This is a genomic window from Thermococcus sp. (assembly GCF_027012695.1).
Taxonomy (GTDB): Archaea; Methanobacteriota_B; Thermococci; order Thermococcales; family Thermococcaceae; genus Thermococcus.
This window is the reverse complement of record NZ_JALUYR010000017.1, coordinates 1-42,068: the sequence shown is the minus strand read 5'-3', so window position 1 is coordinate 42,068 and position 42,068 is coordinate 1. Positions and strand designations below refer to the sequence as shown.

Below are 42,068 nucleotides of genomic sequence, written 5' to 3'. Positions count from 1 at the left end.
TCCCGATGAAAAAGCCCCTGCCCCTCTCGTCGGAGGTTTCACCCGCTATGAAAGCACCGCTCTTATCGGGCAGAATCGAGTAAAGGGCCTCGTTGCCGAGGATTTTTAGCTTTCTCTCCCATAGGACTTTGAGGTTCGCGTCAAGCCTCGCTACGTAGCCCTTCCATCCCTCGCCCCCGTCCGGTGTTGCCCTTCCTTCAGCGGCACCACCGATGAGGTAGCCGTCCTCGAGCTTTGCCACGCTGTGGCCTTCCCAGTCGTTTTTGCCCGAGAGGAACTTCAGCCCTTTTATCTCTTCACCGTCAATCCTCGCGAGCATGATTTTGTAGGCCTTCCCGTCGTGGACGCTCCCGACGAGCAGGTCGCCGGCGAGTGCAACCGGAACCGTCTCAACGCCGAAGGAGTGGGTTCTCATTCGAAGTCCCCCGTGACACTCTCATGGTTATTTTGAGGAATCGCGGAAAAGGTTTTAAGATTTTTGCGGGTAGTGGTAAACGGGTGATACGAACGAGAAGAAAAAGCCACGTTGTGGTCTTGGTGGTTACGTTCATCGTTCTGCTCTTCTCTTCATACGCCCTGTGGAGCTGCCGAAAAGGTGAGGAGAGCCTGCTAACGTCTGTTTACCTCTATGGCTTGAAGGACGCCAGAGGACTCTCCGACGTCGGCGGAACCTTTGAGTACCTCCTTCGCGAGAACGCTTCTGATGACCTCGTGGTTTTCTATGCCCGTGCATACTCCATCAGGGCCGAGCACCTTGAAGACACTTTCGGCCTCCTCCAGGCGTACAAGAATGACGAGAGATTTCAGCTAATGTTCTCGGCTATGTCTAACTGCCATTTGTTTTTTCAAGCAGTCAGCTTCAGCAACTCCACGAGGAGGAAAGTTCTCATCGAGAAGAACCTTGAAACGCTCAAGGAGCTCGACAATCTTATAGGAGAGGTAACAAAATATCAGAATCCGGACGATCTACCTCCGAAACTTGTCGAGAAGATTTTCCAGACCTCTGAGAAGCTGGAGGTGCAGTAATGAGGGTCGCGTTAATTCCGATGGGGGTTAAGACTGGAGACTTCAGCGCCAACTGGGCCGAGTTCGAGAGGCGCTTCAGCGGGGCTCTGACGTATAATCCCGACTTCGTAGTGTTTCCCGAATACTGCCTCACCGGTTTCGAGGAGAGGGACTTTTCTGGAGCGGGGCTTTACGATGAGATAGTCGAACGGGTGAGCAGACTCGCTAAGGAAAACGGTGTTTACGTCGTCTTTGGCCTCCTTGAGCCGTACAAAAACTGCGTTTACAACTCCGCGCTTTTAATCGGCAGAAACAGAGAGGTTCTCCTAAAGCACCGCAAGTTTCAGGAACCTTACGAGTTCTGCACGGGCAACACAGTCAGGACGGCGAAAACGGAGTTCGGGAAGGTCGCGGTAATCATCTGCGGCGACCTCTACAACAAGCGCATCCTCAAGTGGGTGAGGCGGAAAAGGCCAGCTTATCTCTTCGTGCCGATGGAGTACTCGCCGGACTACGGCCAGCCAAACGAGGAGGACGTTGGGGCGATGGCGGAGAGGGTTAAGCTCCTCGGAGTAAGGGCCTTCATCGTGAACAGCTATCCGCCGGGCGGAGCCTGGGTTTTCGACGAAAACGGAACCCTTCTTGCCTCAACAGATGGTGAGAAAACCCTGGTCTGGGAGCAACCTTAAATTACCCGCGCATCAAGGATTCAGGGGATAAGAATGTGGCCCTCGGCAAGGTTCGTAGATGAGAACGTTGCCTTCTCAAGGATGCCGACGGAAGGAGAGCTTGATGCGGTGGCCAGGGAGTTTAAAGCCGTCGTTGTTCTCGTCGAGGATTACGAGCTTCCCTACCCCCTCGAAGAGTGGGAGGAGAGGGGAGTTGAGGCCCTCCACAGCCCAATACCCGATTTTGGGGCACCCTCTTTTTCTCAGCTCCTCGGAATCCTCCGCTGGATTGAAAAACGGGTCTGGGACGGGAAAAAGGTCCTGATCCACTGCTTTGGGGGCCTTGGCAGGAGCGGGACGGTGGCAGTTGCCTGGCTCATGTACTCGAAGGGGATTCCGCTCAGGGAAGCTCTGAGAAGGGTCCGCTCTGTAAGGCCCGGGGCGGTGGAGAGCGATGAGCAGATAGCTGTTCTGAAGGTTCTCGAGGAATTCCTTGGAATTGGATAAACGACGAAATGCGAACCTATTACTTGTCTCTTTTTGCCGGATAGTCGGGATACTTTGGGACAGGTTTATTTAGGAGAACTCCAACTTGGGCCGGCGATGGCAATGGTCGGAACTACAGCTTCATCCGGATTGGAAGCCCTTGAGATCCTAAATCCCAACTGGGTGAGCCACTGCCATCATCACCTCTTCTAAGCAGGATGTCCATTCCGTCATAATCCAGCAGGGGGTGTTCTCTTGAGACGTTCCATAGAGGACTATCTCAGGTTAGCGGAGATTGGGAACCGTCTGAGGGGTGTTTTCGAACTCTGGGGCTACCGCGAGGTGACTTTTCCGGCAATAGAGGAGTACTCGCCGGAAATAAGGAAGGGAACCAAGCTGGCCTACGACAACAGATTCCACCTCATAAACCCCGATCCGACGTCGAGGATAATGAGGGCCTTCTCCGACGAGTCCATAAGGCTGTTCTACATAACAGAGGTTCTGAACGGCTCAACGAGGGGGGAATGGCAGGCCGGGATCGAGATGATAGGATTTCCGGAAGGAAGTCTCGTGGAACCGATAGTTGTGGCGATAACGGCGCTGGAGGCCCTCGGTGTTGATGAGTTCTACATAGACATCGGCAGCCTCGAGGTGTGGAGGAGAGCCACAGAGGAAATTAAGGAATTCAGGGACGTTGTTTTCAGTGCACTCATTAAGAGGAACTTTGAGCCGATAGACCGGCTTCCCATCCCTGAAGAGAAGAAGGAGGAACTCTGGCGCCTCTTTAACTTCCGAGGAAGGAAGAGCGGTTTTGAGAAACTCGACCTGCTTTTGGAGATAGTGGACGATGAAAGGGTCTTCATAGACCTCGGAACGGTCAGGCCGCTGCCCTACTACACGGACATCATCTTCGAAATATACTCCCCTAAGGTTGGAAAGCCGATAGGCGGCGGTGGGGAATACTCGGTCGGTGAAAAACCTGCTGCCGGTTTCTATCTTGATATGGTGGCCCTTTCAAGGCTCTACACTGGAAAGACGAGGGGGAGAACAAGGCTTTCTTCGAAGGATCCGGTGAGTGCATACAGGGAAGCTAAGAGGCTCGTAAAACTCGGAATCCCCGTGGAGGTGGAAAGATGAGGTTCGTTCTTCCAAAGGGGCGTCTCCTCAAAGGTTCCCTTGAAGTCCTTAGAAAAGCCGGTTACGATGTCCAAAAGCCCGGCAAGAGACGGCTCATTGAGAGGTTCAACGGCAATGAAGTTTTAGTCGCGAGGGCTTTCGATGTCCCTGTTTACGTTGAACACGGGGTTGACCTCGGTATTTCGGGAAGCGACGTTGTTGAAGAACGGAAAAGCGACGTTTTCGTCCCGCTGGAGCTTCCATTCGGAAAGTGCCGTCTCAGTCTCGCAATGCCCCGGGAAAGGGTGGTCTCACCGGAAGAGATGGACGGCTATAGGGTTGCCACCAAATACGAGAGAATAACGAGGGAGTACTTCTCAAGGCTGGGAGTTGATGTGGAAATCCTGAAGCTCAGCGGGAGCGTGGAGCTGGCTCCGAAGGTCGGCATAGCCGATGCAATCGTTGATATAGTGGAAACCGGGGAAACACTGAGGGCGAACGGCCTCGTTGAAGTTGAGAAGGTCATGGACGTTTCGGCCCAGCTCCTCGTCAACAGAATTTCTCAGAAAACCAAGTTTGAGGAGATAAACGAGCTCGTTTTTTCGATAAAGGAGGTGATTAAAGATGGATTTTGAGCTTGAAAGTTACGTCGCCGAGATACTTAGGGACATACGCGAAAGGGGAATCGAAGCCGTTAGGGAGTACTCCAGAAGGTTTGACGGTTTTGACGGCCCCTTCAGGGTCAGCGAGGAGGAGTTCCAAGAGGCGGAGGAAGTTATCCCTGAGAAGGACAGGGAAATTATCGAGAGGACAATCAAAAGGCTCTGGGACTATCACGAAAGGCAAAAACCAAAGGACGAGCTTTTCATTAAAAACGGCTCGCTTTACGGCCTCATATACCGGCCGATAAGGAGGATAGGTATCTACGTCCCCGGGGGAAAACCGCTACCTTCAACCCTCATGATGGTCGCAGTTCCAGCGAGAATAGCAGGGGTCAAGGAGATTGCCGTTACAATCCCGCCGAAGGACGGGAAGGTGAACCCCTACGTCCTCTACGTTGCCAAAAAGCTCGGCATAAGCGAGGTCTACAAGCTCGGCGGTGTTCAAGCGATAGGGGCTATGGCCTACGGCATCGGCATGGAAAAGGTGGACAAGATATTCGGGCCCGGAAACAGGTTCGTGAACGAGGCCAAGAGGCAGGTCTTCGGAGTTGTTGGGATAGACAGCCTCGCGGGACCCTCGGAAATAGCGGTGATAGCGGATGAAAGCGCGGATAAGGAATACGTTTTGGCGGATTTACTCAGCCAGCTTGAGCACGGAAAGGACAGCAGGGCGTGGCTTCTAACGACCTCCAGAGAACTCGCCGAATACTGCTCCCGCGAGGGGGTAGAGGTAATCACCTGCGAGACCCTTGAGGAGTGCGCCAGAAAGGTCAACGAGATAGCGCCGGAACACCTTGAGATAATAACCGAAAACCCGATGGGAATAGTTGACCTCATTGAAAACGCCGGTGCGATTTACCTCGGCCCATATACGCCCGTCCCCTCCGCCGACTACTTCCTCGGGGTTAACCACGTCCTTCCAACGGGAGGAACGGCCCGGTTCAGCGGTGTTCTGACAGTTAGGGACTTCGTGAAACCGATAACCCTCGCAATGGTGGGAAGGGAAGAGTTCTTAGCGGAGAGGGAGCTGGGTCTACGCCTGGCCGAGATAGAGGGCATGGAACTCCACAGGAGGAGCATGGAGGTGAGGAGATGAAGAGGGAAACGAGGGAAACGAGCGTGGAGGTTCAGCTTGGAGTGGAAGGAAACATTGAGACGAACGATAGAGTGCTCGACCACCTATTGGTTACGCTCTTCCACTACATGGGGAAAAAAGCGAGCGTCAGGGCTACCTACGACCTAAGGCACCACCTCTGGGAGGACGTCGGCATAACCCTCGGGGAGGAGCTCCGCTCCAAACTGCCGGAAAAGTTTGTGCGCTTCGGGAGCGCGATAATGCCTATGGATGAGGCCCTCGTTATTGTCGCCGTGGACATCTCGGGAAGGCCATACGTGAGCGTTGAGCTCTCCTACGAGGAGGGGGAAACGGGCTTCGAGAAGGCCCTCGTGAGGGAGTTCCTCTGGGGGCTGGCGCGCTCCCTCAGGGCTACAATCCACGTGAAGACCCTGAGCGGGATTAACGGGCACCACGTAATCGAGGCGACCTTCAAGGGACTCGGCAAAGCTCTTGGAGAGGCCATTGGAGAAAGCGAGAAGCTGGAGAGCACAAAAGGCCTGCTGGAGGTGTGAGGGTGATAGCGATAGTGGATTTGGGTATAGGTAACCTCGCCAACGTCAGAAAGGCCCTTGGGGGGGTTATCACAGACGACCCCTACGAGATAGAGAGGGCAGAAAAGCTCGTCCTTCCCGGCGTGGGCAACTTTGGTGCGGTGGTTGAGAAGCTCGAACCCCTTAGGGGTGTTATAATAGATGCGATAAACGAGGGGAAGCCATTCCTCGGGATATGCCTCGGCCTCCAGCTACTCTTCCGGGAAAGTGAGGAAAGTCCGGGAAAACCGGGCCTTGGGGTCTTCGAGGGAAGAGTGCTCAGGTTTCAGGGGGTTAGAACGCCACACATAGGATGGAACCAGCTGTGGAAAAGGAAGGAATGCCCCCTCTTTGAGGGAATAAAGGACGGTGCTTACTTCTACTTCGTTCACTCCTACTACGCGGTGCCTGAAGAGGACGTAATTGCCGGAGTTACGGACTACGAATCCAAGGGGAAGAAGGTAGTCTTCACTTCCGCCGTCTGCAGGGAGAACGTTTACGCGGTGCAGTTTCACCCGGAAAAAAGCGGGAGGAACGGCTTAATCCTGATGAGAAACTTCAGGAGGCTTTGAAATGGAGGTATATCCAGCAATAGACCTCATGGACGGAAAGGCCGTGAGGCTCTACAAGGGCAGAAAAGACAGGGTCAGGGTCTACGGCGACCCCTTGAGGATAGCCCAGCGTTTTGCCGAGTTCGTTGATAAGATTCACGTCGTTGACCTCGATGGGGCCTTCGAAGGCTTCCCGAAGAACCTCGACGTAGTCGAGAGAATAATCCAAGAAACCGGCCTGAGGATTCAGCTGGGCGGGGGTTTGAGGAGCTACGAGGCAATCGCTAAAGCCTACGAAATCGGCGTTGAGAATGCCATAATAGGCACGAAGGCCTTCGATATAGGCTTTCTGGAGCGAATCACTCAGGACTTCGAGGGGATAACTGTAAGCCTCGACTCCAGGGGAGGAAGAATAGCCGTAAAGGGCTGGGTTGAAAGCGGTCTGGAGGTCAAAGAGGCCTACGGGATTCTGAAGAAATACGTGGACAGGTTCATCTACACCTCCGTTGAGCGGGACGGAACGCTCACCGGGATAGAGGAAATCGAGCGCTTCTGGGAAAACGAGGAGTTCATCTACGCGGGAGGAGTTTCAAGTGCCGATGACCTGAGAAAGCTCCAGGAAATCGGGTTCTCCGGCGTTATTGTTGGGAAGGCCCTTTACGAGGGTTTGGTGTCTCTTGAGGAGCTTCTGGAGGTGGCAAGATGCTTGCGAAGAGGATAATCGCGGCACTCGACATAAAGGAAGGACGGGTCGTGAAGGGAATCAAGTTCAGGAACATACGAGACGCCGGCGACCCAGTTGAGCTCGCCAAGCGTTACGAGAGGGAGGGCATAGACGAGATAGTTTTTCTTGACATTACGGCCTCTTACGAGAAGAGGGGAATACTCCTCAACCTCGTTGAGAGAATTGCGGAGGAAATATACGTCCCCTTCACCGTCGGGGGAGGCATAAAAACCCTCGAAGAGGCCAGGGAGATAATCAAACGCGGGGCCGATAAGGTGTTCATAAACACTTCCGCAGTCGAGAGGCCGGAACTCGTTAGGGAGATAGCGAGCGTCGTTGGAACCGCGAACCTCGTGGTGGCGATAGACGCGAAGTGGAACGGCTCCTTCTGGGAGGTCTACACCCACGGGGGAAGGAAAGCGAGAGGGATTGACGCTGTAGAATGGGCAAAAACCGTTGAACAACTTGGGGCAGGTGAGATACTCCTGACGAGCATGGACACCGACGGAACCAAGGAGGGCTTCGACATACCGCTGACGAAAGCCGTCGCAAGTGCCGTTGATATTCCGGTAATAGCCTCTGGAGGAGCCGGGAAACCGGAGCACTTCTACGAGGCCTTCAAAGCAGGAGCCGAGGCTGGTTTAGCCGCGTCAATATTCCACTACAACGAATACACCGTCGGCGAGCTGAAGAAGTTTCTGGCTGAGAGGGGAATTCCCGTAAGGCTGGATTACTGAGGTGGTAGAATGGGCCTTGAGGAGCTAATAGAAAAAGTTGACTGGGAGAAGAACGGTGGAATCGTTCCCGTTGTTGTCCAGGACACCAAGGGAGAAGTCCTCACGCTGGCTTACATGGACAGGGAGGCCCTGAGGAGAACCCTTGAAACAGGTTACGCCCACTACTACTCCCGCTCTCAAAAGAGGGTTAGAATGAAGGGGGAAGTAAGCGGAAACACCCAGAGGGTGAAGGAGATTAGAATAGACTGCGACAACGACGCTCTACTCCTGATAGTGGAGCAAAAAGGAGTCGCCTGCCACACCGGGAACTACTCATGCTTCTACAGAAAGCTCGGCGAACCGGAGAGGGTTTTGCCGATGGACTACTCCCTGACAATCCTCAGGGAACTTGAAGAGCTGATAATGAAGAGAAAGGAAAATCCCGTTGAGGGTTCCTACACATCGAGGCTCTTCAAAGAGGGCAGGGAGAGGATTTACAAAAAGTTTGGCGAAGAGGCGGTAGAAGTCCTCGTGGCGGAAACCAGGGAGGGGTTAATCTACGAGACAGCGGATATGCTCTACCACCTGCTCGTTCTCCTCGCTTACAACGAAGTTTCCCTCGGTGAAGTTATGGCCGAATTGAGGAGGCGGAGGAAATGATTCGCGAGCTCGTCAAGTCCTTCCAGCCCTACAGAGTAGTGGAGGGAAACTACAGGGTCTGGCTGGACAAGAACGAAAGTCCCTACGACCTGCCCGACTGGGTCAAGGAGGAGATTTTTGATGAACTCCGGGAGATGAGCTTCAACAGGTATCCCCACATCACGTCAATGCCGGCAAGAGAGGCTATAGCCGATTTCTATGGAGTCTCACCCAAAAACGTTGCCGTTGGTAACGGAAGCGACGAGCTTATCAGCTACCTCGTTAGGCTCTTTGATGGAAACTACATCGTAACGACTCCTCCAACCTTCGGAATGTACGGCTTCTACGCCAAGCTTAACGAAATTCCCCTCGTTGAGGTCCCCCTGCGGGAGGACTTCACGATTGACGGGAGGGCCATAGCGGAGAAGTCCAAAAACGCAAGGGCGGTTTTTATAGCTTCCCCCAACAACCCCACGGGAAATTTACAGCCGGAAGAGGAGATAGTTGAAGTCCTTGAAACCGGAAAGCCCGTTGTTCTCGACGAGGCCTACGCGGAGTTTTCAGGAAGAAGCCTCTGGAAGCTGATTGACGAATACGAAAACCTCATAATCCTCAGGACGTTCTCAAAGGCCTTTGGACTGGCCGGGGTTAGGGCCGGCTACATGCTCGCAGGTGAGGAGATAGTGGATGCCCTCTACCGGATAAAGTCGCCCTTCAGCGTCGGAATCATGACGATGACATCTATGGTCGTCATGCTGAGGCACACCGACCTGGTTGAGAAGAGGGTTAGGAAAATCATCGAGGAGCGCGAGAGGGTCAGGAAGAAGCTCGGTGACTTGGCATACCCAAGCGACGCGAACTTTTTACTGGTCAAACTGAACGCCTACGAGGAACTTCTAAGGCGGGGAATCGTCGTCAGAAAGCTCTCGGGCAGGCTGGAGGGACACATAAGGGTAACCATAGGAAGGAGATGGGAGAACGAGGCCTTCTTAAGGGCCGTCGGGGAGATAACGGGTGGTTGAGTTGTGGGTCGTTTTTGACATAGACGGCACGCTCATAGACGTTAGCGAGAGCTACGACATGGCCGTAAAGCTCACAGTGGAGTACTTCCTCCGAATGTTCGGCGTCGAGAGAAAGATAGACCTTGAACTGATAAGAAAGCTCCGCTCAAAGGGGTCGTTCGGTGATGACTTCAAGGTGAGCGAGGCGCTAATCCTCTTTTCCCTCTCCGGCGACTTGGAGAACCTTGTCAACGAGTTTCCACCGGGGGAGGGCATCAACTGGGTGCGGGAAAGGTTCGGCTTCGAGATACACCGGGGGAGCATAGAGAGGGTCTTCAACACATTTTACCTCGGAAATGCCTATCCCGGCAGGCTCTTTGATTTTCCCGGCCTCTGGAAACGGGAAAAACCCCTGATAAGTTCTGAACTCCTTGAGGAACTCGGGAAAATCACCAAAATCGGCGTTGTAACCGGAAGGAACGAGCTTGAGCTTAGGCTCGCGGAGAAAATCCTCGGCTTCCGCTTTGAGAAAGCCGTAACGAGGGAACTCGGCCTGAAACCTAACCCTGACCTTCTGTGGAGGCTTGTTAGGGGCGAGAGAGGGGTTTACATTGGGGATACCCTAAACGACGAGCTCTTCATCGAGAACTACCGGAGAAAATACGGGGATTTTGACTTCGTTATGGTCGGAAGGGACGTCGAGAACGTTTCGGTTTTTGTTGAGAACCTGCTGGAGAGGGCTAAAAGCCGTTGAAGCTCACCACCTCCTCCAGCTCCCTCCTTTCGTATTTCGGCTTTGGGTCGGCAGGATAACCGACCGGAAGAATCGTCTGGAGCTTGTACTCTGAGGGAACCTTCAGGAGTTCCTCAACCGGCTTCGGGTTCGGCGGCGTGTAGGTTACCGTGCCGAGGCCGAGTTCTTCAAGCGCCAAGAGCAGGTAGCCAACGGCTATCCACGTCGACTGGAGCCAGTACGGTACCTTCGTGTGTCCGAAGACGAGGATGAGGTAGGGCGCCTCGCTAAGGAAGGGCTTCTCCGGCCTGAACCCCTTGGCGTTCAGCCAGGCCATCAGGTCGCCCTTCGTCCTTGAGTAGAACTTCTCCTCCTCGGCCTCGCAGGCCTCCCTTATTCTACCCTTCAGCCAATCGTCGTCGATTACCACGAACCGCCAGGGCTGGGCGTTCATTCCGCTCGGGGCCTCCTTCGCGGCCTTTATCGCCTTCAGGATGTCTTCCTTCGGCGGCCTGTCGGGAAGAAACTGCCTCACGGTCTTCCTCCTCTTCGCCAGCTCGAGAACGCGCATGTCACCACCGTAGAATGTTGAGCCTTTCCCAAAAGGCTTTTACGGTTTCGGTTAACTCACTTCGATGAGGAGGTATTTACAGGCATCCGTGCTCATCGTCCTGCTCACGGTGGGGCTTTTGGCGTGGCATGGGAAGAGCACTTCAAAGACCTCGTTGGAGTATCCATTAAATTCCTCAAAGCTCCGTTCCTTCCTCGAATCCCAGTACGTTCCGGAGGCAAACCTTCTCAGGGCGGCCGTTAAAGCCTACCCTGACAACGAGACGATTTACATAGCGAACGACAACCTCTTGGCTTCGCGTGCCCTCGTTTCCCTCGGTTCTCCGCTTGGGAGGCGCATCCTTGAGAACCTTGACGAGAACTACTCCGGGGGCTGGAACGGAAAGGTTGATCCTCTTCTCGGAAGGCCCATCGACGGGTTCTACTGCATGGAGATGGAGAATCTGGGGAAGGTTTATTCCCGGAAGTTCAACGCGACCTTCGAGGTAAAATACGAGGTTGTTAACACCTCGTGCATAATGACCGACTGGGAGTCCTACGCTGATTTGGCAGTTTACGGGGCTTTAAACGATCTCATAGAGGGGAACGAAAAGGGTGCCCTTGAGCTCTATTCCAGGCTTCTCTCGATGTGGGACGGAAACGGTTTCAGGGACAGGGCATTTGATGGGACGTATCAGACCTACAAGTGTGCCCTTTTCATATACCTCCATCGTGCACTGGAAATGCCCGCGGAAGGCAGAAATGCTTACTCACGCTGTCTCAAAAGGATCTCCTCCCTCCAAGCAGGAAACGGTGGAATAATAACCGGCTACCGTGTTGAGAATGGGAGGATCATACCAGCCGGCGATACCAACACGGAAACAGCCGCGGTGGTAGTCCTCGCCGTGTATTCTGAGTATCCCAGAGAGATTACTGGAATCCCTCAGACGTAGAATACCATCCCGTCATAGGCAACCAGAACTCCGTTTCCCCACCTCTTCCTCACGTAGTCCGTCAGTTCCAGGAACGGCAGGTTCTTGTGGGAGATGTGGCTTAGAACCGTCCTCTCTGCAAGGGAACGGCCCATCTCAGCGGCTTCATCAACGTTGTTGTGGTAGGGGTCGTCGGTTCCGGGGGGATAGGTGGCGTCAACTATCGCGAGTCTTAGCGGGGCTTTCCTTTCCAAAAACTCCGCTGTCTCCTCAGGAAGCCCCTTCGTGTCGTAGAGGATTGCAACGCTCCTTCCATCCTCCTCCACGAGGTAGCCGAGGGTTTCGACACTGTGGTTAAGTTCCAGTGAGGTGATTCTGAGGGAGCCAAGCTCAACCGTCTCAAAGGGCCTGAGGATTTCTGGTTTCAGGTTCTTGGGATCCTTCAGGATTAGCGCGTCAGCCTCTCCCTCAGGTGCGTACAGAACCGTTTTTCTCGCCATCCAGCGGAGCTTGTAAAGGCCATAGATGTGGTCGTGGTGCCAGTGGGTCAGGAAAACGGCCTCCAGCGGGACGTTGAGGAGGTCCCTTATGTCCGTCCCGACATCGAAGAGAACGGCCTTTTTGTCTTCGGTGATTATTGCTAGAGTTGAGGGCCTCCTCTGCGCGAAACTAAAATTCCTAGCCTCGTTGCAGGTCGAGCAGGTGCAGAGATGGGCCGGAATTCCCTCGCTGCCCCCGGTGCCGATGAAGTAGACGAGCATCTCAACCACCCGTTTTATGACCATAAAAGAGTTTCCCTTAAAATCCTTCCTCATCCGACCTTAACGGGTTTCACCCTGAGAAGCTCCATGTATCGCCTGAATCCTCTCTCATCAACTACGTGGAACTCGAAGAGATGATAGTGGAGAAGGTCGCGAGTTCCTCGATTTTAGCCTCAAGCTCCGCCTTTCGCGGGGGCTTTTAGGGGCATTTCTCACCTTTATGGGCAGGTCAGCGTCACTTCCGGCCGTGAACTTTCAGATCAGAACTCGTTGAAGCGCCTCAGCAGGGTATCGCAGCCGTGGTGCATTTCACCACCGGAAACACTTTAACCCAGGTTGGATTAATACCCTCGATGCTCATGCGCTTTATAGCGGACATGATGCTCGGCCGGCTCGCTAGGTGGCTCCGCCTTTACGGCCATGATACCCTTTACGGCATAGAGGATGACGATGAGATAGTCCGCGTTGCCCTATCCGAGGGGAGGATAATCCTGACGCGCGATTCAGGCCTCGCTGAGAGGGCCAAAAAGCTCGGCGCTGAAGCTTTCCTCCTCGGGTCCAACTCCCTTGAGGGCCAGGTGAGGGAGCTCATGCGCTTTGGGATTGAGTTCAAAGAGCTGTTCCCAAAAAACGCCCGCTGTCCGAAGTGCAATGGCCCGATAAGACCCGTCTCGAAGGGAGAGGTAAGGGGCAGGGTCTCCCCAACGGTTTATGAGAAGTACGACGAGTTCTACGTCTGTCAAAACTGCGGTCAAATATACTGGCCCGGAAGACAGTGGAGGAAGATGGTGGAGGTTGACAGGAGACTGAGGGGAGAGAAATGAGGTGGGAGGACTGGAAGCCGTTCTACGAGCGAATCGTTGGGGAGATGGGGTACTCGGTAGAGAAAGATAGAAAGGCGGCGGAGCTTTTGAGGGCACTTCTTCTGGAAGGAGACGACTACATCCTGAAGGAGGAGCTCGCCGCGATCATCGGGAGGAGGGTTTACGTCTTCGGCGCAGGCCCGAGCCTCGATAGGGCATTGAAGGAATTCGAGTTCTCCGATGGGACGTTGATAGCGGCGGATGGAGCGACTTCAGCGCTGCTTGACGCTGGTATTTTACCCGACGTAATCGTCACCGACCTCGATGGCAGGATTCCGGATCTCAAGATAGCGAACGACAGAGGCTCTTTCATGGTCGTCCACGCCCACGGGGACAACATCGAGAAGATGGCGATTTACGTGCCCCTCTTCTCCAGAATCCTCGGCACCTGTCAGACCGAGCCGCTCGACATAGTTTACAACTTCGGCGGCTTCACAGACGGCGACAGGGCGGTCTTCCTTGCGGAGGAACTGGGAGCGAGGGAGATAACGCTGGTGGGCTTCGACTTCGGAGAAACCGTCGGAAAATGGAGCAAGCCCTCTCTGAGGGATCACTCCCCGGTGTGGGAGACAAAGCGGAAGAAGTTCGCCTTCGCGAGGGAGCTCCTGGAATGGCTTGAAAAGAATGGAAGGGCAAGGATAAGGTACCTCAGACCAGGTCCCTGAGCTTCTTGACCTTTCCAGCCTTGATCTCAACGTAGCCGAGCCTCTTGAGGAGGCGCAGCACTTCCTCTATCGCCCGGGGAGAGTAGTTGATGACGAGGGTTCCCTTCGGAGTTGGAATCGCTATCGGCGCCGCCCTGGCGAAGGCCCTGACGAGTTCGTTCATTTCCACTTTCTCACTGCCAAGACTCTTGAGGATCTCGCTCGCGAGAATTGCCCTTCCGACGAGGGCGAAGTAAACCCTGAGCAGGTAGTCCTCCGGAAAATACCTGCTCGCGATCTTACCAAGGGTGTTTATCCTGTCCATCTCGAGCTCGAGTATCTCGAACTCGTACTCCATCGTCAGATCGGTGAGTGCAAACTGCTTGGCTATCTTCTCGGCGCTTTCAGGGGTGTGAACGAGGTTGAAGGGGAACTTGAACTCAAAGCGGAGCTTGGTGACGTCAACTCCATCCTTGAGCTTTATGATGCCCTCCTGATAATCTATCGCACCGTTCCTCGTCAGCTGGTCGAGAATCTCGGCGACCCAGGGCCCCTCGTTCAGGAGAACGTCGAACCTCTCCCCAACCTTTATGTGCTCGAGTATGTGGTTGAGGCTCTCTTTGAAGGAGGTGAACCCCTCCATGAGGGCCTCTTTGTCTGCCCCTTCCATGGCGTCTATCTGTGCCCTTATCTCCTCCAGGGTTCCCTCGAGCATGTACCCGACGAAGGTCTCGTAGGAGAGCCTCTCGCCAAGTTCAAACCTTATCCCTTCCCCCTTCAAATCCTCAAGAAAAGACCTCTTGACGGCTTCATTCTTCGTGACGAACCTCATTCTATCACCGAACCGGAAACCGTTAAAAGCCTTATAGGTTTTTGGTCTCTGGGGGTGAGGGGATGAGCGAGAAGCAGTACCTCCTCGACAAGACCCTCGAGAGCTGGAAGGGGGAGCGCGTCGCCCTCTCGGTTAGCAACGAGCACTCGTTCACAGGAATCCTCGAGGACTTCGATGAGGAAGTCATACTCCTGAGAGATGTAGTGGACATAGCCGGGAACAGGGCCAGGGGTTTGATCATCAAGATCGAGGATATGAACTGGATAATGCTTCTTTGAGGTGGGATCATGAGGGCGGTGGCCTTTGTAGGCTTTAAAAAGAGCGGTAAGACAACAACGGTCGAAGCCGTCGCAAGGGTTCTCAAGGAGCGCGGCTATCGCGTGGCGATAGCCAAGAGCATGCATGCAAGCTTTGACAGGGAGGGAACTGATACCTGGCGTTTCTCCCGGGTGGCGGATTCTGTTGTAGTGAGGGCGAACGATACTGATGCGCTCCTCTTCAGGGCGAAGGACATCAACGCCCTCTTCTCGATGGTCAACGCTGACTTCCTCCTCCTGGAGGGTTTCAAAAGCGTCCAGCACGTGCCCAAGGTGATATGCGCGAGGAACGAGGAAGATGTAAGGGAGCTCAACGACGGCCTTGCCATAGCGGTGAGCGGTGTTATCGCCGGAAGGGGAATGGAAGAGATATACGGTCTCCCGGTTATAGACGCGACTAAAGAGCCCGAGAAGCTCGCCGACCTCGTGGAGAAGCGCGCCTTCATGCTGCCCAACATAGACTGCGGCATGTGCGGCTTCAAGTGCTCTGAAATGGCGAGGATGATAGTTGCCGGTGAAAAAACGCTGAAAGACTGTGTAATCCTGAGTTCAAAGCCGAAGGTAACCGTTAAGATTGACGGCCAGGTTCTCCCGATGAAGGACTGGGTACAGGAACTCGTGGAGAAGACGATAAAAGGCATGCTCTCGTCCATGAAGGGCTACCGCGAGGGGAGAAAGATCGAGATCGTGATAAGGGACGACTAAACAATTTTCACATCTACTTTCTCCACCCTTCCGTTCCTGAGGACGTACGCCCCGTAGTTTCTTTCTCTGTCCACTATCAGCCAGACAACCGGCCAGAGTTCCATCCCCCTCAAGTCCCTCCCGCTCGGCCTCGGCGGACACCTGGTGTGTGAGTGGAAGATGCCCACGACTTCGATCCCTCTCTTTTCCGCCCCGTCTATGGCCCTGACCATCTCCAGGGGATCCATCTCAAAACCCGCGGGGGAGTTCAGTCTATTGGTGATGAAGTGAACTTCCTCGACCCTGAATGTATCTTCCCCTCGCCTCCCGAGGAGAAGACCACAGATCTCGATGGGGCTCTTTTTCGCCTTTTTGATAACTGAGCTTAAATACTCCTGTCGAATTATCAGGTACATACCAAAAACTCCCCCGGTAGGTTTATAAAAGTTGAACGGATGACAAACAATCCGGTGATACCATGAGATGGGCCCTCACGCTCCACGGGGGGGACCACCACGGGAAGACGGTAGTATTCGAGGCCGAAACGGCCGACGAGGCCCGACGCATAGCCGTGCGGGAACTCAGGCGCAGTGATGCGATGGTATACGAACTTGAAAAGCTCGACTGATTCCTTCTCTTTTCCTCCATCGAACCGCGGAAGGGTGAAATCGGAGAGAAAAATACCTGACTAGCTCCTCCCCTCGATCTCGATTATCCTGACGTTTATCGGAAGTTCTCTGAGCTCGCTGGCGACCCTCTCCGCGGCCCTGTTCGAGCGGGCGAGCATGACGAAGGCAACGTCGCCCTTGTATCTTGCCTCAGTAAAGCTTATTATGTCGCCCCTTGCTATGCCGTAGCCGATGGCCTTTCTGACCTCGTCCTCATACTTCTTCACGAACTTCTCAGGTATGCTTAGGAGAACCCCGTAGATCATGCTCTCACCCCTAAAAGCTATGAAAAGAGAGGGGCATCAGCCCCTCGCCTGCTTGAGCTTCTCCTGGATCTTCAGGTAGTACTCCATCGTCTCCTTGCTGACGCTCGGGCCGATCTTCTTGAGGGCCTCCTCGAAGTCCTTCATCGTTACCTTGACCCTCTCCCTGATCTCGTCGGGCTTCATGCCAGGCCTTATGATGCCCTCCTGGAGGGCCCTCCTGAGGGCGATCATAGCGGCCTCCCTTACGACGGCCGCTATGTCCGCACCGGTGTATCCCTCGGTCCTCCTGGCGAGCTCCTCGAGATCCACGTCCTCGGCGAGGGGAACGCGCCTCGTGTGAACCCTGAATATCTCCAGTCTGGCCTTCTCGTCCGGAGCAGGAACCAGTATCAGCCTGTCAAACCTTCCCGGCCTCAGCAGAGCCGGATCAATGATATCCGGCCTGTTGGTTGCTCCAATGACGACCACACCGCTGTTCTCCTGGATTCCATCCATCTCCGTCAGGAGCTGGTTGATGAGCCTGTCGGTAACGCGGTTGACGTCGGTTCCCCTGCGAGGAGCGATGGCGTCAATTTCGTCGATGAAGATTATCGTCGGAGCCGCCTGTCTGGCCTTCCTGAAGATCTCGCGGATGTTCTTCTCGGTTTCACCGACCCACTTGCTCAGCACTTCCGGACCCTTAATGGCTATGAAGTTAGCCTGACTCTCGTTCGCTACCGCTTTAGCCAGCAGAGTCTTACCCGTTCCCGGCGGACCATAGAGGAGTATGCCCTTCGGCGGCGTTATGCCGAGTCCCTGGAACGCCTCGGGGTACTTGAGTGGCCATTCGACGGCTTCTCGGAGTTCCTGCTTCACATCCTCAAGTCCGCCTATGTCCTCCCAGCGGACGTTCGGGATCTCGATGAGTACTTCCCTGAGGGCCGAGGGTTCGACCATCTTCAGCGCCTCGTAGAAGTCCTTCTTGGTGACCCTGAGCTCCTCCAGGACTTCTCTCGGTATGTGCTCGGCCTCGAAGTCAATCTTGCCCTCCTTGATGAGCCTCCTCAGTGCCGCCATCGCGGCCTCTCTCGCGAGCGCGGCCAGATCGGCACCGACGAAGCCGTGGGTGACCTCCGCCAGCTCATCGAGGAGAGCGTCAATGAGCTTGGCCTTGACCTCTTCGTAGAGCCTCTCGTCGATCTCCTTGAGGATTCTCTTTATTTCCTCCTCGCTTTCCGCCTTCTTGATTTTCATTATGGCCTTCTCCGCGGCATCGCGGTAGTTCTCGTTCCTCTCGAGCTCCTCGAGTATCTCGATGACCTTGTTCTTGCTGAACTCGGGCTCGATGGGCATTCCCCTGGTGTGGATCTGGAGTATCTCCTTCCTGCCCTGCTTGTCCGGAACGCCAACCTCGAGCTCGCGGTCGAACCTTCCGGGTCTCCTCAGTGCCGGGTCGATTGCATCGGGCCTGTTGGTAGCTCCTATGACGATGACCTTTCCGCGGCCCTTGAGGCCGTCCATGAGAGTGAGCAGCTGGCTCACAACGCGCTTCTCGACCTCGCCGTGGGTCTCTTCCCTCTTCGGAGCTATCGCATCAATCTCGTCGATGAAGATTATCGCCGGGGCGTTCTCTTCGGCCTCCTTGAAGACCTCCCTCAGCCTCTCCTCGCTCTCACCGTAGTACTTGCTCATTATCTCCGGTCCGTTTATCGCTATGAAGTGCGCATTCGCCTCGTTGGCAACGGCCTTGGCAAGGAGCGTCTTACCCGTTCCCGGCGGACCATAGAGGAGCACACCCTTCGGCGGCTCGATGCCGAGCTTCTCGAATATCTCCGGGTGCTTGAGCGGGAGCTCGATCATCTCCCTGACCTTCTGGATGACGTCCTTGAGACCGCCTATGTCCTCGTAGGTAACGCCAAGAGCCGCGGTCTTGCTGACCTCTTTAACCGGCTTGTCGCTGACCTGGAAGTCGGTGAACTCGGTTATCTGGACTATTCCGGCGGGAGTCGTTGCGGTAACGACGAAAGTCAGCTCCTGACCGAGGATTCCAACCTTAATGTAGTCGCCCCTGACGACGGGCCTTCCGATGAGCCTGCTGTGGAACCACTCGACGAAGTCGTGGCCAAAGCGTATCGGCTCGGTGGGGGCAACTATTACCTTCTTGGCCTCCTTAACGTCCGCCTTTCTGACGGTGACCTCGTCGCCGAGGCTAACGCCGGCGTTCTTCCTTATGGTTCCGTCCATGCGGATTATACCGAGTCCCTCGTCCTCCGGGTAAGCGGGCCAGACTATGGCAGCGGTGTTCTTGGTTCCGATTATCTCGACTATGTCACCGCTCTGAACATCAATTTCACGCATGGCCTTCCTGTCTATTCTTACGATCCCCCTACCAACGTCGCGCTGGTAAGCGGAAGCAACCTTAAGCTTGACTTCCTTCCTCTCGGCCATCAATACCACCTCCGTTTTTCAAGACGGGCCGATGATTGTAATGGGTGAGTTTACCCAGAAAGGGAAACAACGAAAGGATCACTCGATCTTAACCTGGAAGCCCTCCTCACTTTCCTTCCTGGGGGACTTCTTGGGCAGCTCGATCTCGAGGACACCGTTCTTGTACCTGGCCTTGGCCTTCTCGGGAATGACCTCCTCGGGAAGCCTGATGACCCTTCTGTAACCGCTGTAGTACCGCTCGATCCTTATTGCACCCTCCTCCTCGAGCTCCTTCTCGCGCTTGATCTGGGCCTCAATGTAAACTGTATCCTCGGTAACGCGGAGCTTGATGTCCTCCTTCCGGACTCCCGGAAGTTCGACCGTTATGACGAACTTATCACCGCGGTCGAAGATGTCAACGAAGGGCTCCCGCCAGGTCTCGCTGACGGCTACGCCTTCGCCTGCCTTCTCGCGGAGGCTCCAGAGCCTCGGTCCGCGCATGACGTCCCTGAATATGGCGTCGATCTCCTCCTGTATCTCCCTCATCAGGTCGAAGGGGTCCCAGTAGCGGTCCTTCCTCCAGGCCATCGGCACCACCTCCCGGTGCCCTTTTTGTTTACCATCGGTTACTAAAAGCAAAGAGTTTAAAAAGTTTTCGCGTCCACAAACTTGCCTCCGAGGACACCCCTGTTCATCAGAGCCAAAAACTTTGGGGAGGGGGTTGGGGCACCACCTCCACACCTTTCTGGGGGCGGGTTACTTCCGCGTCATTCCCCGAGGGGAATGTCCTACGAAGGTTCAACGGCGGCGTGATATATTAGCTTTTCGGGAGCACCTGATCCCTCCCGATGGGACGGGCCTCGTACCCCAGCCCCCCCAGGATTTTCGCGAACTCATCCGCGAAGCCGTAGACAGTAAAGATTTTCTCGGGCTTAACCTTCTCGACTATCTTCATCAGCTCCCAGAAGTCAGCGTGGTTGCTCAGCTTAAGCCCGCCAAAGCCCGAAACCATCAGTTCCCAGGGTGAAAGCGAGTTCTCAACCCTTGGCGAGCGATAGGAGCGCAGCACAACGTCGCCATCTTTATCAACGTTCCCGAACCGTATCCCGAACTTGGTGTAAACCCTCGCGACCTTGAGCATTGTCCTGCTCGGCCTAACCGTGTAGCCATGGACCTCGAGTATCTTCATTACCTCCTGAGCTTTCCCCGTCTGATTGACGTAAAGGGTTGGTCTCCTTCCCCGATCCAGGGCCTCCTCAACGAAGGCAACCAGCTTCTTTTCCGCTTCCCTCGGCGAGGGGAAGGTGAAGACCGGAACGCCGAAGGTGGCCTCGATTACTAAAAAGTCGGCCCTTGGAAAACGGCTTTTCTCGGCGGTCCTCAGCTTGTACCACTTGGTGTCGCCGGTGTAGAAGAGCGTCCCGTTCTCGAGCCAGATCTTTATCCCAGCCGAGCCGAGCATGTGACCAGCTGGATAGAGCTTGGCTTTATAATCGCCGAGATAGAATGTCTTTCCGAACTCCGTCTCCCTGTAAAAGCCCCCCTTCCTGAGGTGACTGAGGTGCTTGGTTGCCCTGGTTGAGAAGATGACCTCTCCGCTTACGAAGTGGTCACTGTGTGCATGACTCTGGAAGGCTATCCTTGAGGAGCTGTCGAGGCCGACTCTTCCGATTATCATCGTACCCCTATACTCTCCGACCAATATAACCTTCCCGCCCGAAACCCCTGATTATACCATTTGGAGGGTATCCCTTGTGTCAAGATCGAGACGAGGGACCTGACGAAGTTCTTTGGCAGGAGGAACGTCATCTACCACCCGAATCCCAGGTCCCGAAGGGTGCTTTCTACGGCTTCCTCGGGCCCAACGGAGCCGGAAAGACAACAACCATAAAGATGTTAACCGGTGCTCTAAAACCCACCTACGGTGGGATAAGGACTCTCGGTCAGGAGAGGCCCCGCGAGAGGGTCGAGATAATGCGAAAGGTCGGCTACATGCCCGAGGCACCGCTGGCCTACGCTGACATGGCCATCTTCGAGTTTCTGGTCTATATGAGCCGTTTAAAGGGCCTTTCGCGAGGTGAGGCCGTAAAGGAGTGCGGGATCCGATAAACGTCGAGGACACCGACTACGACATCGTCGTTTCTGACAACGTCAGGCTGCTGAATTTCATGAAGGACAGGATCCACGTCAGGGGAGCCTGGGAGGAGGAAGGAGCGGGGAGGGTGACGCTCGACGGGAGGTTCATGGGAGACCTCTTCCAGGAGGTTCAGGTCTTTCTGGCGCAGGAGGGACTTGCCCATCGGCTCTTCAAATCCCACACGAGTCCCCTCGAGAGAATCCTCATGGAGCGCTTCAACGCGGGGTGGGGAGAATGAGGAGCTCGCTTCCCGGGGCTTTTCCCCAATCCCGGGGCGTGAGTTCAGGCGCCTGATCCCTTCGAGGAGGATGAAAATTCTCTTCTTAGTAACGTTCTTCCCGGCCCTGGTATACCTCATAAGCCCGAACGCCGCGGGCAGGGGCGTTGAGGCCACGCTGGAGTCATTCGAGACCCCCATGGTGGATCTGCTCTCCAGCTACTGACTCGGCATAATCGGTGGCTCGATAATCCTGGTGCTCCCTCTCTCAGGGTACTGGTGATGCTGACCCCGGTAATCGTCACGTGCCCGCTCTACCCATCCCTCTCCACCTTCGGGATGATCTTCCTGGTCCAGTTCCTGCTGCCCCAGGTACCCTACATCGAAAACCCCGAGCGCTACATTCTAGGCTATCGGACGGTTGTTCTCCTGAAGTCCGGATTTAAGCGGGTTGACCTGAGCGCCTTTGCCGGCGATCCCCTGGGCACTGCAACCGGCCTCATCGTTGTGGCGCTTGTTCTCCTCCTGCTCACGTGGTGGGCACTTCTCGGCAGGAACTTCCGGTGATGGACAATTTATCCAACATCAAGATCGGCCTTTCGCTATGTAAAAGCTTTTTATAGGCCGGCGCTCAATTTGGAGCAGGTGGTAGGCATGACCTTCGATAAGGAGAAGCTGAAGAAGATCCGCGAGGAGGAGAAGCGCTGGGAGGAAACAACGGTTAAGAAGTTTATCGAGAAGAGGCCCGAGAGAAAGGAGAAGTTCATGACGGACGACGGTTTCGAGATCAAGAGGCTCTACACTCCCGCCGACCTCGGTGAGGACTGGGACTACCTGGAAAAGCTCGGCTTTCCCGGGGAGTATCCCTTCACGAGGGGCGTTTACGCGACCATGTACCGCGGAAGGTTTTGGACAATGAGGCAGTACGCCGGTTTCGGAACCGCCGAGGAAAGCAACAGGCGCTACAAGTACCTCCTCAGCCAGGGGCAGACGGGTCTGAGCGTTGCCTTCGACCTGCCAACACAGCTTGGCTACGACAGTGACCACCCGATGGCGGAGGGTGAAGTCGGTAAGGTTGGAGTTGCAATCGATTCACTCCGGGACATGGAGATACTCTTCGACGGGATCCCTCTCGACAAGGTTTCAACTTCGATGACCATCAACTCCACCGCTGCAAACCTCCTCGCCATGTACATCCTCGTTGCCGAAAAGCAGGGCGTTGCCCAGAACCAGCTCCGTGGTACCGTCCAGAACGACATCCTGAAGGAGTACATAGCACGTGGAACTTACATCTTCCCCCCCCAGCCAAGCATGCGCCTCACTACAGACATCATCATGTACTGCGCTGAGAACGTTCCCAAGTGGAACCCGATAAGCATAAGCGGTTACCACATTAGAGAAGCTGGAGCAAACGCCGTCCAGGAGGTTGCCTTTACCCTCGCGGACGGAATAGAGTATGTCAAGGCCGTCATAGAGAGGGGCATGGATGTTGACAAGTTCGCCGGAAGGCTGAGCTTCTTCTTCAACGCCCACAACAACTTCCTTGAGGAAATTGCAAAGTTCAGAGCCGCGAGGAGGCTCTGGGCCTACATCATGAAGGAGTGGTTCAACGCCAAGAACCCGCGCTCGATGATGCTCCGCTTCCACACCCAGACTGCCGGTTCAACGCTCACAGCTCAACAGCCCGAGAACAACATCGTTCGCGTTGCCATACAGGCTTTGGCTGCCGTCCTCGGAGGAACCCAGAGCCTGCACACCAACAGCTACGATGAAGCTCTGAGCCTCCCCACCGAGAAGAGCGTGAGGATAGCTTTGAGAACCCAGCAGATCATAGCCTACGAGAGCGGAGTTACAGACACCGTTGATCCCCTCGGCGGTTCCTACTACATCGAGTGGCTCACCGACCACATCTACGAGGAGGCGTTAAAGTATATCGAGAAGATTCAGAAGATGGGCGGAATGATGAGGGCCATTGAGCGCGGCTACATCCAGAAGGAGATTGCCGATGCAGCCTACAAGTACCAGAAGGAAATAGAGGAGAAGAAGCGCATCATCGTTGGAGTGAACGAGTTCATCGTCGACGAGCCGCTCGATGTCGAGATACTCAAGGTGGACCCGAGCATCAGGGAGAAGCAGATTGAACGCCTTAAGAAGCTCCGCTCCGAGCGCGATAACAAGAAGGTCGAGGAGGCCCTGGATAAGCTCAGGAACGCTGCCGAAACCGAGGACGAGAACCTCATGCCCTACATCATCGAGGCACACCGCCGTCTGGCAACCCTCGGAGAGGTTACCGATGTTCTTCGCGAGGTCTGGGGCGAATACCGCGCGCCGCTGATATTCTGAGTTTGGATTTCTCCCCCGTTTCTTCCCCTTCCTTCAACGCTCCAGACCCCACGAAAAAGCTTAAAAAAGGATAACCAAAGCAAGGACAGGCATTCATGATAATCTGGAGGTGTAGTTATGGCGAGAAACAAGCCGCTTGCGAAGAAGCTCAGACTTGCCAAGGCCGCGAAGCAGAACAGGCGCGTTCCGGTCTGGGTTATCGTCAAGACCAACAGGAAGGTCATGACCCACCCTAAGAGGAGGCACTGGAGAAGGACCAAGCTCAAGGAGTGAGGTGGTGTAAATGATCAAGCCCGGTGAGGAAGTCATATTCGTCGTCCCCATCAGAAAGATTAAGAAGCGCGTTCCGCGCTGGAAGAGGGCACCTAGGGCCGCGAAGTTCGTTCGCGAGTGGATAGCCAGGCACGCCAAGGCCGATGAAGTTATCATCGGTTCCGATGTCAACGAGAAGCTCTGGGAGCGCGGTGCTGAAAAGCCACCCAACAAAATCCGTGTCAAGGTCATCGTGGAGGAAAACGAGGGCAAGAGGATCGCCCGCGTTTCCCTCGCCTGATCCTTTTTAACCCGCGGGGTGACGAGATGCACATAGAAAAACTCGATTTTGAGAACTCCCCATATCTGGGGGTTTACGGCACCGCGACCGATAGGGTAGTCCTGATCAGAGAGGGCCTCGGCGAGAAAAAGCTCGAGGTTCTCAGGGATGTTTTGAAGGTTCCGCTCATTGAGACGAGCGTAATGAAGTCCAGAATAGTTGGAATTTTCGCAGCAGGCAACTCCAACGCGATAATCGTCCCCTGGTACATCTGGGATGAAGAACTCGACGTTATTAACAACGGCCTCAGGGAGCACGGCATTGACATGGAGGTGGTTCCCTTTAAGAGCCGGCTGACCGCCTTCGGCAACCTGATCCTGACCAACGACAGAGCGGCACTGGTGAGCTCAAAGTTCACCCGTGAAGAGGCCAAGAAGCTCGGGGACATCCTAGGAGTCGAAGTCGAGAGGGGGATGATAGCGGATTACCACTCGGTCGGGAGCGCCGGGGTCGTTACCAACCGGGGAGGTCTGGTCCATCCCGAAACTACCGATGATGAACTCGAATGGCTCCGCGACCTCTTCAAGGTTGACATCCGGGTGGGAACCGCCAACATGGGCGTTCCCTTCGTCGGCTCGTGCATGCTCGCGAACTCTCACGGTGTCGTCGTCGGGCACCTCACAACGGGACCCGAGATAGTTAAGATTGAGGAAGCACTGGGCTTCCTTGACTGATGAGTGGAGGTGTGTGCAATGGAGGTTAAGGTCTTCAGGATTAAGGGCATCTTCGAGAGGAACGGAAAGAAGGAGAAGTTCAAAAGGGAGTACAGGGGACTCAAACAGGAGGACGTCATCGAGATCCTCTATTCCGAGATCGGCAGCAAGCACCGCGTTCCCAGGACCAAGATATGGATCGAGAGCGTTGAAGAGATAAAGCCCGAAGAGGCCGAGAACCCGATCATCAGGAAGCTCAGCGGCCTCTGATTCTTATCCTTTCATTCCATTCCGGGCTCTTCTTTCCATCCAAGAACCCTCGACTGGATGTGGCCCCTTGGAAAGATTGTGATCGGATCGATGCCTTTCTCGCGGAGCAGATGTCTCAGCTCTACTTCATAGTCCGCCTTCTGGAGTTCCTCGCTCTCCCGAATTTCGACGACGAAGAGTCTCTCGGTCAGTTCTCTTATCGTCCTGTAGCCGAGGCCGAGGAGGGGCCTTATGTAAGAGACGTTAAAGCGATCTTCTAAGGAGCGCGCCCTCGGCAGGTCGAGGAAGGGAACGCGGTCGTCCCTCCTGGTGCCGTCGCTTACCCTCTCCACCTCCGGAAGGGAAGCGAGCGCTTCCAAAGCCCTCTCGTGGATGAACTGGATGGCGTTGTTGGGGTGGCCGTCCTTGATTGCCATCTCCATAGCCTTTTCGAGAATCTCCCGCGGCAGGTATACCACCTGATGCCCGAATCCGAGTCTCTCGGCGGTCTCCTTCGCGAAGCGCCAGTTGTCCAAAAGGCCAAAACTTACCGTCACCAGCTCGACATCGTAGCCGAGCCTAGTTAAAATCCACGCGGCTAAACTCGAGTCCTTTCCGCCCGAGTAGAGGTGATGGACGAGCATTCTACCACCGCAGTGCTTTCAGTTTTGGCCTCTTAAACCCTTTCCCGCGAAAGTATTATTAGGCTAAGATGTGTAATACCAAAACGGTGAGTGTAATGCCAGTTGTGACGAAGAAATACCAGGTAACGATCCCAAAGGAAGTTCGAAACGCCCTCGGGATTAAGGCGGGGGACGAGGTGGTTTTTGTGCGCCAGGGGGATTCGTACGTTCTTATGAAGTTCGAAGATCTTCTCCAGGAGTTCACGGAGATCATGAAAGATATCGACGAGGCCGTCGAGGAAACGAGACAGGGCCTCGCCAGGGGCATCGAGAGGACTCTAAAAGAGCCGGAGGGAGAAAAGTGAAAGTTGTGCTCGATACCAACGTTTTCAACGACAGGAAGTTTCTCGAGTGGCTCATTGATTCTCCGTTTCAACCCGTGGCGAGTTCAGTGGTTTACATGGAGGTCCTCTACCGATATGCGCGAAGAAAAGGACTTCTCGAGGCCAAGAGCAAGGTAAAATCGGTATTCGAATCGGTCTCTCTGGAAATCATGGATTTTGACGAGGAATCAGCGGAGATAGTTGTCCAAAGCGCCCTAGGCCGCTGGAACTTCTCCGAGAACGCGAGGGACTACATGATAGGTTCGCTCGCGGTTAAGCTCAACGCTCCGCTGGTTACGAACAACAAAAAGCACTTCGACTGGCTCTCCGAGGTCTACACTCCCACTGAGTTCATGGACAAGTTCTCACCATAACCCGGCAGGTTTAAAAGGCCAACCTTTATAAGGCCTTCAGCAAACCGCGGGAAGCTTAGAGGTGAAAGTCATGGAGAAAAGATTATCCGGAAAGGTGAGGAGGGCCATTCGTGCGAGATACCATGATATTCCCCCGCGAGCCTGGGTGGGGAAGAAGGGGCTTGATGATGGAGTCATTGACGAAATAAAAACCCAGCTCGAGAAGGACGGGGTTCTCAAGGTCGAGATAAGGAAGGGTGCGCTCATCTCAACCGGCCTCGACAGACAGGAGCTCGCCAAAAGGGTAGCCGATCTTACTGACAGCGAGCTCATTGACGTACGCGGCAAAAGGTTTATATTGTTCAAACCGAGGGAAGGCTGGGAAAAGTATTTAAGGAAGCTCCAGAGAAAGGAGCTTTCGAAGGAAAAACGGGAGGAAAAGCCCGTTAAGAAGGTCAGGCTCGATATCGCTAACTTCAGGCGTAAATTCAAGAAGGGGAGGGATTGAAGGATGGCGACAGTCTATGATGTTCCCGGTGATTTGCTCGTTGAGAGGGTTGCAAAGGCTCTCAAGGAGGTTGAGAAGATAAAGCCGCCGGAGTGGGCGCCCTTCGTCAAGACAGGCAGGCACAAGGAGCGCATTCCGGAGCAGGACGACTGGTGGTACTACCGCGTTGCCAGCGTCTTCAGGAAGGTCTACGTCGACGGGCCGGTCGGAATCGAGAGACTTCGCACCTGGTACGGCGGCAGAAAGAACCGCGGACACGCTCCCGAGCACTTCTACAAGGCCAGCGGAAGCATAATCAGGAAGGCCCTCCAGCAGCTCGAAAGTGCGGGCTTCGTCCAGAAGGTTCCGGGCGAGGGAAGGGTCGTTACCCCGGAGGGTCAGAGATTCCTCGACAAGATCGCAACGGAGCTCAAGAAGGAGCTTGAGGAGCAGATCCCCGAGCTCAAGAAGTACTGAGCTCGGCCTTTTTCAAACCTCTGTCTCTTCTACCGGCTTTCCATACCAGCAATGTTTTTAGGACCATCCCTGCTGTTTCTGTGGGCTGTTGATACCTGGGGTGCCCCTGTGGTGATAATATGCCGCTGAGAAAAACCCTCACGGTCTCCATCCTACTTTGCCTGCTAATCCCCCCTCTCGCGAGCGCCGGAGAGTTCCGTCTGGGCTCGGTAAAAGTAGTTTCTAACGGTGAAGATGCCTTCCTGCTGGTCACTTGGTGGCTCTATGACTACCCATGCCAGTGTCCCGGAACGGAGCCGTGCTGTTCTCCCTCATCGGTCTCGGCGTGGATTAACATCTACCACTTCAACGGCACCTCCCTGAGCTACGTTGGAAGGCCGGAAAGTGCGGAGGACATACCCGTTGCATTCGTGCCATCGGGCTTCTCAGACCTGCCTCAAAACGCCTGGCTCGTCTTCAACGGCACTCACCTGTTCTGGTTCCTGCCCGGGGAAAGGTGCATCCGCACGCTGGGTGGACTCCTGCAGGGTTCGGGGAGCGTGAGACTTAATCCGCCGGACGTTTACGTCATCCACCGCAATGGGACGTTCGAGGTTTACCGCGTTACCGAATCTTCCTTCTTCCGGGTAAACGAACCTGCCAAGGAGCACGTCTCTTACGTTCCCCCCATGTTCAACGTCGGCATCTACGGTCAAAGCCTCGTGGTCGAGAGGAGCGGTGAGCGGTACGAGATACCCCTTGCGGAGCTGGAGGAATATTACCCCCTTCAGGATATCGGGTATCTTGCTGCAGTTCCGGTTGCCGGTGGGGTGCTCATCTATTATCCCTACGGACATCACTTTGACTACAACATGACCCCCATTGAGAACCCTTCCGAGGTTCCGCTACTCTTCCATCGCAACGGGAGTCTTACGGTGTATACCTTCATAGAACCCGCCCATACGTGGCGGTCAGCCTCCTGGTCCGGGCGGGTCAGTTTTGATGCACCATGTCCCAACGTTTCTGAACCATCCCAAAACGTCCGGGGGATTGTTTGGCTCTCTGTTGCAATCATTGGGGCAGGAATTCTCCTATGGTGGGCGATGAGGAAAAGGTAAACTTCAAACGCAAAGCCTTTTAACCCAACCTCCGATCTTAACCCGGAGGTGAGGGCCATGGCGGAGGACATTGAGGAGATCAGGAAGAGGAAGCTCATGGAGCTTCAGAAGAAATACCTCGAGCAGCAGAAGGCCCGGGAAGAGGCCATGAAGCAGGAGATGGAGCTTGAGGCCCAGCTCAACGCAATAATGAGGAAAATTCTCACGCCCGAGGCCAGGGAAAGGCTCGGGAGGGTAAAGCTTGTCAAACCCGAACTCGCGAGACAGGTTGAACTGGTCCTCGTTCAGCTCTATCAGGCGGGCCAGATAAGGGAGCCGATAGACGATGCCAGGCTCAAGAAGATTCTGGCACAGATAGACCAGAGGACGAGGAAGGACTTCAACATTCGGTGGTAGCGAAGGTGAACCCATGGATGCACGGGAGATAGTTGAGATACTCGACGAAAAGGGGGAGGTCAGTCTCGACACCTGGAAGGCGCTCTCGGTTAAAAAGAATGGGGACGGGACCGTTGATCTGCTCTATCGTAACCTTCACGTCGGAACCGACGAGGATCCCGTCTTCCTCTGGATTTATGCCAACATCGTGGAAGAGGACTGGGATGTCCGGGTTCTGGAGCGGATAACCTTCAAGCGCGAGGACATAGCCTGGCTTCTCCGCTACGTGGCAAAGAAAGGCGAAGGTTTATAAGGGGCACGCCGATAGCCGGGCGGTCGGGGGTGTTTGAGTGAACAAGCACAGGGCCTGTCCTGTCTGCGGTTCGACCGAGTTTATATACGATCCCGGAAGGGGCGAGATCGTTTGTGCCAAGTGTGGTTACGTCATTGAGGAGAACGTCATTGATATGGGTCCTGAGTGGAGGGCCTTTGACGCGGGCCAGAGGGAAAAGAGGGCGCGTGTTGGTGCCCCCGAGAGCATTCTTCTTCACGATAAGGGCCTCTCGACCGACATAGGCATTGACAGGAACCTCTCCGGTTTGATGCGCGAGAAGATTTATCGTCTGAGGAAGTGGCAGTCCCGCCTTAGGGTGAGCGACGCGGCAGAACGTAATCTGGCCTTCGCCTTAAGCGAGCTTGACAGAATAGCCTCCCAGCTTCACCTGCCCCGGCACGTCGAGGAGGAAGCAGCTCGTCTCTACCGCGAGGCGGTGAGAAAAGGCCTCATCAGGGGCCGTTCAATAGAGAGCGTCATAGCGGCCTGTGTTTACGCCGCGTGCAGATTGCTGAAGGTTCCGAGGACGCTCGACGAGATAGCCGACATATCTAGGGTCGACAAGAAGGAGATAGGTAGGAGTTTCCGCTTCATAGCGAGGAACCTCAACCTCACTCCAAAGAAGCTCTTCGTAAAGCCAACCGATTACGTCAACAAGTTCGCCGACGAGCTCGGGCTGAGCGAGAAGGTGAGGCGGAGGGCAGTGGAAATACTCGAGGAGGCCTATAAGAGGGGACTGACGAGCGGCAAGAGCCCCGCCGGCCTCGTGGCCGCGGCCCTCTACATAGCCAGCCTCATGGAGGACGAGAGAAGAACCCAGAGGGAAGTTGCTGAAGTTGCCCGTGTCACAGAGGTGACTGTAAGGAACAGGTATAAGGAACTGGTGGAAAAGCTAAACCTCAAGATACCCCTCTAACGGAACCAGCTCTCGAGGGTCCGCTGTCTTCCACTCTTCACGGCTTTCTTGAGCCTCTCGATACCGTTTCTCACCCTTTCCTCACTGAAATCCCTTTCGTCGCAGAGGAACTTCAGGAGACCCTCTTCGTCAGGCTCGCGCCATTTCAGGGTATAATCGTCGGTGACCGGTGGATTGAGGAAGAACTCCTTTATCGCGTAGAGATCAACGTCGCTCTCTTTGTTGTACTTCCTGAGGGGATCCTTTGTGTGCCTGACGATGGCCAGAGCCTTTTTCGGTCCGATTCCCTTTATTCCACCGGGGTTGTAGTCCGTTCCTACGAGAATGGCAAGCTCAACCAGTTTTTCCCTGTCTATGCCGAGCTCCTTTAGAACCTCCTCCAGGACTATAAGCTCGGGCTTCACCTCGACGTAGGTGTTTCTTCCGGGGAGCTTCCTCCTGCCGGTTATCGTGAGGTTCCTGACGAGCTTAGGCGCCCCGAAGAGGAGCGAATCGTAATCCTGGCTCGCCGAGGCGTAGACGTCTCCCTTCCTGGCCATATAGGCTGCCTGCGCCTCACCCTCACTGGGCGCCTGAACCACGGGGACGCCCATGAGGTGGAGCAGCTTCTTGGCATCGTTTATGAGTTCTTCGTTAACGCGCGTCGCCCTCATCGCGTACTTCTTGGCCTCTTCAATATCTCCTCTCTCAAGGGCCTCGTGCCACTTCTCCTCGGCTTCCTCCCTTGCCTCACGCCTCTTCTCTATCTCGCGCCTTTTGAAGGCAGGCGGTTCCCCATCGAAGACGTAGGCCGGCTTTATACCGTTCTCCATGAGGTTGATCGTCCGGTAGAAGAAGCCGCTCAGGTGGGAGGTTATCCTGCCCTTGGAGTCCATGAGGGGCGTTCCATCGCGCTGCCGGATGTTTGAGAGGAACTGGTACATGGCGTTGAAGGCGTCAACGGCGACCTTCTTTCCATAGAGGTTTCTGAGCTCTATCTCCCTCCTGGGAACGAGCTCTCCGATCTGCACTCCCATCTCAACCACCGTCCAACTTCAGTATTTGCCCTTTCTTTTCTCGGGCTCTATCCCCCTCTCCAGAAGGAACTCCTCGTGCTGGGTCCGTCTCCGCTTCTCCTGGACGTATATCCAGCCCATGACGAACATGAGGGCGGACATTCCAAAGAGGGTCTGCCAGCCAATCTTTGAGTAGTCCGGTGTTACTATAACCTTTCTGACCATGGCCAGGATTCCCAGCTCAACGACGTTGCGCATGCTGACGTGGTGCTCCTCCAGATACATCGACAGGAGCTCGAGAACCTCAAGGAAGATGATTATCATCACAACGGTGTGGAGAACTTCCTCAACGTCGAACCTGTGGATCGTGTCGGTGACGAGGATGAACATCATGTACAGAATGTAGCCCATCGTTATCACTGCCAGACCTATGACAACGGCGTCGAAACCTATGACGAGCCACCTCATAACGATCTTCTCTATCACCGAGGGTTCCCTTCTCATGATTTCCCCTAGGGGAGAGCGGGATAAAAAGCTTTTGACGTCTCCGGATCCGGCATGGTGTTTAACGGCCGTCGAGGTTCTTATCGTCAAAAAGGGAAGGGAAAGGTTTTAACGGCATTTTACGGACATAAAATTGTGAATGTCATTCGAGGTGATAAAAATGGTTGACCCGAACATCGAAGCACTCTTCAGGCCGAAGAGCGTTGCCGTCATAGGCGCCTCAGAGAAGCCCGGAAAGATAGGCTACGCTATCATGAAGAACCTCGTGGAGTACGGCTACGAGGGAAAGATATATCCCGTCAACATAAAGGGCGTCGAGATCAGGATAGGCAACCGCGTCTTCAAGTCCTACAGGAGCATTCTCGACGTTCCGGACGAGGTCGACATGGCGGTTATCGTCGTCCCGGCCAAGTTCGTGCCGCAGGTCGTCGAGGAGGCCGGAAAGAAGGGCGTTAAGGTCCTCCCGATCATAAGTTCCGGCTTCGGCGAACTCGGTCCCGAGGGCAAGAAGGTCGAGGAGGAACTCGTGAAGACCGCCCACAAATACGGCATGAGAATCCTCGGCCCGAACATCTTCGGCGTAGTCTACACCCCGGAGAAGCTCAACGCGACCTTCGGACCCACCGATGTTCTACCCGGTCCGCTCGCGCTGATCAGCCAGAGCGGAGCTTTGGGAATAGCCCTCATGGGCTGGACAATCCTCGAGAAGGTTGGCCTCTCGGCGGTAGTTAGCGTTGGAAACAAGAGCGACATAGACGATGCTGACCTGCTCGAATTCTTCAGGGAAGACGATAACACCAAGGCCATACTCATCTACATGGAAGGAGTAAAGGACGGAAGGCGCTTCATGGAGGTCGCAAAGAATGTCAGCAAGATCAAACCAATAGTCGTCATAAAGGCCGGAAGGAGCGAGCGCGGTGCAAAGGCAGCAGCAAGCCACACCGGTTCCCTCGCGGGAAGCGACAAAATCTACGATGCGGCCTTCAAGCAGGCCGGGATCATAAGGGCCTACACCATCGAGGAGGCCTTCGACTACGCCCGGGCCCTCAGCAACCTGCCCGAGCCGGCTGGAGAAAACCTCGTAATAATCACCAACGGCGGTGGGATAGGCGTTATGGCCACAGACGCCGCCGAGGAATCTGGCCTGCACCTATACGACAACCTGGAGGATCTCAAGGCCTTCTCGAAGTATATGCCTCCTTTCGGCTCCTACAAGAACCCCATTGACCTAACTGGTATGGCCGGAGCCGAGAGCTACGAAGGGGCCATCAGGGAGGCCCTCAGAAACCCCAACATCCACAGCGTGGCGGTCCTCTACTGCCAGACGGCTGTGCTCGACCCGAGGGATCTGGCGGAGATAGTCATCCGCGAGTACAACGAGGCCGGCAGGAACAAGCCCATGGTGGTTGCGATAGTCGGCGGCATAGAGGCCAAGCACGCCATTGACCGTCTCAACGAGGAGGGCATTCCCGCTTATCCCGAACCGGACAGGGCGATAAAGTCCCTGGCAGCACTCTACCGCTGGAGCAGGTGGAAGGCCAAGCAGAGGGGGGAGTGATCCCCGCGATAACCTTTTAATCTTTTGAACCCTACAGGGGTTATGGCGCCCGGCCCTATAGCCTCGGTTGAGCTATCCCTGACCCTTCTGGTGCTCACCCTCTGGTTAACATATATTTTAACCGGTGGTCGGTTCGGTGGGCTTCCGGATGCTCCCTTCGTCAGCATCTACGCCCGTGGCTTTCCTGCACGACTCTGGGGGCTGACCATCGGGTTCGTCATTCTCCTCGATCTGGCCCTCTACCATCTTATCGGGGAGATCAGCCCACTGGTAGCTCACCTTCTCCTCCTGATGATGTCGGTCTTCGTATTTTCGCCCAGCTACGTTAGGGAACGGATCGTCGAGGCGGTTTGCACGACGGGAAGGGGGGACGGCACATCACACTTCGAATTTCCCAGGGGACGCGACTTCCACTTCAAAATCCCAATGGAAGAGCTCGGGAGGATTTCGCCCCTGGCCAAAAACTCGGCCCGACTCGTTACTTCCTCGAACGGGAGGCTTCACAACCTCGTGGTGATAACCTTCGTGGTCCTCGTCTACATCATTCAGAGACTCCTGAACCTGTACCTGGTCTATGGGGGAGACGAGCTCGCCTACTGGCGGAGCGTGTACCACGGAAGCAGACTGGTATTCGGGGCGGCGTTTACCTACGATGTCGTTACCATGGTCGTCTACGCCTTTGCCATCTCCTTCACCATAAGTTTCCTGAAGTTCCTGCTGGCAACGGCAACCCTCTACATCTACTTCAGCGAGGACGGAGCCAGAAAGTTTTACGATCACCTGAGGAAGGACATCAGCGATCCCCTTTCGTTGAGAACGTCCGAGGCACTGGAGGACATAGCGCGAAACTTCTCCAACCTGAAGGCCACTTTCCTGTGGGTGTTCACCGTGATATTCTCGGTCGTCAAGAGGGTGATTTTCGTATCCCTTGCTCTCGTCCTCTACATCGGTTACAAAGTTTCCCAGAACCGCCCCGACCTGGGGAACATCGGATCCCCCCTCCACCTGCTTGAGGGCATGGTATTCCAGCTGAGGCTCGGCTACCTGAGGGACCTCGTCCTCGAGATGAACCTCCACTCCCTCGACGGTCTAGTCCTCTCGACAATACTGGTGGGCATCGTGGGGATGATCCTCGCAATGTCGCTCTACCTGATGTTCAAGTTCACGGGGGACATCACCTACCGCTTCAACGACGGAATCGAGAGGATAGCCTTCGATCTGAGCCGCGAAGACGTTAAACTGCTGGACGGGATAATCGGACTCGCCCCCAAGGAGCGCGAGAAGTGGGGGAACCTTCAAACGCTGGTGGTGGCCGTTGGAGTGCGGAACGCCATCGTGGGAAGGTATCTCGACGGAATGAAGAGGCAGGTCTCCCTGTTCTGGGACTTCCCGATAAGAACTCCCGATGCGTTCCAGCTAGTCATTCTGCTCATCGGCTACGTTTTCCTCGTCTACGAGTTCATAGGGAATGCCTTCATCAAGACGATTCTCGTTTCATCGGTTGGATTGGGGGGCATCATCGGGCTGCTCTTCCTCCTGTTCTCGATGTCCCCCAGGGACGAATAGGGGCAACCCTTTAAACATGCCCCACCAACATCCCGGGGTGATGACATGAGGGTGGCGCTCATCAGTGACGTTCACTCCAACTGGGAAGCCCTCCGGGCGGTGTGGAGGGAAATCCGGGGAGCAGACGTCATCCTGTGCATGGGTGATCTGGTCGGTTACGGAGCTTCTCCAAACGAGGTCGTTGAGTTCGTGAGGAAGGAGATGGAGAAGCGGACCTTCCTCTGCATTAGGGGGAACCACGACAACGCGATAGCCTTCGGCGCCGATTGGGCCTTCAATCCCTACGCCCGGGAGGCAGTGAGGTGGCATCAGCGGGTTATGAGCATCGAGAACCTTGAGTTCCTCAGGAGGCTCCCCGTGAGGGGACTCTTCACCGACGACACCGGCCGGAGCTATCTCCTCATCCACGGATCGCCTAGGGCACCACTCGACGAGTACCTCTTCCCATGGCTTCCGGATAGCGAATTCAGGGCCGTCCTGAGCTACGTAAAACAGGACGACCTGTTAGTGGGACACACCCACATCCCGATGCTCAAGATCTTTGACGGGAGGCGGATAATAAACCCCGGAAGCGTCGGCCAGCCCCGGGACGGCGACTGGAGGGCGGCATACGCGGTTATGGACACCGGGAAGGAGCTGCCGGACAACGTTGAGTTCCACCGCGTTGAATACAACGTGGAAGAAAGTGCGAGGAAGATAATCGAGGCGGGTCTTCCAGGGTTCCTGGCGGAAAGGCTTTACGATGGACGCTAGAGTTCCCCTTCGAGGGGGGATTTCTCATCCTTCTGCCTGACAACGGGTTTCCTCAGCTTGGATTTGACCGCGAGCTTTGTGGAGTCTATGATTATTACCTCTCCAACGCTCTTCACGGCACTGACCGGTATCAGGAGAAGGCCCTCGTGGTCCGTCACGAACTCGCTCGTGTCTATGTCCTCGTCGGGTTCGGCCACGATAACGAGAATGTCCCCGGTTTCCTCATCGAAACTGAGGTCGTAGACCCAGCCCAGCCTTATTCCCGTGTCGGTTATCAGCTCCACGTCCCTAAGCTTGGAAGCCATTATCCTGACCATCTTAGCCACCCCTCGGTTCAGTCGTGTAGGCGTTTGGACGCCAACGTATAAAACCTTTTCCAAAAGAAAAGAAGGGATCAGAAGGTGTAATAGTCCGGTCCGCCCGTCTTATCCTTCCCGCGCTTCCTGTTCTCCTCGAAGTTACGATAGTACTCGAGCATGTAGGGGGTTATGCTCGGGCGCACCTTCTGGAGGGCAGCTTCGAAGTCCCTCCTTGAGACCTTCAGCCGCTCAAGGAATTCCTCATCTTCCCTTTCCACTACCTCCGCAGGAAGCTCAGCCATTATCCTGCGCATCGCCGTCAGAGCCGCTTCCCTCACGAGGGCCTCGATATCGGCACCGGTGTATCCCTCGGTCCTCCTGGCGAGCTCCTCGAGATCCACGTCCTCGGCGAGGGGAACGCGCCTCGTGTGAACCCTGAATATCTCCAGTCTGGCCTTCTCGTCCGGAGCAGGAACCAGTATCAGCCTGTCAAACCTTCCCGGCCTCAGCAGAGCCGGATCAATGATATCCGGCCTGTTGGTTGCTCCAATGACGACCACACCGCTGTTCTCCTGGATTCCATCCATCTCCGTCAGGAGCTGGTTGATGAGCCTGTCGGTAACGCGGTTGACGTCGGTTCCCCTGCGAGGAGCGATGGCGTCAATTTCGTCGATGAAGATTATCGTCGGAGCCGCCTGTCTGGCCTTCCTGAAGATCTCGCGGATGTTCTTCTCGGTTTCACCGACCCACTTGCTCAGCACTTCCGGACCCTTAATGGCTATGAAGTTAGCCTGACTCTCGTTCGCTACCGCTTTAGCCAGCAGAGTCTTACCCGTTCCCGGCGGACCATAGAGGAGTATGCCCTTCGGCGGCGTTATGCCGAGTCCCTGGAACGCCTCGGGGTACTTGAGTGGCCATTCGACGGCTTCTCGGAGTTCCTGCTTCACATCCTCAAGTCCGCCTATGTCCTCCCAGCGGACGTTCGGGATCTCGATGAGTACTTCCCTGAGGGCCGAGGGTTCGACCATCTTCAGCGCCTCGTAGAAGTCGTTCTTCCTCACGCGGAGCTCCTGGAGAACCTCCGGTGGAATTCTCTCCTGATCTGGACTTATCTTGCCCTCGTTGATGAGTCTCCTCAAAACTACCATGGCGGCCTCTCTCGCGAGCGCGGCCAGATCGGCACCGACGAAGCCGTGGGTTCTCTCCGCGATCTCATCGAGCATCGAATCTATCAGCCTGAGCCTGACCTCCGCGTAAATGTCTCCCTCTCCCTTGAGGACCTCCTTAACCTCTCCCCCGTTCTTCGCCTTCGCCACTCTCTCCCGGAGCCTCTTGATCTTTTTCGTGTCGAGGGATCCCCGCCCGGCCAGTTCATCCAGCACCCGAAGAACGGTCTCCTTCTCGTAATCCGGTTCAAGGGGCATTCCCCTTGTGTGGATCTGGAGTATCTCCTTCCTGCCCTGCTTGTCCGGAACGCCCACTTCGATCTCCCTGTCGAAGCGTCCGGGCCGTCTCAAAGCTGGGTCGATTGCATCGGGTCTGTTGGTAGCTCCTATGACGATGACCTTTCCGCGGTTCTTGAGACCGTCCATGAGGGTGAGCAGCTGGCTCACAACGCGCTTCTCGACCTCTCCAACCACTTCCTCCCTCTTCGGAGCTATCGCATCAATCTCGTCGATGAAGATTATCGCAGGAGCATTCTCTTCTGCTTCTTTGAATATCTCCCTCAGCCTTTCCTCGCTCTCTCCATAGAACTTGCTCATTATCTCCGGTCCGTTTATCGCTATGAAGTGCGCATTCGCCTCGTTGGCAACGGCCTTGGCAAGGAGCGTCTTACCCGTTCCCGGCGGACCGTAGAGCAGGACTCCCTTCGGCGGCTCGATTCCAAGGCGCTCGAAGAGTTCCGGGTGCTTGAGCGGGAGCTCGACCATCTCGCGGATCTTCTGTATCGCGTCGCTCAGACCACCTATGTCCTCGTAGGTTACCTCCGGGATGGCCTCCTCGCGCACCTCGACCGCCTGAGGGAGAACCTCCACCTCGGTGTTGTAGGTTATCTGAACTATCCCCTTGGGAACGGTGTTGACCACCACGAACTTGAGCTCGCCGAAGCCGAGGGGCATGGCCTCGAAGAGTCCCCTCAGAAGCTCGTCGAAGGGGGAACCGCCGTAGTAACTCTCGCTCCTGTTGCTCGCGACGACGAGGTCGCCCTTGACCACAGGTCTTCCGAGGAGGTTCCTCTTAACCATGTCCCCCGGGATCTGGATGAAGACACCCCTCTGGGCAGGGGCCAGCACGACCTTTTTGGCCTCCTGGACCTCGGCCTTTGCAACGGTTACGTAGTCTCCTATGCTCACGCCGGCGTTTCTCCGGGTGTAGCCGTCCATCCTTATTATGTCCATCCCGCGGTCGTCTGGATGGGGGTTGGCGACTATCGCCGCCGTGGAGCGCTCGCCGATGAGTTCGACTATTTCACCCGGCTCTACACCGAGCTGCTTCTGATACTTGCGATCAAAGCGAACGATACCCCTCCCGACGTCCCTCTTCAGGGCCTCCGCAACGCGGAGCTTGATTTTCTCATACCTCTCGTCTCCCTTACCGAAGATCATCCCAAACCCCTCCTCTGTCTCTCAATTGCCTCCTCCAGGGTGAGGTTTCCCAGGGCCACTTCCCTCGCGAGTTTCGACGATATTGTGATCGTCCCGCTCATCTCCCTGCTCCTCCTCTTTATGTGCTCTATCTCCCTCCTCGTGGGTTCCCCCACCCCGAGGAGCTCCCCGATCCTGACCTCCCTGCCCTCGCGAAGGCCGATGTTTATGGCCGCAACTATGTCCTGAACCTGCGAGACATCCAGTCCACCGACCTTCGGGGTGGTCCTGGCCTCGTTGACGAGAAGAACAGGATAATCCTCCCCAAGAACTTTCGCCAGGCTTTTAAGCATCATGACGCGCTGCCGCTTCGCTCCGTGGCCGATCTTTATTCTCGCACCGGGGTACTTTTCAAGGAGCTCCACAACGACGTCAACGTCCCGGGGGCTCTTCAGGTGGTGCACCTCCACAACGCGATTGTCCGCGACGACGCTCAGACCGGGTCTCTCCCCCGGATCAATGGCTATGTAGACCCTTTTAAACCTCTCCCTGCCCCAGAGTTTTGCGAGCAGCTCATCTATGAATCCCTCATCCCTAACGGCAACCTTGGAGGGAAAGGCTATACTCCCGCACTCGGGCTCCGAGGTCAGCACCACCTCAACGTCAAAGGGAACCTCCTCCCCGGGGCGCAGACTGAGGAAGGGAATCCTGTATTCTCGCAGAACCTTAGTGGCGAGATAGTATACCCTCGGATTGTCCGTTACGATAGCAACCCTCATGGTCATCAATCCTCGCCCACCAATTAAAAACCTTTTTTGAAGTCTCCCAAAATCGGCCGGTGAGGGCTCCAAAAGGATCGGAAAAATTTTATAAGCTTCCGCGGCGAGATATCAGCGGGGATTGGGATGCAGCCTCCTGAGAAAAAGAAGAGGGTTGTCGATGAGTTCGACGAGGAACTCCCGGAGGAGGAACTCCTTGAGGAGGACTGGGAGGACGAGATGGAGGAAGACTGGGAAGAGGAGTGGGATGAAGATTGGGATGAAGACGAGGAGTGGTAACCCTTCGTCCAGGCATCCCCGAAGCGGAGTAAACACCTCCGCTTACGTAATTCATTTATACGACAACGCTTTTCCCCTTCCGGTGGTTGAATGGCGTTCCTGAAGGTTATTCCCCTTGAGAAAGCTCTGGAGGTTGTGGACTCACTCCCCCTGGAACCCGAAATGGAGAGGATCTCCCTCGAGGAAGCCCTCGGCAGGGTTCTGGCAGAGGACACGGTTTCTCCCATAGACGTCCCACCCTTCAACAGGGCAACCGTGGATGGCTACGCCCTCAGATCAGAGGATACATTCATGGCCAGCGAGAGCGAGCCGATCCGGTTAAAGGTAGTTGGCGAGATAAACGCGGGGGACACTCCAGAAATCGAGCTCAACCCGGGCGAGGCAGTTTACGTCTCAACCGGTGCGCCCCTTCCAAAGAACGCCGACGCGGTGGTTCAGTTCGAGGACGTTGACCGGAAGGGAAACGAGGTCCTGATCTACAAGCCCGCCTATCCAGGCCTTGGTGTCATGAAGGCCGGAACCGACATTCCCCGGGGCAAGGGGATTCTCAAACGCGGAACCCGGCTGACCTTCAAGGAAACGGCCCTTCTCTCGGCCGTGGGGCTTTCCAGGGTTAAGGTGTTCAGGAAGCCCCGCGTGGCAGTCATAAGCACCGGAAACGAGCTCGTTCTCCCCGGGGAGGAGCTCAAGCCGGGCCGGATCTACGACATCAACGGCAGGGCGATAACCGACGCGGTTCGGGAACTCGGTGGAGAGGCGGTGTTTCTGGGAATAGCCAGGGACGACCGGGAGAGCCTGAGGACCCTGGTTGAGAAGGGAATTGAGTGCTGTGACATCGTCATCCTCAGCGGGGGCGCGAGCGGAGGCATAAGGGACCTGACGAGCTCGATCATCGAGGAGCTCGGTGAAGTGAAGGTCCACGGCATAGCCATACAGCCGGGCAAACCAACCATAATAGGCCTCATCGATGGGAAGCCCGTCTTTGGCCTCCCCGGCTATCCCACAAGCTGCCTGACCAACTTCACCCTCCTCGTTGCGCCGCTTCTAAGGAGGCTCATAGGAAGGGAGAGTGAGGTCAGGAAGGTTAAGAAGAGGCTCGCCCACAAGGTCTTCTCGGTCAAGGGCAGGAGACAGTTCCTCCCGGTTAGAATAGAGGGCGATAAAGCGGTGCCGATACTCAAGGGAAGCGGGGCCGTTACGAGCTTTGTCGATGCCGACGGCTTCATTGAGGTCCCGGAGAATGTTGAGATACTCGAGGCCGGGGAAGAGGTCGAGGTTACCCTCTTCGGATGACGGAGAAAACCTTTTTTAGAATCTCTTCCCCCTCTTTCCAGGTGGAAGCGATGCTCGACATAAAGCTCATCCGCGAAAACCCGGAGCTGGTAAAGAGGGACCTTCTTAAGAGGGGCGAAAGGGAGAAGGTCAAATGGATTGACGAGATCCTCGAACTTGACAGGAAGTGGCGCGAAAACCTGAGGAAGATAAACGCCCTGAGAAAGGAGCGCAACCAGCTCGCTGTGCAGATAGGCAGGCGCAAAAAGGCCGGAGAGCCAATAGACGACCTGCTCGCGAGGAGCAACGAGATAGTGAAGCAGATTGAAGAGCTTGAAAAGGAAGTCGAGAAACTGAAAAAAAGGATAGATTACTACCTCTGGAGACTCCCAAACATCACCCACGAGAGCGTCCCCGTTGGAGAGAGCGACGAGGACAACGTTCCGATAAGGTTCTGGGGCAAAGCTAAGGTCTGGGAGGGCTTCCTTGGAAGCTTTAAGGAGCAGAGTCTCGGGAAGATGGAGTACGAGGTCTTAAGCTGGAGACCGAGGCTCCACGCTGACATGCTCGAGCTTTTGAAGGGCGCCGATCTGGAGAGGGCGGCAAAGGTTAGCGGCTCGCGCTTCTACTACCTCCTTAATGAGCTCGTCATACTCGATTTAGCTCTAATCCGCTTCACCCTCGACAGGCTCATAGAGAAGGGCTTCACGCCGGTTATACCGCCCTACATGGTCAGGCGCTTCGTGGAAGAGGGAGCAACGACCTTCGAGGACTTTGAAGATGTGATCTACAAGATCGAGGGGGAGGACCTCTACCTCATCCCGACGGCTGAACACCCGCTGGCTGGAATGCATGCCAACGAAATCCTTGACGGAAAGGATTTACCGCTCCTCTACGTAGGCGTTAGTCCCTGCTTCCGGAAGGAAGCTGGAACCGCTGGAAAGGACACGAAGGGAATCTTCCGCGTTCACCAGTTCCACAAGGTCGAGCAGTTCGTGTACGCTAGGCCGGAGGAGAGCTGGGAGTGGCACGAGAAAATCATAGGGAACGCGGAGGAGATATTCCAGGCTTTGGAGATACCGTACAGGGTGGTCAACATCTGCACCGGCGATCTGGGCTATGTAGCAGCTAAAAAGTACGATATCGAGGCCTGGATGGCGGGCCAGGGCAAGTTCCGCGAGGTTGTTTCAGCGAGCAACTGCACCGACTGGCAGGCGAGGCGCTTGAACATCCGCTTTAGAGATAAAACCCACGAGAAGCCGAAGTTCGTCCACACGCTCAACTCAACGGCGATAGCCACGTCGAGGGCTATCGTAGCTATCCTCGAGAACCACCAGACGGAGGAAGGCATTGTAAAGCTCCCGAGGGCGCT

General features: G+C 55.4%; 56 protein-coding genes and 1 pseudogene. 42 read left to right on the top strand and 15 right to left on the bottom strand.

The genetic code is table 11. The features are described from left to right. Positions 1-415, bottom strand: a pseudogene (locus MV985_RS00980) (hypothetical protein); the annotation flags it as partial. Positions 416-498: 83 nt separating this feature from the next. Between MV985_RS00980 and MV985_RS00975 the strand changes: the two are divergent. The 13 genes from MV985_RS00975 (at position 499) to MV985_RS00915 (ending at position 9,969) form a co-directional block, all read left to right on the top strand. Further along, entirely contained in the window at positions 499-1,026 is a 528-nt protein-coding gene (locus tag MV985_RS00975) for a hypothetical protein (RefSeq protein ID WP_297458203.1), read from the top strand. Beyond that, positions 1,026-1,694: a carbon-nitrogen hydrolase family protein gene (locus MV985_RS00970; RefSeq protein ID WP_297458200.1), complete on the top strand. Its 669-nt coding sequence runs from the start codon at positions 1,026-1,028 to the stop codon at positions 1,692-1,694. The genes MV985_RS00975 and MV985_RS00970 overlap by 1 nt, the downstream gene beginning before the upstream one ends. Positions 1,695-1,727: 33 nt before the next feature. Beyond that, complete coding sequence (locus tag MV985_RS00965) at positions 1,728-2,180, top strand: dual specificity protein phosphatase family protein (protein WP_297458197.1); 453 nt, start codon at positions 1,728-1,730, stop codon at positions 2,178-2,180. A 234-nt stretch (positions 2,181-2,414) separates the two neighbouring features. Continuing rightward, on the top strand, positions 2,415-3,296 hold the full coding sequence (locus MV985_RS00960; protein ID WP_297458193.1) for an ATP phosphoribosyltransferase regulatory subunit: 882 nt from the start codon (positions 2,415-2,417) through the stop codon (positions 3,294-3,296). After that, positions 3,293-3,910, top strand: coding sequence for an ATP phosphoribosyltransferase (hisG, locus tag MV985_RS00955; protein ID WP_297458190.1), 618 nt, complete (start codon positions 3,293-3,295; stop codon positions 3,908-3,910). Before MV985_RS00960 ends, hisG begins: the two co-directional genes overlap by 4 nt. Then, entirely contained in the window at positions 3,900-5,033 is a 1,134-nt protein-coding gene (gene hisD, locus MV985_RS00950; RefSeq protein ID WP_297458187.1) for a histidinol dehydrogenase, read from the top strand. The genes hisG and hisD overlap by 11 nt, the downstream gene beginning before the upstream one ends. Beyond that, positions 5,030-5,566 carry an imidazoleglycerol-phosphate dehydratase HisB gene (gene hisB, locus MV985_RS00945; protein WP_297458184.1) on the top strand — a complete coding sequence of 179 codons (537 nt, stop codon included), beginning with the start codon at positions 5,030-5,032 and terminating at the stop codon, positions 5,564-5,566. The genes hisD and hisB overlap by 4 nt, the downstream gene beginning before the upstream one ends. Further along, positions 5,563-6,156 (top strand): imidazole glycerol phosphate synthase subunit HisH, encoded by a 594-nt coding sequence (gene hisH, locus MV985_RS00940; protein ID WP_297458181.1) that lies wholly within the window; start codon positions 5,563-5,565, stop codon positions 6,154-6,156. Before hisB ends, hisH begins: the two co-directional genes overlap by 4 nt. Position 6,157: 1 nt before the next feature. Then, positions 6,158-6,856 (top strand): 1-(5-phosphoribosyl)-5-((5-phosphoribosylamino)methylideneamino)imidazole-4-carboxamide isomerase, encoded by a 699-nt coding sequence (gene hisA / locus MV985_RS00935; RefSeq protein ID WP_297458178.1) that lies wholly within the window; start codon positions 6,158-6,160, stop codon positions 6,854-6,856. After that, positions 6,838-7,596 carry an imidazole glycerol phosphate synthase subunit HisF gene (hisF, locus tag MV985_RS00930; RefSeq protein WP_297458176.1) on the top strand — a complete coding sequence of 253 codons (759 nt, stop codon included), beginning with the start codon at positions 6,838-6,840 and terminating at the stop codon, positions 7,594-7,596. The genes hisA and hisF overlap by 19 nt, the downstream gene beginning before the upstream one ends. 9 nt (positions 7,597-7,605) lie before the next feature. Next, the gene (gene hisIE, locus MV985_RS00925) at positions 7,606-8,235 is read left to right on the top strand and encodes a bifunctional phosphoribosyl-AMP cyclohydrolase/phosphoribosyl-ATP diphosphatase HisIE (RefSeq protein ID WP_297458173.1); all 630 of its coding nucleotides are present in this window, start codon (positions 7,606-7,608) and stop codon (positions 8,233-8,235) included. Then, positions 8,232-9,236 carry a histidinol-phosphate transaminase gene (hisC, locus tag MV985_RS00920; RefSeq protein ID WP_297458171.1) on the top strand — a complete coding sequence of 335 codons (1,005 nt, stop codon included), beginning with the start codon at positions 8,232-8,234 and terminating at the stop codon, positions 9,234-9,236. The genes hisIE and hisC overlap by 4 nt, the downstream gene beginning before the upstream one ends. Before the next feature lies 1 nt (position 9,237). Further along, entirely contained in the window at positions 9,238-9,969 is a 732-nt protein-coding gene (locus MV985_RS00915) for an HAD family hydrolase (protein ID WP_297458230.1), read from the top strand. On the opposite strand, the gene MV985_RS00910 is transcribed toward MV985_RS00915, so the two are convergent. Further along, a complete protein-coding gene (locus MV985_RS00910; protein WP_297458168.1) occupies positions 9,956-10,519 on the bottom strand; it encodes a nitroreductase family protein in 564 nt (187 codons plus the stop codon). The genes MV985_RS00915 and MV985_RS00910 overlap by 14 nt on opposite strands. A gap of 64 nt (positions 10,520-10,583) precedes the next feature. Between MV985_RS00910 and MV985_RS00905 the strand changes: the two genes are divergently transcribed. After that, positions 10,584-11,450 (top strand): hypothetical protein, encoded by an 867-nt coding sequence (locus tag MV985_RS00905; RefSeq protein WP_297458165.1) that lies wholly within the window; start codon positions 10,584-10,586, stop codon positions 11,448-11,450. Here the strand turns inward: MV985_RS00905 and MV985_RS00900 are convergent. Beyond that, positions 11,441-12,190, bottom strand: a complete 750-nt coding sequence (locus MV985_RS00900) for an MBL fold metallo-hydrolase (RefSeq protein WP_297458227.1) — start codon at positions 12,188-12,190, stop codon at positions 11,441-11,443. The two genes, MV985_RS00905 and MV985_RS00900, sit on opposite strands and share 10 nt — an antisense overlap. A 359-nt stretch (positions 12,191-12,549) precedes the next feature. Between MV985_RS00900 and MV985_RS00895 the strand changes: the two genes are divergently transcribed. Together MV985_RS00895 and MV985_RS00890 are read left to right on the top strand one after the other, a co-directional pair. Further along, positions 12,550-13,014: a Mut7-C RNAse domain-containing protein gene (locus MV985_RS00895; RefSeq protein ID WP_297458224.1), complete on the top strand. Its 465-nt coding sequence runs from the start codon at positions 12,550-12,552 to the stop codon at positions 13,012-13,014. Beyond that, positions 13,011-13,718, top strand: coding sequence for a 6-hydroxymethylpterin diphosphokinase MptE-like protein (locus MV985_RS00890; protein WP_297458162.1), 708 nt, complete (start codon positions 13,011-13,013; stop codon positions 13,716-13,718). The genes MV985_RS00895 and MV985_RS00890 overlap by 4 nt, the downstream gene beginning before the upstream one ends. On the opposite strand, the gene MV985_RS00885 is transcribed toward MV985_RS00890, so the two are convergent. Further along, the gene (locus MV985_RS00885) at positions 13,702-14,529 is read right to left on the bottom strand and encodes a hypothetical protein (RefSeq protein ID WP_297458159.1); all 828 of its coding nucleotides are present in this window, start codon (positions 14,527-14,529) and stop codon (positions 13,702-13,704) included. The two genes, MV985_RS00890 and MV985_RS00885, sit on opposite strands and share 17 nt — an antisense overlap. A gap of 62 nt (positions 14,530-14,591) precedes the next feature. Between MV985_RS00885 and MV985_RS00880 the strand changes: the two genes are divergently transcribed. Then, positions 14,592-14,807: an LSm family protein gene (locus MV985_RS00880; RefSeq protein ID WP_297458156.1), complete on the top strand. Its 216-nt coding sequence runs from the start codon at positions 14,592-14,594 to the stop codon at positions 14,805-14,807. A 9-nt stretch (positions 14,808-14,816) separates the two neighbouring features. Continuing rightward, a complete protein-coding gene (mobB, locus tag MV985_RS00875) occupies positions 14,817-15,551 on the top strand; it encodes a molybdopterin-guanine dinucleotide biosynthesis protein B (RefSeq protein ID WP_297458154.1) in 735 nt (244 codons plus the stop codon). On the opposite strand, the gene MV985_RS00870 is transcribed toward mobB, so the two are convergent. Next, the gene (locus MV985_RS00870) at positions 15,548-15,946 is read right to left on the bottom strand and encodes a M67 family metallopeptidase (RefSeq protein WP_297458151.1); all 399 of its coding nucleotides are present in this window, start codon (positions 15,944-15,946) and stop codon (positions 15,548-15,550) included. The genes mobB and MV985_RS00870 overlap by 4 nt on opposite strands. 62 nt (positions 15,947-16,008) lie before the next feature. Between MV985_RS00870 and MV985_RS00865 the strand changes: the two genes are divergently transcribed. Beyond that, on the top strand, positions 16,009-16,158 hold the full coding sequence (locus MV985_RS00865; protein WP_297458148.1) for a hypothetical protein: 150 nt from the start codon (positions 16,009-16,011) through the stop codon (positions 16,156-16,158). 60 nt (positions 16,159-16,218) lie between these two features. Here the strand turns inward: MV985_RS00865 and MV985_RS00860 are convergent, their stop codons facing one another. The 4 genes from MV985_RS00860 to MV985_RS00845 form a co-directional block, all read right to left on the bottom strand. After that, complete coding sequence (locus tag MV985_RS00860; RefSeq protein ID WP_297458145.1) at positions 16,219-16,464, bottom strand: hypothetical protein; 246 nt, start codon at positions 16,462-16,464, stop codon at positions 16,219-16,221. Between the two features lie 36 nt (positions 16,465-16,500). Beyond that, positions 16,501-18,891: a CDC48 family AAA ATPase gene (locus tag MV985_RS00855; protein WP_297458142.1), complete on the bottom strand. Its 2,391-nt coding sequence runs from the start codon at positions 18,889-18,891 to the stop codon at positions 16,501-16,503. Positions 18,892-18,969: 78 nt separating this feature from the next. Further along, the gene (locus tag MV985_RS00850; RefSeq protein ID WP_297458139.1) at positions 18,970-19,458 is read right to left on the bottom strand and encodes an Hsp20/alpha crystallin family protein; all 489 of its coding nucleotides are present in this window, start codon (positions 19,456-19,458) and stop codon (positions 18,970-18,972) included. Positions 19,459-19,687: 229 nt separating this feature from the next. Continuing rightward, positions 19,688-20,548, bottom strand: coding sequence for an MBL fold metallo-hydrolase (locus tag MV985_RS00845; RefSeq protein ID WP_297458137.1), 861 nt, complete (start codon positions 20,546-20,548; stop codon positions 19,688-19,690). Between the two features lie 74 nt (positions 20,549-20,622). Here MV985_RS00845 and MV985_RS00840 point away from each other — a divergent pair, with 74 nt between their 5' ends. The 9 genes from MV985_RS00840 to rpl18a all read left to right on the top strand — a co-directional run bounded on the left by MV985_RS00840 (position 20,623) and on the right by rpl18a (position 25,082). Continuing rightward, entirely contained in the window at positions 20,623-20,979 is a 357-nt protein-coding gene (locus MV985_RS00840; RefSeq protein WP_297458135.1) for an ATP-binding cassette domain-containing protein, read from the top strand. Beyond that, positions 20,964-21,245 (top strand): hypothetical protein, encoded by a 282-nt coding sequence (locus tag MV985_RS00835; protein WP_297458134.1) that lies wholly within the window; start codon positions 20,964-20,966, stop codon positions 21,243-21,245. The genes MV985_RS00840 and MV985_RS00835 overlap by 16 nt, the downstream gene beginning before the upstream one ends. Before the next feature lie 70 nt (positions 21,246-21,315). Beyond that, the gene (locus MV985_RS00830) at positions 21,316-21,450 is read left to right on the top strand and encodes a hypothetical protein (protein ID WP_297458132.1); all 135 of its coding nucleotides are present in this window, start codon (positions 21,316-21,318) and stop codon (positions 21,448-21,450) included. A gap of 56 nt (positions 21,451-21,506) precedes the next feature. Then, positions 21,507-21,791, top strand: a complete 285-nt coding sequence (locus MV985_RS00825) for a hypothetical protein (protein ID WP_297458130.1) — start codon at positions 21,507-21,509, stop codon at positions 21,789-21,791. Positions 21,792-21,878: 87 nt separating this feature from the next. Beyond that, positions 21,879-23,567, top strand: coding sequence for a methylmalonyl-CoA mutase family protein (locus MV985_RS00820; RefSeq protein WP_297458221.1), 1,689 nt, complete (start codon positions 21,879-21,881; stop codon positions 23,565-23,567). A 117-nt stretch (positions 23,568-23,684) separates the two neighbouring features. Beyond that, positions 23,685-23,840 (top strand): 50S ribosomal protein L39e, encoded by a 156-nt coding sequence (locus MV985_RS00815; RefSeq protein ID WP_010477181.1) that lies wholly within the window; start codon positions 23,685-23,687, stop codon positions 23,838-23,840. A 10-nt stretch (positions 23,841-23,850) separates the two neighbouring features. Further along, positions 23,851-24,120, top strand: coding sequence for a 50S ribosomal protein L31e (locus MV985_RS00810; protein WP_297458125.1), 270 nt, complete (start codon positions 23,851-23,853; stop codon positions 24,118-24,120). A gap of 26 nt (positions 24,121-24,146) precedes the next feature. Further along, on the top strand, positions 24,147-24,833 hold the full coding sequence (locus MV985_RS00805; RefSeq protein ID WP_297458123.1) for a translation initiation factor IF-6: 687 nt from the start codon (positions 24,147-24,149) through the stop codon (positions 24,831-24,833). Between the two features lie 18 nt (positions 24,834-24,851). Beyond that, entirely contained in the window at positions 24,852-25,082 is a 231-nt protein-coding gene (rpl18a, locus tag MV985_RS00800; RefSeq protein ID WP_297458121.1) for a 50S ribosomal protein L18Ae, read from the top strand. Positions 25,083-25,093: 11 nt separating this feature from the next. Here the strand turns inward: rpl18a and MV985_RS00795 are convergent, their stop codons facing one another. Further along, positions 25,094-25,705: a hypothetical protein gene (locus tag MV985_RS00795; RefSeq protein ID WP_297458119.1), complete on the bottom strand. Its 612-nt coding sequence runs from the start codon at positions 25,703-25,705 to the stop codon at positions 25,094-25,096. A 95-nt stretch (positions 25,706-25,800) separates the two neighbouring features. Here MV985_RS00795 and MV985_RS00790 point away from each other — a divergent pair, with 95 nt between their 5' ends. The 8 genes from MV985_RS00790 to MV985_RS00755 all read left to right on the top strand — a co-directional run bounded on the left by MV985_RS00790 (position 25,801) and on the right by MV985_RS00755 (position 30,106). After that, the gene (locus MV985_RS00790; protein WP_297458218.1) at positions 25,801-26,049 is read left to right on the top strand and encodes an AbrB/MazE/SpoVT family DNA-binding domain-containing protein; all 249 of its coding nucleotides are present in this window, start codon (positions 25,801-25,803) and stop codon (positions 26,047-26,049) included. Continuing rightward, positions 26,046-26,441, top strand: a complete 396-nt coding sequence (locus MV985_RS00785) for a type II toxin-antitoxin system VapC family toxin (RefSeq protein ID WP_297458117.1) — start codon at positions 26,046-26,048, stop codon at positions 26,439-26,441. Before MV985_RS00790 ends, MV985_RS00785 begins: the two co-directional genes overlap by 4 nt. A 70-nt stretch (positions 26,442-26,511) precedes the next feature. Further along, complete coding sequence (locus MV985_RS00780) at positions 26,512-26,928, top strand: YhbY family RNA-binding protein (protein ID WP_297458115.1); 417 nt, start codon at positions 26,512-26,514, stop codon at positions 26,926-26,928. Positions 26,929-26,931: 3 nt separating this feature from the next. Continuing rightward, on the top strand, positions 26,932-27,384 hold the full coding sequence (locus MV985_RS00775; protein ID WP_297458113.1) for a 30S ribosomal protein S19e: 453 nt from the start codon (positions 26,932-26,934) through the stop codon (positions 27,382-27,384). 119 nt (positions 27,385-27,503) lie between these two features. Continuing rightward, entirely contained in the window at positions 27,504-28,481 is a 978-nt protein-coding gene (locus MV985_RS00770; RefSeq protein ID WP_297458111.1) for a hypothetical protein, read from the top strand. 57 nt (positions 28,482-28,538) lie between these two features. Further along, a complete protein-coding gene (locus tag MV985_RS00765) occupies positions 28,539-28,877 on the top strand; it encodes a DNA-binding protein (RefSeq protein WP_297458215.1) in 339 nt (112 codons plus the stop codon). 13 nt (positions 28,878-28,890) lie between these two features. Next, entirely contained in the window at positions 28,891-29,169 is a 279-nt protein-coding gene (locus tag MV985_RS00760) for a hypothetical protein (protein ID WP_297458109.1), read from the top strand. A 37-nt stretch (positions 29,170-29,206) separates the two neighbouring features. Further along, positions 29,207-30,106, top strand: coding sequence for a transcription initiation factor IIB (locus MV985_RS00755; RefSeq protein WP_297458107.1), 900 nt, complete (start codon positions 29,207-29,209; stop codon positions 30,104-30,106). Here MV985_RS00755 and fen read toward each other — a convergent pair. Together fen and MV985_RS00745 are read right to left on the bottom strand one after the other, a co-directional pair. Further along, a complete protein-coding gene (gene fen, locus MV985_RS00750; protein WP_297458212.1) occupies positions 30,103-31,122 on the bottom strand; it encodes a flap endonuclease-1 in 1,020 nt (339 codons plus the stop codon). The genes MV985_RS00755 and fen overlap by 4 nt on opposite strands. 18 nt (positions 31,123-31,140) lie before the next feature. Continuing rightward, positions 31,141-31,605: a phosphate-starvation-inducible PsiE family protein gene (locus tag MV985_RS00745; RefSeq protein WP_297458105.1), complete on the bottom strand. Its 465-nt coding sequence runs from the start codon at positions 31,603-31,605 to the stop codon at positions 31,141-31,143. Between the two features lie 160 nt (positions 31,606-31,765). Between MV985_RS00745 and acs the strand changes: the two genes are divergently transcribed. From acs to MV985_RS00730, 3 genes are read left to right on the top strand one after another with little or no spacing between them, the layout of a single operon-like run. Beyond that, a complete protein-coding gene (gene acs / locus MV985_RS00740; RefSeq protein ID WP_297458209.1) occupies positions 31,766-33,163 on the top strand; it encodes an acetate--CoA ligase alpha subunit in 1,398 nt (465 codons plus the stop codon). Positions 33,164-33,205: 42 nt separating this feature from the next. After that, positions 33,206-34,729 (top strand): hypothetical protein, encoded by a 1,524-nt coding sequence (locus tag MV985_RS00735; RefSeq protein ID WP_297458103.1) that lies wholly within the window; start codon positions 33,206-33,208, stop codon positions 34,727-34,729. Between the two features lie 45 nt (positions 34,730-34,774). Further along, the gene (locus MV985_RS00730) at positions 34,775-35,482 is read left to right on the top strand and encodes a metallophosphoesterase family protein (RefSeq protein WP_297458101.1); all 708 of its coding nucleotides are present in this window, start codon (positions 34,775-34,777) and stop codon (positions 35,480-35,482) included. Here the strand turns inward: MV985_RS00730 and MV985_RS00725 are convergent. From MV985_RS00725 to MV985_RS00715, 3 genes are all read right to left on the bottom strand, one after another. Continuing rightward, complete coding sequence (locus MV985_RS00725; protein ID WP_297458100.1) at positions 35,479-35,799, bottom strand: PRC-barrel domain-containing protein; 321 nt, start codon at positions 35,797-35,799, stop codon at positions 35,479-35,481. The genes MV985_RS00730 and MV985_RS00725 overlap by 4 nt on opposite strands. 77 nt (positions 35,800-35,876) lie before the next feature. Continuing rightward, positions 35,877-38,387: a CDC48 family AAA ATPase gene (locus MV985_RS00720; RefSeq protein WP_297458098.1), complete on the bottom strand. Its 2,511-nt coding sequence runs from the start codon at positions 38,385-38,387 to the stop codon at positions 35,877-35,879. Then, entirely contained in the window at positions 38,384-39,145 is a 762-nt protein-coding gene (locus MV985_RS00715; RefSeq protein WP_297458096.1) for a hypothetical protein, read from the bottom strand. The genes MV985_RS00720 and MV985_RS00715 overlap by 4 nt, the downstream gene beginning before the upstream one ends. A gap of 126 nt (positions 39,146-39,271) precedes the next feature. On the opposite strand from MV985_RS00715, the gene MV985_RS00710 reads away from it, so the two are divergent. The 3 genes from MV985_RS00710 to serS form a co-directional block, all read left to right on the top strand. Further along, positions 39,272-39,424, top strand: a complete 153-nt coding sequence (locus tag MV985_RS00710) for a hypothetical protein (protein WP_297458094.1) — start codon at positions 39,272-39,274, stop codon at positions 39,422-39,424. A 90-nt stretch (positions 39,425-39,514) separates the two neighbouring features. Further along, on the top strand, positions 39,515-40,717 hold the full coding sequence (gene glp, locus MV985_RS00705; protein ID WP_297458091.1) for a gephyrin-like molybdotransferase Glp: 1,203 nt from the start codon (positions 39,515-39,517) through the stop codon (positions 40,715-40,717). Between the two features lie 50 nt (positions 40,718-40,767). Beyond that, a partial coding sequence (serS, locus tag MV985_RS00700) for a serine--tRNA ligase (RefSeq protein WP_297458206.1) occupies positions 40,768-42,068 on the top strand: 1,301 nt, incomplete at its 3' end.

Excerpts from the sequence above, each read along its gene's own strand:
- MV985_RS00970 (WP_297458200.1), top strand. The coding sequence starts at position 1,026 with ATGAGGGTCGCGTTAATTCCGATGGGGGTTAAGACTGGAGACTTCAGC.
- MV985_RS00965 (WP_297458197.1), top strand. The coding sequence starts at position 1,728 with ATGTGGCCCTCGGCAAGGTTCGTAGATGAGAACGTTGCCTTCTCAAGG.
- hisG (WP_297458190.1), top strand. The coding sequence starts at position 3,293 with ATGAGGTTCGTTCTTCCAAAGGGGCGTCTCCTCAAAGGTTCCCTTGAA.
- hisD (WP_297458187.1), top strand. The coding sequence starts at position 3,900 with ATGGATTTTGAGCTTGAAAGTTACGTCGCCGAGATACTTAGGGACATA.
- hisB (WP_297458184.1), top strand. The coding sequence starts at position 5,030 with ATGAAGAGGGAAACGAGGGAAACGAGCGTGGAGGTTCAGCTTGGAGTG.
- hisA (WP_297458178.1), top strand. The coding sequence starts at position 6,158 with ATGGAGGTATATCCAGCAATAGACCTCATGGACGGAAAGGCCGTGAGG.
- hisF (WP_297458176.1), top strand. The coding sequence starts at position 6,838 with ATGCTTGCGAAGAGGATAATCGCGGCACTCGACATAAAGGAAGGACGG.
- hisIE (WP_297458173.1), top strand. The coding sequence starts at position 7,606 with ATGGGCCTTGAGGAGCTAATAGAAAAAGTTGACTGGGAGAAGAACGGT.
- hisC (WP_297458171.1), top strand. The coding sequence starts at position 8,232 with ATGATTCGCGAGCTCGTCAAGTCCTTCCAGCCCTACAGAGTAGTGGAG.
- MV985_RS00910 (WP_297458168.1), bottom strand. The coding sequence starts at position 10,519 with ATGCGCGTTCTCGAGCTGGCGAAGAGGAGGAAGACCGTGAGGCAGTTT.
- MV985_RS00905 (WP_297458165.1), top strand. The coding sequence starts at position 10,584 with ATGAGGAGGTATTTACAGGCATCCGTGCTCATCGTCCTGCTCACGGTG.
- MV985_RS00900 (WP_297458227.1), bottom strand. The coding sequence starts at position 12,190 with ATGCTCGTCTACTTCATCGGCACCGGGGGCAGCGAGGGAATTCCGGCC.
- MV985_RS00895 (WP_297458224.1), top strand. The coding sequence starts at position 12,550 with ATGCGCTTTATAGCGGACATGATGCTCGGCCGGCTCGCTAGGTGGCTC.
- MV985_RS00890 (WP_297458162.1), top strand. The coding sequence starts at position 13,011 with ATGAGGTGGGAGGACTGGAAGCCGTTCTACGAGCGAATCGTTGGGGAG.
- MV985_RS00885 (WP_297458159.1), bottom strand. The coding sequence starts at position 14,529 with ATGAGGTTCGTCACGAAGAATGAAGCCGTCAAGAGGTCTTTTCTTGAG.
- MV985_RS00880 (WP_297458156.1), top strand. The coding sequence starts at position 14,592 with ATGAGCGAGAAGCAGTACCTCCTCGACAAGACCCTCGAGAGCTGGAAG.
- mobB (WP_297458154.1), top strand. The coding sequence starts at position 14,817 with ATGAGGGCGGTGGCCTTTGTAGGCTTTAAAAAGAGCGGTAAGACAACA.
- MV985_RS00870 (WP_297458151.1), bottom strand. The coding sequence starts at position 15,946 with ATGTACCTGATAATTCGACAGGAGTATTTAAGCTCAGTTATCAAAAAG.
- MV985_RS00865 (WP_297458148.1), top strand. The coding sequence starts at position 16,009 with ATGAGATGGGCCCTCACGCTCCACGGGGGGGACCACCACGGGAAGACG.
- MV985_RS00860 (WP_297458145.1), bottom strand. The coding sequence starts at position 16,464 with ATGATCTACGGGGTTCTCCTAAGCATACCTGAGAAGTTCGTGAAGAAG.
- MV985_RS00855 (WP_297458142.1), bottom strand. The coding sequence starts at position 18,891 with ATGGCCGAGAGGAAGGAAGTCAAGCTTAAGGTTGCTTCCGCTTACCAG.
- MV985_RS00850 (WP_297458139.1), bottom strand. The coding sequence starts at position 19,458 with ATGGCCTGGAGGAAGGACCGCTACTGGGACCCCTTCGACCTGATGAGG.
- MV985_RS00845 (WP_297458137.1), bottom strand. The coding sequence starts at position 20,548 with ATGATAATCGGAAGAGTCGGCCTCGACAGCTCCTCAAGGATAGCCTTC.
- MV985_RS00830 (WP_297458132.1), top strand. The coding sequence starts at position 21,316 with ATGAAAATTCTCTTCTTAGTAACGTTCTTCCCGGCCCTGGTATACCTC.
- MV985_RS00825 (WP_297458130.1), top strand. The coding sequence starts at position 21,507 with ATGCTGACCCCGGTAATCGTCACGTGCCCGCTCTACCCATCCCTCTCC.
- MV985_RS00820 (WP_297458221.1), top strand. The coding sequence starts at position 21,879 with ATGACCTTCGATAAGGAGAAGCTGAAGAAGATCCGCGAGGAGGAGAAG.
- MV985_RS00815 (WP_010477181.1), top strand. The coding sequence starts at position 23,685 with ATGGCGAGAAACAAGCCGCTTGCGAAGAAGCTCAGACTTGCCAAGGCC.
- MV985_RS00810 (WP_297458125.1), top strand. The coding sequence starts at position 23,851 with ATGATCAAGCCCGGTGAGGAAGTCATATTCGTCGTCCCCATCAGAAAG.
- MV985_RS00805 (WP_297458123.1), top strand. The coding sequence starts at position 24,147 with ATGCACATAGAAAAACTCGATTTTGAGAACTCCCCATATCTGGGGGTT.
- rpl18a (WP_297458121.1), top strand. The coding sequence starts at position 24,852 with ATGGAGGTTAAGGTCTTCAGGATTAAGGGCATCTTCGAGAGGAACGGA.
- MV985_RS00795 (WP_297458119.1), bottom strand. The coding sequence starts at position 25,705 with ATGCTCGTCCATCACCTCTACTCGGGCGGAAAGGACTCGAGTTTAGCC.
- MV985_RS00790 (WP_297458218.1), top strand. The coding sequence starts at position 25,801 with ATGCCAGTTGTGACGAAGAAATACCAGGTAACGATCCCAAAGGAAGTT.
- MV985_RS00780 (WP_297458115.1), top strand. The coding sequence starts at position 26,512 with ATGGAGAAAAGATTATCCGGAAAGGTGAGGAGGGCCATTCGTGCGAGA.
- MV985_RS00775 (WP_297458113.1), top strand. The coding sequence starts at position 26,932 with ATGGCGACAGTCTATGATGTTCCCGGTGATTTGCTCGTTGAGAGGGTT.
- MV985_RS00770 (WP_297458111.1), top strand. The coding sequence starts at position 27,504 with ATGCCGCTGAGAAAAACCCTCACGGTCTCCATCCTACTTTGCCTGCTA.
- MV985_RS00765 (WP_297458215.1), top strand. The coding sequence starts at position 28,539 with ATGGCGGAGGACATTGAGGAGATCAGGAAGAGGAAGCTCATGGAGCTT.
- MV985_RS00760 (WP_297458109.1), top strand. The coding sequence starts at position 28,891 with ATGGATGCACGGGAGATAGTTGAGATACTCGACGAAAAGGGGGAGGTC.
- fen (WP_297458212.1), bottom strand. The coding sequence starts at position 31,122 with ATGGGAGTGCAGATCGGAGAGCTCGTTCCCAGGAGGGAGATAGAGCTC.
- MV985_RS00745 (WP_297458105.1), bottom strand. The coding sequence starts at position 31,605 with ATGAGAAGGGAACCCTCGGTGATAGAGAAGATCGTTATGAGGTGGCTC.
- acs (WP_297458209.1), top strand. The coding sequence starts at position 31,766 with ATGGTTGACCCGAACATCGAAGCACTCTTCAGGCCGAAGAGCGTTGCC.
- MV985_RS00735 (WP_297458103.1), top strand. The coding sequence starts at position 33,206 with ATGGCGCCCGGCCCTATAGCCTCGGTTGAGCTATCCCTGACCCTTCTG.
- MV985_RS00730 (WP_297458101.1), top strand. The coding sequence starts at position 34,775 with ATGAGGGTGGCGCTCATCAGTGACGTTCACTCCAACTGGGAAGCCCTC.
- MV985_RS00725 (WP_297458100.1), bottom strand. The coding sequence starts at position 35,799 with ATGGTCAGGATAATGGCTTCCAAGCTTAGGGACGTGGAGCTGATAACC.
- MV985_RS00720 (WP_297458098.1), bottom strand. The coding sequence starts at position 38,387 with ATGATCTTCGGTAAGGGAGACGAGAGGTATGAGAAAATCAAGCTCCGC.
- MV985_RS00715 (WP_297458096.1), bottom strand. The coding sequence starts at position 39,145 with ATGAGGGTTGCTATCGTAACGGACAATCCGAGGGTATACTATCTCGCC.
- MV985_RS00710 (WP_297458094.1), top strand. The coding sequence starts at position 39,272 with ATGCAGCCTCCTGAGAAAAAGAAGAGGGTTGTCGATGAGTTCGACGAG.
- glp (WP_297458091.1), top strand. The coding sequence starts at position 39,515 with ATGGCGTTCCTGAAGGTTATTCCCCTTGAGAAAGCTCTGGAGGTTGTG.